57 protein-coding genes (1 of these 57 cut by a window edge) are annotated in these 54434 nt (G+C 67.8%); 36 read left to right on the top strand and 21 right to left on the bottom strand.

Annotation, left to right across the window (positions count from 1 at the left end; translation table 11 throughout):
* Window positions 1-13: 13 nt before the first annotated feature.
* Window positions 14-1942 (bottom strand): NYN domain-containing protein, encoded by a 1929-nt coding sequence (locus tag ASD87_RS03210; RefSeq protein ID WP_056317048.1) that lies wholly within the window; start codon window positions 1940-1942, stop codon window positions 14-16.
* A 112-nt stretch (window positions 1943-2054) separates the two neighbouring features.
* Between ASD87_RS03210 and ASD87_RS03205 the strand changes: the two genes are divergently transcribed.
* From ASD87_RS03205 to ASD87_RS03180, 6 genes are all read left to right on the top strand, one after another.
* On the top strand, window positions 2055-2630 hold the full coding sequence (locus ASD87_RS03205) for a GNAT family N-acetyltransferase (protein ID WP_056317047.1): 576 nt from the start codon (window positions 2055-2057) through the stop codon (window positions 2628-2630).
* A 213-nt stretch (window positions 2631-2843) separates the two neighbouring features.
* Window positions 2844-3740: a motility protein A gene (locus ASD87_RS03200; RefSeq protein WP_056317046.1), complete on the top strand. Its 897-nt coding sequence runs from the start codon at window positions 2844-2846 to the stop codon at window positions 3738-3740.
* Window positions 3737-4822, top strand: a complete 1086-nt coding sequence (locus ASD87_RS03195; RefSeq protein ID WP_056317045.1) for an OmpA family protein — start codon at window positions 3737-3739, stop codon at window positions 4820-4822. The genes ASD87_RS03200 and ASD87_RS03195 overlap by 4 nt, the downstream gene beginning before the upstream one ends.
* Window positions 4823-4984: 162 nt before the next feature.
* Entirely contained in the window at window positions 4985-5371 is a 387-nt protein-coding gene (locus ASD87_RS03190; protein WP_056317042.1) for a hypothetical protein, read from the top strand.
* Complete coding sequence (locus ASD87_RS03185; RefSeq protein ID WP_056317041.1) at window positions 5368-5559, top strand: helix-turn-helix transcriptional regulator; 192 nt, start codon at window positions 5368-5370, stop codon at window positions 5557-5559. Before ASD87_RS03190 ends, ASD87_RS03185 begins: the two co-directional genes overlap by 4 nt.
* Before the next feature lie 88 nt (window positions 5560-5647).
* Window positions 5648-6001, top strand: a complete 354-nt coding sequence (locus tag ASD87_RS03180; RefSeq protein ID WP_056317040.1) for a YciI family protein — start codon at window positions 5648-5650, stop codon at window positions 5999-6001.
* A gap of 42 nt (window positions 6002-6043) precedes the next feature.
* On the opposite strand, the gene ASD87_RS27165 is transcribed toward ASD87_RS03180, so the two are convergent.
* Window positions 6044-6196 carry a hypothetical protein gene (locus ASD87_RS27165; RefSeq protein WP_156403371.1) on the bottom strand — a complete coding sequence of 51 codons (153 nt, stop codon included), beginning with the start codon at window positions 6194-6196 and terminating at the stop codon, window positions 6044-6046.
* A 214-nt stretch (window positions 6197-6410) separates the two neighbouring features.
* Between ASD87_RS27165 and ASD87_RS03175 the strand changes: the two genes are divergently transcribed.
* The 7 genes from ASD87_RS03175 (at window position 6411) to ASD87_RS03145 (ending at window position 13899) form a co-directional block, all read left to right on the top strand.
* Window positions 6411-6824, top strand: a complete 414-nt coding sequence (locus ASD87_RS03175) for a YciI family protein (protein WP_056317037.1) — start codon at window positions 6411-6413, stop codon at window positions 6822-6824.
* 41 nt (window positions 6825-6865) lie between these two features.
* Complete coding sequence (locus ASD87_RS03170; RefSeq protein ID WP_056317034.1) at window positions 6866-7273, top strand: VOC family protein; 408 nt, start codon at window positions 6866-6868, stop codon at window positions 7271-7273.
* Window positions 7270-8568 carry an RNA polymerase sigma factor gene (locus ASD87_RS03165; protein WP_056317032.1) on the top strand — a complete coding sequence of 433 codons (1299 nt, stop codon included), beginning with the start codon at window positions 7270-7272 and terminating at the stop codon, window positions 8566-8568. Before ASD87_RS03170 ends, ASD87_RS03165 begins: the two co-directional genes overlap by 4 nt.
* A gap of 89 nt (window positions 8569-8657) precedes the next feature.
* The gene (locus tag ASD87_RS03160; protein WP_056317031.1) at window positions 8658-9527 is read left to right on the top strand and encodes an AraC family transcriptional regulator; all 870 of its coding nucleotides are present in this window, start codon (window positions 8658-8660) and stop codon (window positions 9525-9527) included.
* A 122-nt stretch (window positions 9528-9649) separates the two neighbouring features.
* The gene (locus tag ASD87_RS03155; RefSeq protein WP_056317030.1) at window positions 9650-10609 is read left to right on the top strand and encodes a DMT family transporter; all 960 of its coding nucleotides are present in this window, start codon (window positions 9650-9652) and stop codon (window positions 10607-10609) included.
* Window positions 10610-10684: 75 nt separating this feature from the next.
* On the top strand, window positions 10685-11332 hold the full coding sequence (locus ASD87_RS03150) for a TetR/AcrR family transcriptional regulator (protein WP_056317026.1): 648 nt from the start codon (window positions 10685-10687) through the stop codon (window positions 11330-11332).
* Entirely contained in the window at window positions 11329-13899 is a 2571-nt protein-coding gene (locus tag ASD87_RS03145; protein WP_056317025.1) for a PEP/pyruvate-binding domain-containing protein, read from the top strand. The genes ASD87_RS03150 and ASD87_RS03145 overlap by 4 nt, the downstream gene beginning before the upstream one ends.
* An 8-nt stretch (window positions 13900-13907) precedes the next feature.
* Here the strand turns inward: ASD87_RS03145 and ASD87_RS03140 are convergent, their stop codons facing one another.
* Window positions 13908-15386 carry a HAMP domain-containing sensor histidine kinase gene (locus ASD87_RS03140; protein ID WP_056317024.1) on the bottom strand — a complete coding sequence of 493 codons (1479 nt, stop codon included), beginning with the start codon at window positions 15384-15386 and terminating at the stop codon, window positions 13908-13910.
* Entirely contained in the window at window positions 15383-16102 is a 720-nt protein-coding gene (locus tag ASD87_RS03135; RefSeq protein WP_056317023.1) for a response regulator transcription factor, read from the bottom strand. Before ASD87_RS03135 ends, ASD87_RS03140 begins: the two co-directional genes overlap by 4 nt.
* 141 nt (window positions 16103-16243) lie before the next feature.
* Between ASD87_RS03135 and ASD87_RS03130 the strand changes: the two genes are divergently transcribed.
* From ASD87_RS03130 to ASD87_RS03100, 7 genes are all read left to right on the top strand, one after another.
* Window positions 16244-16870 carry a cytochrome b/b6 domain-containing protein gene (locus ASD87_RS03130; protein WP_082586182.1) on the top strand — a complete coding sequence of 209 codons (627 nt, stop codon included), beginning with the start codon at window positions 16244-16246 and terminating at the stop codon, window positions 16868-16870.
* 12 nt (window positions 16871-16882) lie between these two features.
* Window positions 16883-17671 (top strand): molybdopterin-dependent oxidoreductase, encoded by a 789-nt coding sequence (locus ASD87_RS03125; RefSeq protein ID WP_056317018.1) that lies wholly within the window; start codon window positions 16883-16885, stop codon window positions 17669-17671.
* Between the two features lie 41 nt (window positions 17672-17712).
* The gene (locus ASD87_RS03120) at window positions 17713-18039 is read left to right on the top strand and encodes a pentapeptide MXKDX repeat protein (protein ID WP_056317017.1); all 327 of its coding nucleotides are present in this window, start codon (window positions 17713-17715) and stop codon (window positions 18037-18039) included.
* 59 nt (window positions 18040-18098) lie between these two features.
* Complete coding sequence (gene msrB / locus ASD87_RS03115; RefSeq protein WP_056317014.1) at window positions 18099-18608, top strand: peptide-methionine (R)-S-oxide reductase MsrB; 510 nt, start codon at window positions 18099-18101, stop codon at window positions 18606-18608.
* A 34-nt stretch (window positions 18609-18642) separates the two neighbouring features.
* Window positions 18643-19356, top strand: a complete 714-nt coding sequence (gene msrA, locus ASD87_RS03110; protein WP_056317011.1) for a peptide-methionine (S)-S-oxide reductase MsrA — start codon at window positions 18643-18645, stop codon at window positions 19354-19356.
* Window positions 19357-19428: 72 nt separating this feature from the next.
* Window positions 19429-19719, top strand: a complete 291-nt coding sequence (locus ASD87_RS03105) for a hypothetical protein (RefSeq protein WP_056317005.1) — start codon at window positions 19429-19431, stop codon at window positions 19717-19719.
* A gap of 91 nt (window positions 19720-19810) precedes the next feature.
* Window positions 19811-20896: a diguanylate cyclase gene (locus ASD87_RS03100; RefSeq protein WP_235512593.1), complete on the top strand. Its 1086-nt coding sequence runs from the start codon at window positions 19811-19813 to the stop codon at window positions 20894-20896.
* On the opposite strand, the gene ASD87_RS03095 is transcribed toward ASD87_RS03100, so the two are convergent.
* Entirely contained in the window at window positions 20886-21779 is an 894-nt protein-coding gene (locus tag ASD87_RS03095) for a LysR substrate-binding domain-containing protein (protein ID WP_056317002.1), read from the bottom strand. The two genes, ASD87_RS03100 and ASD87_RS03095, sit on opposite strands and share 11 nt — an antisense overlap.
* Window positions 21780-21926: 147 nt before the next feature.
* Between ASD87_RS03095 and ASD87_RS03090 the strand changes: the two genes are divergently transcribed.
* Window positions 21927-22322 carry a RidA family protein gene (locus ASD87_RS03090; protein WP_056317001.1) on the top strand — a complete coding sequence of 132 codons (396 nt, stop codon included), beginning with the start codon at window positions 21927-21929 and terminating at the stop codon, window positions 22320-22322.
* Window position 22323: 1 nt separating this feature from the next.
* Window positions 22324-23508, top strand: a complete 1185-nt coding sequence (locus ASD87_RS03085) for an NADH:flavin oxidoreductase (protein ID WP_056316998.1) — start codon at window positions 22324-22326, stop codon at window positions 23506-23508.
* 18 nt (window positions 23509-23526) lie between these two features.
* Here the strand turns inward: ASD87_RS03085 and ASD87_RS03080 are convergent, their stop codons facing one another.
* Both ASD87_RS03080 and ASD87_RS03075 read right to left on the bottom strand, forming a co-directional pair.
* Window positions 23527-24900 carry an amidase gene (locus ASD87_RS03080; RefSeq protein WP_056316994.1) on the bottom strand — a complete coding sequence of 458 codons (1374 nt, stop codon included), beginning with the start codon at window positions 24898-24900 and terminating at the stop codon, window positions 23527-23529.
* Window positions 24901-24918: 18 nt separating this feature from the next.
* The gene (locus tag ASD87_RS03075) at window positions 24919-25902 is read right to left on the bottom strand and encodes a tripartite tricarboxylate transporter substrate binding protein (RefSeq protein WP_056316992.1); all 984 of its coding nucleotides are present in this window, start codon (window positions 25900-25902) and stop codon (window positions 24919-24921) included.
* A 127-nt stretch (window positions 25903-26029) separates the two neighbouring features.
* Between ASD87_RS03075 and gcvA the strand changes: the two genes are divergently transcribed.
* Together gcvA and ASD87_RS03065 are read left to right on the top strand one after the other, a co-directional pair.
* Window positions 26030-26911, top strand: coding sequence for a transcriptional regulator GcvA (gene gcvA, locus ASD87_RS03070; RefSeq protein ID WP_056316990.1), 882 nt, complete (start codon window positions 26030-26032; stop codon window positions 26909-26911).
* Between the two features lie 135 nt (window positions 26912-27046).
* Entirely contained in the window at window positions 27047-27547 is a 501-nt protein-coding gene (locus ASD87_RS03065; RefSeq protein WP_056316987.1) for a hypothetical protein, read from the top strand.
* A gap of 26 nt (window positions 27548-27573) precedes the next feature.
* Here ASD87_RS03065 and ASD87_RS03060 read toward each other — a convergent pair whose 3' ends face one another.
* Window positions 27574-28377 (bottom strand): helix-turn-helix transcriptional regulator, encoded by an 804-nt coding sequence (locus ASD87_RS03060; protein ID WP_082586205.1) that lies wholly within the window; start codon window positions 28375-28377, stop codon window positions 27574-27576.
* Window positions 28378-28596: 219 nt separating this feature from the next.
* On the opposite strand from ASD87_RS03060, the gene ASD87_RS03055 reads away from it, so the two are divergent.
* The 3 genes from ASD87_RS03055 to ASD87_RS03045 are packed head-to-tail and all read left to right on the top strand — an operon-like array spanning window position 28597 to window position 30927.
* Window positions 28597-29565 (top strand): tripartite tricarboxylate transporter substrate binding protein, encoded by a 969-nt coding sequence (locus ASD87_RS03055; RefSeq protein ID WP_056316983.1) that lies wholly within the window; start codon window positions 28597-28599, stop codon window positions 29563-29565.
* Window positions 29558-30439 carry a PhzF family phenazine biosynthesis protein gene (locus tag ASD87_RS03050; RefSeq protein ID WP_056316980.1) on the top strand — a complete coding sequence of 294 codons (882 nt, stop codon included), beginning with the start codon at window positions 29558-29560 and terminating at the stop codon, window positions 30437-30439. The genes ASD87_RS03055 and ASD87_RS03050 overlap by 8 nt, the downstream gene beginning before the upstream one ends.
* Entirely contained in the window at window positions 30427-30927 is a 501-nt protein-coding gene (locus tag ASD87_RS03045) for a RidA family protein (RefSeq protein WP_056316978.1), read from the top strand. The genes ASD87_RS03050 and ASD87_RS03045 overlap by 13 nt, the downstream gene beginning before the upstream one ends.
* Window positions 30928-31018: 91 nt before the next feature.
* Here ASD87_RS03045 and ASD87_RS03040 read toward each other — a convergent pair whose 3' ends face one another.
* Window positions 31019-31570 carry a Dps family protein gene (locus ASD87_RS03040; protein ID WP_056316975.1) on the bottom strand — a complete coding sequence of 184 codons (552 nt, stop codon included), beginning with the start codon at window positions 31568-31570 and terminating at the stop codon, window positions 31019-31021.
* 157 nt (window positions 31571-31727) lie between these two features.
* Between ASD87_RS03040 and ASD87_RS03035 the strand changes: the two genes are divergently transcribed.
* A complete protein-coding gene (locus tag ASD87_RS03035) occupies window positions 31728-32906 on the top strand; it encodes an MFS transporter (RefSeq protein WP_056316972.1) in 1179 nt (392 codons plus the stop codon).
* Window positions 32907-32921: 15 nt separating this feature from the next.
* On the opposite strand, the gene ftrA is transcribed toward ASD87_RS03035, so the two are convergent.
* Entirely contained in the window at window positions 32922-33950 is a 1029-nt protein-coding gene (ftrA, locus tag ASD87_RS03030; RefSeq protein WP_056316969.1) for a transcriptional regulator FtrA, read from the bottom strand.
* Window positions 33951-34070: 120 nt separating this feature from the next.
* Between ftrA and ASD87_RS03025 the strand changes: the two genes are divergently transcribed.
* Window positions 34071-34508 (top strand): rhodanese-like domain-containing protein, encoded by a 438-nt coding sequence (locus ASD87_RS03025; RefSeq protein ID WP_056316967.1) that lies wholly within the window; start codon window positions 34071-34073, stop codon window positions 34506-34508.
* A 1216-nt stretch (window positions 34509-35724) separates the two neighbouring features.
* On the opposite strand, the gene ASD87_RS03020 is transcribed toward ASD87_RS03025, so the two are convergent.
* Together ASD87_RS03020 and ASD87_RS03015 are read right to left on the bottom strand one after the other, a co-directional pair.
* A complete protein-coding gene (locus ASD87_RS03020) occupies window positions 35725-35937 on the bottom strand; it encodes a YbdD/YjiX family protein (protein ID WP_105238611.1) in 213 nt (70 codons plus the stop codon).
* A gap of 21 nt (window positions 35938-35958) precedes the next feature.
* The gene (locus ASD87_RS03015) at window positions 35959-38040 is read right to left on the bottom strand and encodes a carbon starvation CstA family protein (protein WP_056316965.1); all 2082 of its coding nucleotides are present in this window, start codon (window positions 38038-38040) and stop codon (window positions 35959-35961) included.
* A gap of 316 nt (window positions 38041-38356) precedes the next feature.
* On the opposite strand from ASD87_RS03015, the gene ASD87_RS03010 reads away from it, so the two are divergent.
* The 7 genes from ASD87_RS03010 (at window position 38357) to ASD87_RS02980 (ending at window position 45778) form a co-directional block, all read left to right on the top strand.
* A complete protein-coding gene (locus tag ASD87_RS03010) occupies window positions 38357-39781 on the top strand; it encodes a cache domain-containing protein (protein WP_056316962.1) in 1425 nt (474 codons plus the stop codon).
* A complete protein-coding gene (locus ASD87_RS03005; protein ID WP_056316960.1) occupies window positions 39778-40434 on the top strand; it encodes a response regulator transcription factor in 657 nt (218 codons plus the stop codon). Before ASD87_RS03010 ends, ASD87_RS03005 begins: the two co-directional genes overlap by 4 nt.
* A 148-nt stretch (window positions 40435-40582) precedes the next feature.
* Window positions 40583-41128, top strand: coding sequence for a GTP cyclohydrolase I FolE (folE, locus tag ASD87_RS03000; protein WP_056316955.1), 546 nt, complete (start codon window positions 40583-40585; stop codon window positions 41126-41128).
* Window positions 41129-41340: 212 nt separating this feature from the next.
* Window positions 41341-42369 (top strand): taurine ABC transporter substrate-binding protein, encoded by a 1029-nt coding sequence (tauA, locus tag ASD87_RS02995; protein ID WP_056316952.1) that lies wholly within the window; start codon window positions 41341-41343, stop codon window positions 42367-42369.
* Between the two features lie 96 nt (window positions 42370-42465).
* On the top strand, window positions 42466-43302 hold the full coding sequence (locus ASD87_RS02990; protein WP_056316948.1) for a taurine ABC transporter ATP-binding protein: 837 nt from the start codon (window positions 42466-42468) through the stop codon (window positions 43300-43302).
* The gene (locus tag ASD87_RS02985; RefSeq protein ID WP_056316945.1) at window positions 43295-44122 is read left to right on the top strand and encodes an ABC transporter permease subunit; all 828 of its coding nucleotides are present in this window, start codon (window positions 43295-43297) and stop codon (window positions 44120-44122) included. Before ASD87_RS02990 ends, ASD87_RS02985 begins: the two co-directional genes overlap by 8 nt.
* A 111-nt stretch (window positions 44123-44233) precedes the next feature.
* Entirely contained in the window at window positions 44234-45778 is a 1545-nt protein-coding gene (locus ASD87_RS02980; RefSeq protein WP_056316943.1) for a PLP-dependent aminotransferase family protein, read from the top strand.
* A 13-nt stretch (window positions 45779-45791) separates the two neighbouring features.
* On the opposite strand, the gene ASD87_RS02975 is transcribed toward ASD87_RS02980, so the two are convergent.
* The 9 genes from ASD87_RS02975 to ASD87_RS02935 form a co-directional block, all read right to left on the bottom strand.
* Window positions 45792-47207, bottom strand: a complete 1416-nt coding sequence (locus tag ASD87_RS02975) for an FAD-binding oxidoreductase (protein ID WP_056316940.1) — start codon at window positions 47205-47207, stop codon at window positions 45792-45794.
* Between the two features lie 8 nt (window positions 47208-47215).
* Complete coding sequence (locus tag ASD87_RS02970) at window positions 47216-47608, bottom strand: nuclear transport factor 2 family protein (RefSeq protein WP_056316937.1); 393 nt, start codon at window positions 47606-47608, stop codon at window positions 47216-47218.
* A gap of 113 nt (window positions 47609-47721) precedes the next feature.
* Window positions 47722-48783, bottom strand: coding sequence for a GTP-binding protein (locus ASD87_RS02965; protein ID WP_056316934.1), 1062 nt, complete (start codon window positions 48781-48783; stop codon window positions 47722-47724).
* A 1-nt stretch (window position 48784) separates the two neighbouring features.
* Window positions 48785-50437: an amidohydrolase gene (locus ASD87_RS02960; protein WP_056316930.1), complete on the bottom strand. Its 1653-nt coding sequence runs from the start codon at window positions 50435-50437 to the stop codon at window positions 48785-48787.
* Between the two features lie 40 nt (window positions 50438-50477).
* Window positions 50478-51500: an ABC transporter ATP-binding protein gene (locus ASD87_RS02955; RefSeq protein ID WP_056316927.1), complete on the bottom strand. Its 1023-nt coding sequence runs from the start codon at window positions 51498-51500 to the stop codon at window positions 50478-50480.
* Window positions 51497-52498, bottom strand: coding sequence for an ABC transporter ATP-binding protein (locus ASD87_RS02950; protein WP_056316924.1), 1002 nt, complete (start codon window positions 52496-52498; stop codon window positions 51497-51499). The genes ASD87_RS02955 and ASD87_RS02950 overlap by 4 nt, the downstream gene beginning before the upstream one ends.
* Window positions 52495-53397 (bottom strand): ABC transporter permease, encoded by a 903-nt coding sequence (locus ASD87_RS02945; protein WP_056316923.1) that lies wholly within the window; start codon window positions 53395-53397, stop codon window positions 52495-52497. Before ASD87_RS02945 ends, ASD87_RS02950 begins: the two co-directional genes overlap by 4 nt.
* The gene (locus tag ASD87_RS02940; RefSeq protein ID WP_056316920.1) at window positions 53394-54362 is read right to left on the bottom strand and encodes an ABC transporter permease; all 969 of its coding nucleotides are present in this window, start codon (window positions 54360-54362) and stop codon (window positions 53394-53396) included. The genes ASD87_RS02945 and ASD87_RS02940 overlap by 4 nt, the downstream gene beginning before the upstream one ends.
* Before the next feature lie 11 nt (window positions 54363-54373).
* A protein-coding gene (locus ASD87_RS02935; protein ID WP_056316918.1) for an ABC transporter substrate-binding protein crosses the window boundary here: on the bottom strand, window positions 54374-54434 show its 3' portion. The gene runs 1517 nt beyond the window's last position; 61 of the gene's 1578 nt are visible here — the last part of the coding sequence; its start codon lies off the right edge, out of view; the stop codon is at window positions 54374-54376.

Raw genomic sequence — 54434 nt, 5'->3', positions numbered from 1 at the left:
GATGTCCTTGCGGTCAGGCCGAATCGGCCTTCTTTACGGCCTTGCGCGGCGCGGTCTTGCGAGCCGTTTTGCGCGCCGGCTTGGCCGGGGCAGCAGTGTCGGCGCCGATGTCGGCGGCAGGCGTCGACGACGGCGCCGGCTGGGCGGACTGCGCCGGGGCCGAGGCGTTCGGGCGCTCGGGCGCTCCCTGCGTCTCGGCCGCCGCCTCAGTCTTCGCCGCCGTCTTGCGGGCGCCCCGGGCGGGTTTGGCAGCGGACTTGGCCGCGGATTTCGTGGCGGGCTTGGTGGGCGCGGCATCCGAAGCGGCGTCCGAAGCGGCATCGGAAGCGGCTTCGGAAGCGGACCCGGCCGTTCCTCGGCGCGCCCCGGCGAAGGGATCCGAGGCCTCGCCCCGGCGTTCGCGTTCCGTTTTGGCGGGCGGCGCCACGAACATCCATTCGGAAACGTTCACGACGGGCGGCGGGCCAGAGACAAGTGCCGATTGCGGCAGCGGGGGCATCGGCCGCATCAAGGGGGGCGCCGTGTCGGCGGCTGGCCTCTCTTTGGGAGCCTGTCCTTCTCCCGCAGCCGGCCCTTCCGAGGCCGCTTGGTTTTCAGGCGCAGCCTGCCCGCCGGACGATTCCGTCACCGCGGATGCCCCACGCGCTTCAGCCGAACCCTGCAGCCCCGAGCCCGCTTCGGCGTGCCCGGGCTGAGCCGATTGCCGCGCGTCGTCGCTGCCTCTCGCGCCCCGCCCCCGGCGGCCCGAACGTCCTTGCCGCGCGCTGTCCTTCTGTCCGGCATGGCGCGCCTGCGGGGATTCTTCCCCAGGCGCTGCGCCCGCCCCCTGACCCGGCGCCTGCGACACGTCCACCTCCGTGCCGCCTTCGGTCTGCTCCGGCGCGTCGGGCTGCTTCCAGGCATCCGCGCCTTCGGCAAGCGCCTCGGGCGCTGCCCCGGTCTCGTCCCGATCGGCGCCCTCGCCCTGCGAACCCGCCGCGCGGCCGCCCTCGGCCTTGCGGCCACCGCGCGACTTGCGGGCATTGCGTCCGCCAGCGGCCGGCGCTTCCCCGTTATCGGTCACAACGTCGGCCGGCCCGGCGCCGTGCGCCTGCCCGCCCCGGATCGTAGGCGCGTCGCCCGTGCTGTCGCGGTACACGTACGTGCCGGACTTCTCTTCGCGGCCGACTTCCAGAAAGCCGCGCGACTGCGCTTCTTCCAGCAGGTTGCCGAACGCGCGAAAGCCATAGTAGGACTCGTTGAAATCCGGCTTGCGGCGCTTCAAGGCGTCTTTCAGGGCCGACGCCCAGATCTTGCCGCTGTCGCCGCGTTCGGCCATCAGCGCCTCGAAGGTCTCGACCACCATCTCGACGGCGCGCGTCTTGCGCGCGTCCTGCTCTTCCTTGCGGCGGCGCTCCTCGTCGGGCGAGCGGCGCTGGGCGCTGGCGCCCCGGGTGTCGCGCCGTGCCTCGGCGGTGCGCTGGCCTTCACGGGCCAGATCGTCGTAGAAGATGAATTCGTCGCAGTTGGCGATGAGCAGGTCCGAGGTGGACTGCTTGACGCCCACGCCGATGACCTTCTTGTTGTTCTCGCGCAGCTTGGACACCAGCGGCGAGAAATCGGAGTCGCCGCTGATGATGACGAAGGTGTTGACGTGGGACTTGGTGTAGCAGAAGTCCAGCGCGTCCACGACCAGGCGGATGTCGGCCGAATTCTTGCCCGACTGACGCACGTGCGGGATTTCGATCAGTTCGAAATTGGCCTCGTGCATGGGCGCCTTGAATTCCTTGTAGCGCTCCCAGTCGCAATAGGCCTTCTTGACGACGATGCTGCCCTTGAGCAGCAGGCGCTCGAGCACCGGCCGGATGTCGAACTTCTGGAATTTGGTGTCGCGCACACCCAGCGCCACGTTCTCGAAGTCGCAGAAAAGCGCCATGCTGACGTTTTCGTTGGGGTTGTTCATGTTCTCTCCAATGCCACGGTCGCCAGGGCCAAGCCAGGCCTCGGCGACCGCCAGAATCCGCCCATGATATACATATCCGCTTGATCTTCTCGTCCGCCATCCTCTGCCCACCATGCCAGACGCCCTGCCGCCCGCCGAACTCCTGACCGACCGCCTGGTACTGCGCCCCCTGTCCCTGGACGATGCGGACGCCATCCAGCGCACGTTTGCCCAGTGGGAGGTCGTGCGCTTTCTGGCCGACAAGGTGCCCTGGCCTTACCCGGCCGACGGGGCACGCCAGTTTCTGGTGAACGCCGCGCTGCCGGCCATGCGCCGCGGGTCGCAGTGGCATTGGTCGATCCGCACGCGCGCGCTGCCGGACGAGCTGATCGGCGTCGTCAGCCTGATGGAGGATGACCCTGACAACAACCGCGGCTTCTGGCTGGACCCTGCCCACCAGGGGCGCGGTTACATGACCGAAGCCAGCGCCGCCGTCACCGCCTACTGGTTCGGCGTGCTGGGCAAACCCGTTCTGCGCGCGCCCAAGGCCATCGCCAACACGGCCTCGCGGCGGATCTCGGCGCGCAGCGGCATGCGGCTGGTGGGCACGGAAGAGCGCGGCTTCGTCAGCGGCCGCCATCTGGCCGAGATCTGGGAGATCACCCGCGAGGAATGGCTGGCGCAGCAGGACGCCGTGGCCAAGCCGTAGACCGTCCCCGTTTTGCGCCCGGCGGCTGCGTTCGGCTAGTCGGACGGCCGCCAGGCAGCCGCAAGCAAATCGCCCGCCTGACTGGCGGATTAAGCCGGCGCTTACCGCCTATTTCGCCCCGCTTTCCGGCGAATTGATCGGGGCGTTCGCTGGCTAGAATTCCCGACAATCCGGCTTTCCGCGCGTGGAATGCCATGTTCTCGGGCAAGATCCATGAATCCGTCTACCGTCATCGGCGCCGTTGTCGGCCTGCTCACGCTCATCATCGTCGTGGCGCTTTCCGCCAACGACGCCAGCATGTATTTCAACCTGCCCGGCCTGGCGATCGTGCTGGGCGGCACCTGCGCGGCGCTGTTCATCGCCTACCCGCTGCAGGAAGTCGTGCGCGTCTTCAAGCTGGTGCGCACGGTGTTCCGCAACGACCAGCACGACCAGCAGCGCGACATCGAAGAGCTGGTGTCGATGGCGCAGCTCTGGATGAACGCCGACGTGCATAAGGTCGAGCACGAGCTCAAGAAGGTGTCGAACCCCTTCCTGCGCACGGGCGTGCAGCTGATCATCGACAACACGCCCGAAGACCAGATCATCGAACTCCTGAAGTGGCGCGTGGCCCGCCTGCGCGCCCGCGAACAGGCCGAAGCCCAGATGTTCCGCGTGATGGCCACCTTTGCCCCGGCCTTCGGGATGCTGGGCACGCTGGTCGGCCTGATCAACCTGATGGGCGTCCTGGGCGACGGCAGCATGCAGACCATCGGCCAGCAACTGGCCATCGGCCTGATGACCACGTTCTACGGCATCCTGCTGGCCAACCTGGTCTGCAAGCCGATCGCGTTGAAGCTGGAACGCCGCACGGCGCGCCGCGTCGAGTCCATGAACATGGTGCTGCAAGGGATCTCGATGATGTGCGAGAAGCGCGGCCCGGCCATGGTGCGAGAGACCCTGAATTCCTTCGTCATGCACGTCGAGGACGAAATCTATGACGGCGGCGCCGACGCCAAGCCCAAGGCCAAGACCAAGACCGAAGGCCAGGTCAAGCCGGCTGCAACCGCCCCCGGCGCCACGGCCGCCGCCCCCGTGTCCATCGCCCGTCCCGCTGCCGCGCGTCAATGAGCCTGATTTCCCGTTCCCTTGCGCAGCGGATCGAGCAGGCCCGCCAGGCGCAGCTGCGCGCGCAAAAGGCGGCCGCCGCCAGCGGCTGGCGGCCCAGCGACAGCGATCGCCAGGACCGCTATGCGCGCTGGCACGTCGAGGATGCCGTCGAGCAGGATTCCGAGAACTGGCTGCTGAGCTACCTTGACCTCATCACGCTGCTGCTGGCGATGCTGGTTGTGATGCTGGCGGTTGCACTGAACGGCGGCGGCTACGCCAAGTCCGAAGCGCCCGTGGAGCTGGTGGGCACGCTGGCCGCGAGCGGCTTGCCCAAGTACGACGGCGAGTATGCCGAGTTCGAGACCGTGCAGATCCCGGCCAGCTGGACCGAAGCGCCCGCAGCCGCCACGGCCACCGCGGCAGCCGCGCCCGCCCCGGCCGATGACGAGGTCGTGGTGGCCGAGGCCGCCAAGCCGCTGACCGCCCCGTCCAAGGAATCGCTGGGCCTGGCGGATCTGGGCAATTCGGTGGATGTGATCGTCAATGAACAGTCGGTCAGCTTTCGCATCAGCAACGAACTGCTGTTCGCCTCGGGCCAGGCCACCCTCAGCAACGAGGGCCTGAACGTGATCAAGCGCCTGGCCGGCATCCTCAACAAGAACGACTACCAGGTGTCGGTCGAAGGCCACAGCGACCCGGTGCCCATCCTGACCAAGCAGTTCGCCTCGAACTGGGAGCTGTCCAGCAGCCGCGCGACCAGCGTGTTGCGCGAACTGGTGCGCGACGGCGTGGCGCCGCAACGGCTGCGCGCGGTGGGCTACGCGGAGACGCGCCCGATCGAGTCCAACGACACGGCCGCCGGCCGCGCCGCCAACCGCCGCGTCGAGCTGATCATGGACATCGCGCCGCCCCAGGCCAAGACCGCCGCCCCTCAGGCGCCCGCCGCGGGCAAGGCGGCCGAAACGTCCCAGGCCGCCGCGCCCGCGGTTAACGCGGCAACGCCGGTCGCCAAGACGGCGGGCGGCAAGACGTCGGCCACGAACGCAAAGCCCGCTGGGAATGCCGCGAAGGCCCCGGCGTCCGCCGCGCCGGCCCAGTCTTGATCGCGTCTGCGATCCCTTTTCAGAAACCGGCGCAAGCCGGTTTTTTATTGGCCCGCCCCCGTTCGCGAACGAGGTGAAGGACGAGCGATGTAAAGGACACTTGACACCCCGCCCGCGCCCCTCCAGAATGTCAAGCACGCTTTACATCAACAAGGGCTTTTCATGAATCAACACCAGGCCAAGCACCGCTATTTCAAGGAACTGGGCATCGCGCTGGCGCTCTATGTCGTGCTGCTGGCGGGCGCACTGCGGCTCAGTCTGGACATGCCGTCCGGCATGCTGCGCACCGTCGTGCTGCTGACCCCCATGCTGGCGTTCCTGCTGGCGCTGCGCGCCGTGGTGCGCGCCGTTCGCCGGTCCGACGAATTCATCCGCAAGACCACGCTGGAACACCTGGCAATCGCCGCTGCCGTCACGGCGGGGGTCACGTTCACGTATGGCTTTCTGGAGATCGCGGGCTTTCCCAAACTGAGCATGTTTGTGGTCTGGCCGCTGATGGGCGGGGTCTGGGCATTCACGACCATCGTCGACACGCTGCGCCATCGATGAAAAACCGCATCCGCGAATTGCGCGCCGAACGCGGCTGGAGCCAGGCGGCGCTGGCCGAACGCCTGGACGTGTCGCGCCAGACCGTCAACGCCATCGAGACGGGGCGATACGATCCGAGCCTGCCGCTCGCCTTCGCCATTGCCCGGGTTTTTCAGGCCTCGATCGAATCGATCTTCCAGGAAGACTGAGCCCCGCCGCCTTGGCGCGCGCGCGGGGTCGGCGGTAACCTAGCAGGCCCGCCGTTCGCGGCGTCTGCAGTTTGCTCCGGGAGTCCCCATGTCTTTCCTGCTGCTGATCGTAGAACCGGTGGGCCAACGCGCCCAGCGCACGCCCGACGAAGGCCGCGAGGCCTACGCGCAAATGGTGCGATACGCCGAATCGCTGCAGTCGCGCGGCCTGCTGACACGCGCCGAATCCCTGAAGTCCGATGCCGAAGGCGTGCGGCTGAGCATCCGCGACGGCGAACGCCAGCTGATGGACGGTCCCTACGCCGAAGCCAAGGAAATGATCGGCGGATTCTTCCTGCTGACCTGCGAGACCCGCGAAGAAGCGCTGGCGCTGGCGGCCGAGTGTCCGGCCGCCCAGTGGGCCACGGTCGAGGTCAGGGAACTGGGGCCCTGCTTCATGTGACGCAGCACCGGCCCGGCAGTCTGGCGCGGGCCGGCGCCCGCATCAGCAATTGCCCTTCTTGGCCTGTCCGGGCGGACAGAAGCCGCCCCGGCCGCCGCCATCGTGCGGGTCGACGACCACCGAACCTTGCGGCGTGTACACGGCACAGCCGGACAACAAGGATGCGACAAGGGCGAGACCGAACAGAACTTTCATCGTGGGTGCTTCAAAGGGTTGGGGACGGAAGCGAGTGTATGAGAAGCGCCTGCAACAAGGGCTGGACCTTCGTAACCAGGTGCTAGGACGGCAGCGAAGGCCCGCCGCCTAAGTGTTATCCCTGATATTTCGGTATTGATGTCGATCCGCGGCATCCGCGTTCGTCGTACCTGTACAAGCGCCCCTCCGGGCCTTGCCTACCCAGGAGATTCAGATGCGATTCATGATCATCGTCCGGGCCACGCCCGATAGCGAAGCCGGCATGATGCCGGACGACAGCCTGCTCGCCTCGATGGCGACCTATCACGAAGCCTTGGTCAAGGCGGGCGTGTTGCTGGATGCCAACGGATTGCAGCCGACCTCCAAGGGCTGGCGCGTGCGCTATGACGGAAGCGGCGAACGCAAACTGATCGACGGCCCGTTCGCCGAAACCAAGGAACTGATCGCCGGCTACACGATGATCCAGGTGCGCTCGCGCGAAGAGGCGATGCAGTGGGCGATGCGCTTTCCGTCGCCCTTCCCCGGACAACCCTGCGAGATCGAGGTGCGCCAGGTGTTCGAACTGGATGACTTCGAACCCAGCCAGGAAGTCGAGCGCTTCCGCCAGATGCCCGCTCCCAGCCTCTGAATCCGACGAGCCAACCCCTGACAATTCCAACGAGACACGCCATGCACAAGCAGATCTTCGTCAACCTTCCCATCAACGACATGCAGAAGTCCCAGGCATTCTTCAAGAGACTGGGCTACAGCTTCAATCCCGATTTCACCAACGACCAGGGCGCCTGCATGGTTGCGGGCGACAACCTGTACGTCATGCTGCTGGTGAAGGACTTCTTCAAGGGCTTTACCGGCAAGCCGGTGGCCGATGCCACCCAGACGACGGAAGTGCTGGTCTGCCTGTCGTGCGAAAGCCGGGCCGAGGTCGACGACCTGGTGGCGCGCGCCGTGGCGGCGGGCGGCTCGGCGCCGCGGGCGCCGCAGGATCACGGCTTCATGTACGCGCACGGGTTCGAGGACCTGGACGGGCATATCTGGGAACTCGTCTACATGGTTCCCGGCGACGCGGCCGGCGCATGACGATCGCGGCCACGCATCGCGCCATCGAAGCAGTCTGGCGGATCGAATCCGCCAGCGTCATCGCGGGCGTGGCGCGCCTCGTGCGCGACGTGGGACTGGCCGAAGAACTGGCGCAGGATGCGCTGGTCGCCGCGCTGGAACGCTGGCCCCAGACGGGCGTACCGGACAATCCCGGAGCATGGCTGATGACCACCGCGAAGAACCGTGCGCGCGACCGGCTGCGGCTCGATGCGCTGCATACCCGCAAGCACGAGCAGATCGGCCATGAACTCGAGGCGTTGCAGGCGGACGTGGAGCCCGACTTCGTCGACGCGCTGGACGCGGCACGCCAGGACGACATCGGCGACGACCTGCTGCGCCTGGTCTTCACGGCCTGCCATCCGCTCTTGTCCACCGAGGCGCGCGTGGCGCTGACGCTGCGCCTGCTGGGCGGACTGACCACGGCGGAAATTGCGCGCGCCTTCCTGGCATCGGAATCGGCGATTGCGCAGCGCATCGTGCGCGCCAAACGCACCCTGTCCGCGGCCAACGTGCCGTTCGAGGTGCCGTCGGCGGCAGACCGGGCGCCGCGCCTGGCGTCCGTGCTGGAGGTCATCTACCTGATCTTCAACGAGGGGTACTCCGCAACCTCGGGCGACGACTGGATGCGGCCCGGCCTGTGCGACGAAGCGCTGCGCCTGGCGCGTATCCTGGCCGAACTGACGCCGGCCGAAGGCGAAGTGCACGGCCTGGCCGCGCTGATGGAATTGCAGGCATCTCGCCTGCACGCGCGCACCGATGGCCAGGGCCGGCCCGTGCTGTTGATGGACCAGGACCGGCGGCGTTGGGATCCGCTGCTGATCCGCCGCGGACTGGCGGCGCTGGCGCGCGCCGATGCGCTGGGCGGCGCGCGCGGTCCCTATGCGCTGCAGGCCGCGCTGGCCGCCTGCCACGCCCAGGCCCGCACGCCCGCGGAAACCGACTGGCCGCGCATCGTGGCCTTGTACGACGCGCTCGCCCAGGCTGCGCCGTCGCCGGTGGTGGAACTGAATCGCGCGGTCGCCATCGGCATGGCGTTCGGCCCGCAGGCCGCGCTGGACCTCGTCGATCAACTGGCTTCGGACCCGTCATTGGCGAACTACCACTGGCTGCCCAGCGTGCGCGCCGATCTGCTGGCCAAACTGGGGCGCGGCCCCGAGGCGCGCGCCGAATTCGAACGCGCGGCGGCGATGACGCGCAACGCCCGCGAACGTGAGTTGCTGCTGGCGCGCGCGCAGGAGATGCCGCAGGAGTCGGACGGCGGCCCTGCGAATTGAGGCGTGGGGTCTAAGGCGCGGGGTCTAAGGCGTGGGGCTCTAAGACTCAGGGTGGAGGCCCGCCGTGACGGCGTGCTTAAATCCCACGCATGCAACCCCTCGACGCCGCCCCTCCCGATATGGCCGCGCCCCCCATCACGGGCGTGCCGGCGGCGTTCGACCATCCCAATGACCGCGCGCAATTTCGCCGGCCGGCCCACCAGCCCGGCGTCGAGCTCTACCGCGCGCACATCATCCGTCACGCGTTCGAACCGCATACGCACGAGGCCTTCGGACTGGGCGCCATCGAATCCGGCGTCGAACGATTCCGTTATCGCGGCGCCGACCATCTGGCGCCGTCCGGCTCGCTGGTGCTGATGAACCCGGACGAGCTGCACACCGGGCGCGCCGAAACGGAAGGCGGCTGGCGCTACCGCATGGTCTACATCGAGCCGGACGTTGCCGCGCGGGTCACGGGAGAACCGGGCTGGTGGTTCGGCGCGGCGGTGGGACATGATGCCACCGCAGCGCAACGCGTGACGGCCTTGCTGGATACGCTGTGGCACGCGTCCGAGCCGCTGGCGTTCGACAGCGCGCTGCACGCGCTGCTGGTCCAGTTCCGGCCGCATGCCCGCGTGCCGCGCCCGGCCGCCGCCCAGGGCGCGCCGCGATTCGCCCACGTCATCGAGTACCTGCGCGCGAACCTGTCGCGGCGTCTGACGCTGGACGAACTGGCGGCGCAAGCCGGATTGAGCCCCTTCCATTTCCTGCGCAGCTTTCAGGCGCACCATCACGCCACCCCGCAGCAGATGCTGATGGCGCTGCGGCTGTACGAAGCCAAGCGCCTGCTGGCTGCGGGCATGCCGCCGGCCCAGGTCGCGCTCGCGGCCGGCCTGACCGACCAGGCCCATCTGACCCGCGCGTTCTCGCGCCGCTACGGCATCACCCCCGCGCGCTATCAAAGGCAGGCGCACGGCTAGTGACGCACGGTTAGTGGCGCACGGCGAGTGACGCACGGCGAGTGGCCCCACACCGCAATCTCGTACAAGATCTGCCCCGCGCCGCTGGCTAGACTGCCCGCATTCACGACCTGGAGCAATGTATGTGGGCTGGAACCCTTTACGCCCTGGCCGCGGGCCTGATGTGGGGGCTGGTCTTCATCGGGCCGCTGCTGCTGCCGGAATACCCCGCCGCCCTGCAATCCGTGGCCCGCTATCTTGCCTTCGGCCTGATCGCCCTTCCGCTCGCCTGGCTGGACCGGCGCAACCTGCGCCGCCTGACCCGCAGTGACTGGATCGAGGCGGTCAAGCTCGCCGCCATCGGCAACCTGCTGTACTACCTGTGCCTGGCCAGCGCCATCCAGCGCGCCGGCGGCCCGGTCCCGACCATGATCATCGGCACGCTGCCCGTGGTCATCGCCATCAGCGCCAACCTGCGCAATGCCCGGCGCGACGGCCGGCTGCCGTGGAAGCGGCTGGCGCCGTCGCTGGCCCTGATCGCAATCGGCATCGGCTGCGTCAATCAGGTGGAGCTGCAGGCGCTGCGCCAGGCGCCGGACGCCGACCTGTCGCGCTACGCGATCGGCGCCGTGCTGGCGCTGGGCGCGGTCGTCTGCTGGACTTGGTATCCGCTGCGCAACGCCGACTGGCTGCGCGACCATCCCGGCCGAAGTCCTCGCACGTGGGCCACCGCGCAGGGCGTGGCCACGCTGCCGCTGGCGCTGGCGGGCTACGCGCTACTGTGGATCGGCATGTCGGCCGCCGGCAGCCGTTTCGACATGCCGCTGGGTCCGCGGCCCGACGTGTTTCTGGGGCTCATGATCGCCATCGGGCTGTTCGCGTCCTGGCTTGGCACGCTGTGCTGGAACGAAGCGAGCCAACGCCTGCCCACGGCGCTGGCCGGTCAGCTCATCGTGTTTGAAACACTGGCCGCGCTGGCGTACGCCTTTATCCTGCGCGGCGCCATGCCGGCGCCATTGACGCTTGTCGGCATCGGCTGCCTGATGGTCGGCATTCTGCGGGCGGTACGCGTGAAACCCGAGCCCGCCGCGGCGGAGGCCTGACGCCTCTTGCCGACCGCCAGCACAAATAATTAGACGTCGTATAATTTTCAACGTCGTCTAATTATTGAATCCGCCATGCCCTTCTCTTCTTTTCTTTCGCCCGCCGCCGACGCTGCCGACGCCGGCCGCCGCGAACGCAAGCGCCAGCAGACGCTGGACCATCTGACGCAGACCGCATGGCGGCTCTTCGAGGCCCTGGGGTACGACGCGATCACGATGGAGCAGATCGCCGCGCAGGCGGACGTGTCCAAAGGCACGCTCTACAACCACTTTCCCGTCAAGGAAGCGCTGCTGGCGCACCGCTTTCACGCCGAGTTGGCGGCGTCCCTGGCCGAATTGTGGCCGGCGCTGAAGGCGCTGCCCACGCTTGCCGCGCGGCTGACGCGCCTGCTGCATGCCTCGGCACACTGGTCCGAATCGCACCGCGCCTATCTTGGCCCTTACCTGCGCTACCGCTTCGCCAGCATGCAGACCACCGGACGCGACGACGAACGCCATCCGCGCAGCGGCCTGCAGCGTGTGTTCGCGACGTTGATCCAGGACGCGCAAGCGGCAAACCAGGCCCGGTCAGACCTGGACGCGGACCTCTTGGCGCACCACCTTCAGTTTCTTTACCTGGGCGCGTTGCTGCGCTGGCTGGACCAGCCAGGCGCATCGCTCAAGCAGGAATTTGACGCCGCCATCACCCTTTTCGTGGACGGCGTCGGCGGTAGCGCGGCATGAGCGCCCTGGTGCTGGACTGGGCGGCGGCGGCCGAATCCGGACCGCAAGCCGCGGGCGGCAAGGGTTGGCAACTGGGCCGCCTGGCGCAGTTCGGCGTGCCGGTGCCGGACGGCTTCGTGCTGGCCGCGCAGGCCAGCCACGCCCATCAGCCGGGCCGGGACGTGCCCGACGCCGTGTTGAACACGCTGCATGAGGCCTTGTGCGAACGCGGCTGGCTTGATCGTCCTCTGGCGCTGCGCTCGTCCGCGCCGCAGGAGGACTCCGCGCGCGCCTCGTTTGCCGGCATCCACTTGTCCTGCCTGAACGTGCGGGGGCCCGAGGCGGTTCGCCAGGCGCTGCGGCGCATCTGGGATTCGCTATTTACGCCCCAGGCTAAGGCTTACCGTCAGCGTCTTGACCTGCCGGCGGACGGCGCGGGCGGCATGGCAGTGGTGGTGATGCCGATGATCGACGCGGTGGCCTCGGGCATCGCCTTCACCATCGATCCCGCGACGGGCCGCCACGACGAGATGGTCATCCACGCGAACTGGGGCTTGGGAGAGTCGCTGGTGAACGGCGAGGCGGACGGCGACGCCTACCACCTGCGCGAGGATTACCTGCGCCAGGCATGGCCCGTCGCGCGGCGGCGCATCGGCGCCAAGCGCCTCGCCACGACGCCGGCCGCGAACGGAGGAACGCGGCTCAGCGACACGTCCGCCGCGCGCGCCGCGCAGGCCGTGCTGACGGATGCCCAGGCCGAAACGCTGGGCGACATGGCTCGCGACGCCGCCCGCGCGCTGGACTACAGCGGCGCCGGCTACGACATCGAGTGGGCGTGGGACGGCGAGAGATTCTGGATCGTGCAGGCCCGGCCCGTCACCGCGTCCGCGCGCCACACCTATCCCGCATTGCAAGGCCAGCCCGACTATTGGTCGCGCGGCAACACGCGCGAAGTGTTGCCGCAGGTGATGTCGGCAATGGAATGGGATGCGGGGCGCGTCATGGCCCAGCGCATGCTGACCTGCGGATTCGAACTGAGCGGCTACGAAACCCTGCCCGGCGTGCGGCTGGCCGCGTTGCTGCATGGCCGCGCCTATCTCAATGCCTCGGTCATCCAGTGGGTCGGCTACGACGCGCTGGGCGTCAAGCCCCGCGACATGAACGCGCTGCTGGGCGGCGCACAGCCCGAAATCCACGTGAAGCCGCTGTCCCTGGGTCAGCGCGTGCGGCACGGCCTGCGCATCGTGCGCTATCTTCGCCGTGCCGCGCCCCTGCGCCGTCACGCCGCCGCCAACCTGCCCCGGCTGCTGGCCCGCGCGCAGCAATGGCTCAGGGCACCCTTGCCGGCGTCCAACCCCGCGCTGGGCGCCAGCTTGCGCCAGCAGTTCGAAACCGTGCTGGCCGCGGATGAACTGTTCTTTTTGCAGGGCTCGGGGGGCGGGGCGCTTTCCAAGCTGCTGGAACTGGTCGAGAAAGCCGTGCCCGGCGAAGGCCATGCGCTGACCGCCGCCCTGATGGCAGGCGGCGACCCCAGCGTCACCGCGCAGCAGGGCTACGCCCTGATGACGCTGGCCCAGCTGGCGGCCGAGGACGCGCAGGCGCTTGCCTGGCTTCGCGCGCCGGACCGCGTCGACGCCGCGTGGGCCGAGGCGCTGCCAGGCGTCAGCCCCTTCAAGACGGCCTTTGCCGAATTCCTGGACCGCTACGGCCACCGCGCCGTGTACGAAACCTACCTGCGCAACCCGCGTTGGCGCGAGGCGCCGGGCTATTTGCTGAACAGCGTGCTGAACCTGATCGGCGCCGATCCGGCCGCCCTGCGCACGCGGCAGCGCGAGGCCGCGCAAGCGGCATGGCGCCGCGTGCGCCGTGCCTTGCCCTTCTGGCAGCGGCCGCTGGCGGCCAAGCTGCTGGCCGCCTCCCGCCTGGAAGGCAACCAGCGCGAGGCGGCGCGCAGCGTGCTCGTGGCTTACCTGGCCGTGGCCCGCCGAAGCGCGCTGGAACTGGGTCGCCGCACCGCCGGTCCGCACGGGCTGGCCGCGCCCGACGACGTCTTCCACCTGAATGCGGCCGAGATCTTCGCGCTGGCGGACGACCGGATCGGCGCGGCGGCGCTGGGCCGGCGCGCCACGGCCCGGCGGGCGCAATTGCAGGCCTGGTCGGCCCTGCCCGATCTGGATGTCATCACCGATCACGCCGGCGCCACCCCGCAAGCCCGCGAACAGGAAGCGCGCGCGCCTGCGGCCGGCGCAATGAACGCCTGGCGCGGCACGCCGGTGGCCGGGGGCCGCGCGCGTGGGCGCGCGTTCGTGGCGCGCACGCCCGACGAGGGCCTGGCGATGCCGGCCGGCGGCATCCTGGTCGCGGCGTCTTCCGACCCGGCGTGGACGCCCCTCTTTTTGCGCGCGGGCGCGGTGGTGATGGAAGTCGGCGGTTATCTGTCGCACGCCGCCATCGTGGCGCGCGAATTTGGCATCCCCGCCGTGGTCAGCGTCCACGGCATCCTGCAAGACGTCGCCACCGGCGATGTGCTGGAGGTGGACGCGGTGCGCGGCATCATCCACCGCGTGACGGGCGAAGCGCCCGGCTGATATGTCGTTCAGGCGGGCGTTGCCGCCGCAAGCTCGAATTGAAACACCGCCCCGCCCTCGGCGTCGTCGACCAGCCGGATCTCGCTCTGGTGCAGTTGCAGGATGCGCTGCACGATCACCAGCCCCAACCCGCCGCCCTCGCTAGGCCCCCGGTTCAGCGCCGAGGCGCGCGTGAATAGTCCGGCACGCAATTCGTCCGGAATGCCCGCGCCGGAATCGCTGACCTGCACGCGCACGCGGTTGCGCGCCAGACCCAGCTGCAATTCGATCCGGCCGCCCGGCGGGCTATGGCGGATCGCGTTGTCCAACAGGTTCGTCAGCACACGCTCGATCAGGCCCAGGTCCGCACGCACGGGCGGCAGCGCCTGCGCGATGTCCGTGGACAGCCGCTGCTGGCGCGCCTCGGCGGCCAGTTCGAACTTCTGCATCACGTCCTGCACCAGTTCAGGCAGCGAAAACGTCTCGGGCTCAAGGCGCACCAGTCCGGACTCCAGCCGCGCCAGTTCGAATAGCTCCTGCGCCAGCCGCCCCACCTTGCGGCTTTGCGCCAGCGCGATATCCAGATAGCGGCGGCGCTCGGACGGCGCAAGCGTCTCGTCCTTGAATCGCAGCGTTTCCAGATACCCGTGCAGCGATGTCAGCGGCGTGCGCAGATCGTGCGAAATATTGGCGACCAGGTCCCGGCGCTGCTGGTCCTGGCGCGTCAGTTCCCGCCACTGTTCCGAGATGCGCCGCCCCATCTGCGCAAACGTGCGCCGCAGCACCGCGATCTCGTCGCCATTGCGGGCGGCCGCGTCGCCCGGCTGCTCCAGCGCGGCCAGCGCCTGGCCGTCGTCGCTCTCAAACGCGCGCACCGCGCGTGTCAGCCCCCGCAACGGCCGCGTGATGAGCGCAAACGCGGCCAGCCCCGCCACCAATCCCAGCAAGGCCACCAGCGCGATCGACCAGAGCGTGGTGCGCAGTACCGAACTGCGCGACACATCCATCGCCAGCGCATCATGCGCCTGCCCCTGCAGCACTACGTACACATAGCCCTGTTCGCGCCCATCCACGCGCACGGGCGCGGCGCTGAACACCTTTTGCGCATCGGCGCTGCGCGGATCGTCGCCCGTGATAGGCAGCATCCCCCCGGCCAGCAGACGCTTGACCGGACCGAGGTCCACGCGTTCGCGCTTGATTTGCCCGGGCGGCGCGGCGTCGCCCACGATGCGGCCATCGCTCGACAGCAGATAGACCTCAACCGCGGGATTCACGGTCATCAGCATGTCGAACATCGACCGGACCGCGCCCGGCTTCCAGCCGCTGGCGTCCATCAGTTCGGTGGAACCGGCGATGTGCTGCGCCAGTCCGCTGGACAGCCGCTGCACGACCTCCTGTTCATAGCGCGAGTTGGCCGCGATCTGCAGCCAGGCGGACGCGCCGCAGCAGGCAAGCAAGAGCAGCGCAAACACGCCCGACAGGCGCTGGGTCAGGGTGAAGCGCTTCATGGCTGTCCCCCTGGCGCGGCCGCGAACTTGTAACCCCGGCCCCAGACCGTCAGGATGCGCTGCGGGTCGGACGGGTCGGCCTCGATCTTGGTGCGCAGCCGGTTGATATGGGTGTTGACCGTGTGCTCGTATCCCTCGTGCTGGTAGCCCCACACCTGGTTCAGCAGGTCCATGCGCGAGAACACCTTGTCCGGATGCCGCGCAAAAAAGTGCAGCAGGTCGAACTCGCGCGGCGTGAGATCCAGCCGGCGCGCATCCACGTCCACCGTCCTGGCGATGGGGTCGATCGACACGCCATGGACGGACAGGCTGCCGGCCTCCTCGCGCGCATTGCGTTCGATGGCATCGCTGCGGCGCAGCAGCGCACGCACGCGCGCCACCAGTTCCAGCATCGAGAACGGCTTGGCCAGGTAGTCGTCCGCGCCCAGTTCCAGCCCCAGGATGCGGTGCACCTCGCTGGAGCGCGCGCTGGTGATGATGATGGGGGTGTAGCGCGCCATCGCGCGTGCCCGCTTGCAGATTTCCAGGCCATCGATGCCCGGCAGCATCAGATCCAGCACCAGCGCATCCCAGCCGCCTTCTTCAAGCAGGCGCATGCCCTCGTTGCCGTCGGCCGCATGCTCGACCGCGTAGCCCTCGTCGCGCAGGTGCAGGCGCAGCAGTTCGGCAATGTGGGCGTCGTCTTCAACTATCAGTACGCGGCGGGGCGTATCCATGGGGCAACCTGGGGCGTGAGCGATGCGCCTATTGTCGCCAATCGGCGGGGGCCAAAGTTCACATTTAATTTAACTTTGCGTGAGGACTTCGGTATTGGCGCCGGGGAAGAATGCGTCCAACGACATTCACCGGAGACCGCCATGATGGCTCCACCTGCAATCGAACAAGCGCCGGGCGCCCCTCAGCCGGCCATACACCCCCGCTGGTTGCGGGTCACGCATTGGCTGAACGCCCTTGCCGTGGTCATCATGGCCATGAGCGGCTGGCGCATCTACAACGCCGCGCCCTTTTTCGATTTCACCTTTCCCAACGGCATCACGATGGGCGGCTGGCTGGGCGGGGCTTTGCAGTGGCACTTTGCCGGCATGTGGCTGCTGGTGGCCAATGGCCTCATCTATATGGCGTTGAACGCCGCCAGCGGCCGTCTGTGGCGCAAATTCCTGCCCGTCAGCCCGGGGGGCGTGGTCCGCGACCTGCTGGCCGCGCTGCGGGGCCGGCTGTCGCACGCCGACCCGCGCCGCTACAACCAGGTGCAGCGCCTGGCGTACCTCTTTGTGATGGTGGACATCGCCGTGCTGGTGTTGTCCGGCCTGGTGCTGTGGAAGTCCGTGCAGTTCGGCCTGTTGCGCGACCTGATGGGCGGCTACGAGGCCGCGCGGCGCGTGCACTTTTTTGCAATGGCGCTTTTGGCCGGGTTTGTCGCCGTGCACCTGGCAATGGTGGCGCTGGTGCCCCGCAGCCTGCTCACCATGATCCGCGGCAAATAGGGAGAGCCTGCCATGACCGATAAACGACGCCTTCTGCCGGGCCTGGACGCCCCGGCCATCCTGCGCGAAGCCGGGAAACTGCTGGACAAGCGCGTCGAGCAGCCGTCCCGCCGCGCCTTCCTGCGCCGTGGCCTGACACTGGGCGGCCTGGCCATGCTGTCGGGGTGCTCGCTGTCCGACGACGAGAGCGTCGAACAGGCGCTGTCGGCCGTCTCCCGCTTCAACGACCGCGTGCAGGGCTGGATCTTCGATCCCGCCAAACTTGCGCCAACCTATCCCGAATCCATGATCACCCGGCCGTTTCCCTTCAATGCCTTTTACGGCATCGACGAGGTGCCGCAGGTGGACGAGGCGTCGTTCCGGCTGGAAGTCACCGGCCTGGTGGCCGACAAGCGCCGCTGGCGGCTGGACGAGCTGCGCGCGATGGCGCAGGTGGATCAGGTCACCCGGCACATCTGCGTCGAAGGCTGGAGCGCCATCGGCAAATGGGGCGGCGTGCCGTTCGCGGATTTCTTGAAACGCGTCGGCGCCGACCTGTCGGCCAAGTATGTCGGCTTCAAGTGCGCCGACGACTACTACACCAGCATCGACATGCCCACCGCGCTGCATCCGCAGACGATCCTGGCCCTGACCTACGACGGCCGGACGCTGCCCCCCGAGTACGGCTTCCCCATGAAGCTGCGCATGCCTACCAAGCTTGGATACAAGAACCCCAAGCACATCCAGGCAATTTTCGTCACCAACACCTACCCGGGCGGTTACTGGGAGGACCAGGGCTACAACTGGTTCGGCGGAAGCTAGGTGAATTCCCTTCTTTTTTCCCCTGAACAAAGGAACGCATCATGAGCAAACTGACCACCGCCGCCCTGTCCCTGTGCCTGGCCTTTGGCGCCACGGCCGCCCAAGCCGCCGACACCATGGGCAAGGAAGGCATGAGCAAGAGCGGCATGTCCAAGGAAGCGCCGTCCCAGGACGGCATGAAGAAGGACTCGATGTCTCGCGATGGCATGTCGAAGGGCTCGATGTCCAAGGATTCGATGTCCAAGGACTCCATGTCGAAAGATTCGATGTCCAAGAATTCGATGTCCAAGGATTCCATGTCCAAGAATTCAATGTCCAAGGACGCGATGGGCAAGGATGGCATGTCCAAGGACGGCATGCAGAAGTAAACCCGCGCGGGGACCGCGTGAACCGGTCCCCGCCTGAACGAACCCGCACGGAATTCGCCATGAACCTCAAACGCAGACACTTTCTGGGGCTGGGCGGCGCGGCAGCCGCCGCCGCGGGCCTTGCCCCCTTGCTGGCCGCGCGCGGCGTCAGCGCGCAGGCGGCCCCGGCCACGGCATCGTTTCCCTACACGCTGACGGACGCGCAATGGCGCGAACGCCTGACGCGCGAGCAGTATCAGGTGCTGCGCCGCGACGGCACCGAGCGCCCCTACTCCAGCCCGCTCAACGACGAACACCGCAAAGGCACCTTCGCCTGCGCCGGCTGCGAACACCCCTTGTTCTCCTCATCGACCAAGTTCGACAGCGGCACCGGCTGGCCCAGCTTCTGGCAGCCCTTGCCCAGCGCCGTCGGCGAAACGCGCGACCGCAGCTTCGGCATGGTCCGCATCGCCGTCCATTGCGCCAACTGCGGCGGCCATCTGGGCCACGTGTTCGACGACGGCCCGCGCCCCACCGGCCTGCGCTATTGCATGAACGGCGTGGCCATGACCTTCGCCCCGCAAGCCTGATCCGCGATCTGCATTCCTGAAAGGACCCGACATCATGTCCAAGCATCCCCCCCTGCGCCGGCTCTGCGCCGCGCTCGCCACCGCTGGCGGCCTCCTCATTTCAAGCGCCACGCCAGCCGCCGAACGGGCCTTCATCATCCCGCCGCCTGCCGCGGACCAGGCAGCCAGTGCGGCGGCAACCGCCACGCAGGAAAAAGCCGTCATCGCAGGCGGCTGCTTCTGGGGCGTGCAGGCCGTGTTCCAGCACGTGAAGGGCGTAAGCAACGCCGTATCGGGATATGCCGGCGGGCAGGCCGGCACGGCCAACTACAACGCCGTCGGCAGCGGCCGCACCGGTCACGCGGAAGCCGTGGAAATCACGTACGACCCCCGGCAGATCAGCTACGGCCAGCTGTTGCAGATCTACTTTTCGGTCGCTCACGATCCCACCCAGCTCAACCGCCAGGGCCCCGACCACGGCACGCAGTATCGATCCGCCGTCTTTCCCGCCAATGACAGCCAGCGCAAGGTGGCCGAGGCGTACATCGCGCAGCTCAACAAGACGGGGGTGTATCCCAAAGCGCTGGCCACCACCATTGAACCGCTGCAGGCGTTCTATCCCGCCGAGGACTATCACCAGGATTATCTGGTGCGCAATCCGAACAGCCTGTACATCGTGATCAATGACATGCCCAAGGTGGAGAACCTGGCAAAGACGTTTCCGGATTGGTGGCGCGACAAGCCGGTGCTGGTGGGTGCGAAGCATTAAATTGGGGACGCCTGAGCGCCTGACAGCGAGCAACGTAAAATGTCAGGCTTCCAGCCTCAATATGCTTCTCATATGAACCTTGATCGCCTGCGTCGCGAGTTTCCCGACTTCGACATCACCACCCTGCCGCCCCTTCCCGAAGGGTATTCAGACTCATCGAGCTATATCGATGCAGCGCCTTCATTCACGAACGAGGCGCGTGGACTGAAGGTGTACGTCGACTACGCCAACTATGCCGACCGGGAATCCGGCCGGAGCCAGCGCTTCTGTGTGTCGCGCTACGACGAGGAAGCTGACGACTACGAGGACCTCGCCCTGTCGACCAACGATTGGGACGAGGTCACGCGCTTCCTGGCCACCTGAGCGTCCTGGCCGCGCCGCCACGTCACCCGAGGACCCGATGGCAGGTTCGCAAGTCCGAGTAACGCTGTCGCTGATCGCACCCGCGCTGCTATTGATCTTCGGCGTTACCTTCCTCGCCATCTGGTTCTTCTTCCATCGCAAACGTTTTCTGCTGCACCTCGCCGCAGGCTGCGCGACGTTTGCGTGCGGAGCGGTTTCACAAGTTCTGTACGTGCCCCGCGACACGGGGCTCAACGCGCTGGTTTCGGGGTTGCTGTACACGGCGGCGGCTTGCCTGGTCGTGCAGGGCGTCCTTGAACGCGCACGCGTTCGCCTTCCCTGGACCGCGTATGGCCTCTATGGCGCGGCGATCATGGCCGCGCTTTGGTACTTCTTCTACGTCGATCGCAACCTGCTCGTGCGCGTTTACGTGCTTAATGCAGGCTTCGGATTGCTGTTCTGCTACGCCGCGTGGCGCATGCGGCGCGCTTCGCGTCAGCGCCCGATCGACAAGGCGCTCTTCTTTGTGGTGCTGCTTTTCGGCCTGCACTTTGTTCCGCGCACATTGCTCAGCATGGGCAAGCTGGCGCCACAGGGCGCGCTTGCGTTTGCCGACTCGGCATTCTGGCAAACGTTGCAGCTTTCTCTAGCGGTATTCAGCGTTGCGCTGGCGCTCACGCTGCTGATTGCGATTGCAGCCGACGCCATTGACGAGGTCCGCAAGGAAGGCGACAAGGATTGGCTGACGGGCGTCTACAACCGGCGCGGCTTCGAAACACGCGTGCGCACGCTCCGATCGAACGGACACGCCCCGGTGGCGCTCATCGTCTGCGATGTGGACAATTTCAAGCGCATCAATGATCTGCATGGGCACCAGAGCGGGGACAAGGCGCTCACGCAAGTGGCCAAGGTCCTTGAACAAGCGGTGCGTAAGCACGACGTGCTTGGGCGCATCGGCGGCGAGGAATTCGGCATCTTCCTGCCAGACACCGATCTGCCCGAGGCCCTGCGCTACGCGGAACGCCTGCGTGCCGCGGTGGAGCAAACCGTGCGGGATCCGGGCGGCGAGGCACCGATCACGATCAGCGCGGGCGTGGCGCACACGGATCGCTTTGAATCCTGGGAAGCGATGTATCAAGAGGCTGACGCCAAGCTCTATCAAGCCAAGCGGGCCGGCCGGAACCGGATCATGGGCTGACGGGGTTTGCCTGCCCCTTCAGCCACCCCGCCACCGCCTGAACCGCCCCCGACGCCTCCCGCCCGGCGAACATCGCCAGGTGATACGTGTGCCCGTCGATCTCGGGTCCGAACGGCTGCGCCAGGTGCCCCGCCCGCAACTCATCATCCACCAGCGCCAGGCTGACCAACGCGATCCCGTGCCCGGCCACCGCGGCCTGTATCGCATGGCCTTCATCCGAGAACCGCAACTGCCCGGCTTCCGGCGGCAGCGGACGCCCGGCGATCGCGAACCAGCGCTCCCACGTCGGGTTGTCGGGTTGCGCGCGCTTCCAGTCAAAGCGGATCAGCGGCACCCGCGCCAGATCGTCGGGCGAGACGACGCCCAGGCGGGGATTGGCCACCGGTGCGAACCGGTCGGTGAACAAGGGCTGCACCGCCAGCCCGGGGTATGGCCCCCGGCCATAGCGGATGGCGATGTCGACGGCGGACGAGCGCAGGTCGACGAGGTCGTCGCTGGCCTGCAGCTGCAGATCGATATCCGGATGCCGGCGCCGGAAATCGGCCATGCGCGGCACCAGCCACTTCACGGTGAACGCATTGGTCGCGGAAATGCTGACCTGCGCGCGCGTGCGCTGCTGCGTCAGGCGCGCCAGAGTCGCCTCGAATTTGTCGAAGCCATCACGCAGCACCGGGTAAAGCTGCGCCCCGGTGTCGGTCAGCGTCACCCTGCGCACCTGGCGATCGAACAGCGCCAGGCCCGTCCCTGCTTCCAGCGCGCGGATCTGATGGCTGACGGCCGTGGGGGTGACGGCAAGTTCCTCGGCGGCGGCCTTGAAGCTGCCCAGGCGCGCGGCGGCCTCGAAGGCGCGCAGCGCGGAAAGCGGGAGGGACCGGCGTTGCATGGGCGGGGCTCACATAGATGAATTTTTCTCGTCTTATAGCTGACAAACGAACCTTTGTCACGGCCAGGCCGGAATTCTAAATTTCAGTCACTGGGCGGCGCATCAACCGACAACCCCCGTCCGGATATAGATGAAGGAATTCGCATCATGCTCAAACAGGTCATCACCCAGCCCGACAACTACGCGCCCTTCCTGCTGTCGCAGGGCATCCAGTTCGGCAATCTGCTTTTCATCTCGGGCCAGGCCGGCGCCGCCGACGACGGGAAGATCGTGGACGGCGGATTTCTGGCGCAGGGCGAACAGGCGTTCAGTAATCTGCGCCGCGCGCTGGAAGCCGGCGGCTCGCGCCTGGAGGACGTCATCAAGGTCACCATCTTCGTGACCGACATGGGGCATTTCGACGACGTGGTTGCCCTGCGCCGCAAGTTCTTTTCGGCGCCCTACCCGGCCGACACGATTGCCGAGATCAAGGCGCTGTACGATCCGGCCGCGATGATCGAGATCGAGGCCATCGCCGCGGTCCGCCCCACGGAGGGCCGCTGACATGACCGCCGCTACCGATCCACGGCAAGACGCGCAGCCCGCGCCCGCCGGCCTGTTCACGCCGCTGCGGGTGGGCCGCGTGGACCTGCCCAACCGGCTGGCCGTCGCGCCCATGACCCGGGTCAGCGCCACCGCCGATGGCCTTGCCACGGCGCAGATGGCGGGCTACTACGAAGCGTTTGCGCGCGGCGGGTTCGGGTTGGTCATCACCGAAGGCATCTACACGGACAAGGCCCATGCGCAGGGGTACCTGTTCCAGCCCGGCCTGGCCGACGACGCGCAGCGCGATGCGTGGCGGCCCGTGGTGGACCGCGTGCATGCGCAAGGCGGGCGGATCTTTGCCCAGCTCATGCACGCCGGTGCGCTGTCGCAAGGCAATCCGCATCGTCCCGGGACAAAAGGCCCATCGGCCGTGTTGCCGGCCGGGCAGCAGATGACCTTCTATCGCGGCCAGGGTCCGTACCGGATGCCGCACGCGATGAACCTGGACGACATCGCCGAGGTGGTCGAAGGCTTTGCGCAGGCGGCCCGCCGCGCGCAGGAAGCGGGATTTGACGGCGTCGAGATACACGGCGCCAACGGATACCTGCTGGACCAGTTCCTTACGCGCCATACGAATCAGCGCGAGGACGGCTACGGCGGCAGTCTGGAGAACCGGCTACGGCTGACGGTGGACGTCATCCAGGCGGCGCGCCAATCGACATCGGGACACTTCGTCGTCGGCGTGCGCACCTCGCAGGGCAAGGTGAATGACTTCACCCACAAGTGGGAAGGCGGCCAGGACGACGCGGCGCGGATCTTCGGCGCGCTGGGCGCGGCGCCCATCGATTACGTGCACACCACTGAGTTCGAGGCCTGGCGACCCGCCTTTGGCGACAGTGACCCCAGCCTTGCGGCATTGGCGCGCCGCCATGTCCGGGTACCCGTGCTGGCCAACGGATCCCTGCACGATCCCCGGCAGGCCGAAGCCCTGCTGGCGCGCCAGGACGCGGATTTCGTGTCGCTGGGGCGCGGGGCGCTCACGCACGCCGACTGGCCCGCCCGGCTGCGCGCGGGCGCGCCGCACGAGGCCTTTGACCGGGGACTGCTGGCGCCGATTGCAGACCTGGACAACGCAGCGCGTCACCGGGCGGCGGCTGCGCCTGGCGCGGGCCGTGTTGAAAGCGCGGCCGCCGGGCACGCCTGAACGCCCCAGCGCGCCGGGTCAGCCGGGATGCCGCAACGCCTGGAAAATCCAGGTGCCGATGCCGGTGATCGCGGCGTCGCCATGCGGCAATCCCATCACCTGCAGTCCCAGCGGCAGACCATCAACGGCCATCAACGGCACATTGATCGCGGGCGCGCCCAGCAATGACGACGCGCAGGCAAACGAGACGTCGCCCGTCGGATACCGGGTGTCGCGGATGTCGGCCGCAATGGGCGCCGCGCCGCACGCATTCAGGCTGACCAGCGCGTCGCATTGCGTGGCCAGGGCCGCCAGGCATTGGCGCGCGTGTTCGCGCAGCAGCAGGCATTCGCGGTAGTCCGCCAGTGTCATGGCGCGCCCGCTTTCCAGTTGCCGCACCAGGCTTGGGCCGAGCGTGTCGGGATGATTGGCGACCAGGTTGGCCAGCGACCAGCGCTGTTCCCAGGAAATGAGCCGCAACGACAAGGGCGCCGCTTGCGAGATGGCGCGCTCCAGCGCATCGACCAGCGCCGAATCGCCGCGCCGGATGATCGACACGCCTTGCCGCGAGAGCGCGTCCAGGGTGGCCTCGAACGCCTGACGGGCCTGCGGTTCGGCGCGTGTCCACCCCTCGGTTTCCAGCGCAACGAGCCGCGCCGGCTTGCGTGCGGCCGGCGCCTGCAGCGGGCCATAGAGGCCGGGGTGGCCGGGATCGCCGCCCGCCCGCAGGGCAATTTCCGCCGCCGCCGTCCACATGTCTTCGACGGAATTGGCATGGATGCCGATATGCGCCTGGCTCAGCCCCAACCGCTCGCCGCGATTGAGCGCACCGAACGTCGGCTTCAAGGCCCAGTTGGCGTTGTAGCTGGCCGGCCGCAATACCGACCCCACCAGTTGCGAACCAATGGCCATGGGCACCATGTTGGCGCCCACCACGGCGGCCGACCCGCTGGACGATCCGCCCGGCGTGCGCCGCGGATCGAACGGATTGGTCGTCGGGCCGGGGTCCAGAAACCCCAGCGCCGTGGTGACCGTCTTGCCCAGGATGATCGCGCCGGCATCGCGCAGCGCACGGACCACGGCGCTGTCGTTCTTGGGGAAGTTGCCGTCAAAAGCGGCGCAGCCCATCTGCGTGGGCATGTCGCGCGTTTCGATCAGGTCCTTGATGCCGACGGGCATGCCGTCGATGGCGGACAGCGGCCGGCCGTCACGATAGCGCTGGGCGCTGGCGTCGGCGGCGGCGCGGGCGCCCGCCTCGTTCAGGACGACCCAGCCCTTGAGCTGGCCCTCCCGCGCGGCAATCACTTCCAGGCAGCGTTCCAGATAGTCGCGGGGCGTGTCGCGGCGGTCGGCAAACGCAGCGCGGGCGTCATGAAAAGTCAGGGCAGCGTGGGTGCTGGGATCGTAGGTCAAGGCATGGCTCCGGTGGTCTTATTCACTGCTTTTGATGCCGAGGGTGCGAATCAGCGCGCTCCAGCGGGCATATTCGGCGCGGAAGAACGTATCGAATTCAGCGGGCGTGCCCGGCTGCACCTGCAGATTGATGCCCTTCAGGCGCTCCAGGATCGCGGGCTCGGCCAGGACCTCATTCAGGTCACGGTTGATCTTCTGCTTGATGTCGTCCGGCAGGCCGGCGGGCGCGAACAGGCCATACCAGGCTTCCAGGCGCAGTCCGGGCAGGCCGGCCTCGGCGGCGGTCGGCACGTCGGGCAAGGCTTCCAGGCGCTGCGGCGACGCCAGGGCATAGGCCTTGAGCTTTCCACCCTTCACATGATTGATGACGTTGCCCGACGCAAACTGCACCAGCAGGTCGACCTCGCCGCCGATGGCCGCCATCGAGGCCTCCAGCGCGCCCCGGTACGGCACGTGCATCACGTCCACCTGGGCCTCGCGCTTGAAGATTTCGGTAAACAGCTGCAGCGACGACCCCGAGCCGTTCGAGGCGTAGGTGTACTTGCCCGGCTCGGCGCGAAAGCGCTTGATCAGCGCGGACAGATCGGCATCGTCGATGCCCGGACGGGTCAGGACCAGGACGGGCAGGCTGCCGATCTTGCCGATGCGCGCGAGCCCGTTCTCGACATCGATCTTGGCATTGGGATTGAGGGCCGGCAGCGTGGCCAGCTCATTGAAGGTCAGCATCAGCGTGTAGCCGTCGGGCTTGGCCCGGGCCACGTAGTCGGCGCCGATAAGCGTGCCCGCGCCCGGCTTGTTCTCCACCACGACGGCCTGCCCCCAGCGCTGCGCGAGCCGGGGACCGATCAACCGGGCAAGAATATCGGCGGTGCCGCCCGGCGTGGTCGGCACCACGATGCTGACGGGACGCTGCGGATAGTCGGCCGCCGACGCGGTCCCGGCCAGCACCGCGGCGCCGCAGAAGGCGGCAATTCCGATCCGTCGAACCAACGTTCTGAACATGGATTTCCCCTTATGGCTGTTCTTGGCCGCAAAGTCAGGCGGCCGTGCCATCTTGGGCGTTCGCGCGGCGGGGTTCAAACGACTTTATCTATGGCACACTTAACTTTTTGTTAACTGAACCGCCGCGATGACCGCCCTGCCTCCGCTCAACGCGCTGCGCTGTTTCGAGGTCGCCGGCCGCCTGGGCAGCATCACCAGCGCGGCCGAGGAACTGAGCGTGACGCCCGCCGCCATCAGCCGCCAGATCCGTCTGCTGGAGGAACACCTGGGGCTCAAGCTGTTCCTGCGCCAGCACCGCCGCATCGTGCTCACCTCCATGGGTGCGGCGTATCACGCCGACATCGCGCGCTGCTTTGGCGGGCTGCAGCGCGCCACGTCCGAACTGGGCGAACGCTCTCGCCGCCGCCAATTCGTCATCAAGGCGCCCCACAGCGTCGCCATGCGCTGGCTGCTGCCCCGGCTGTCGGGGTTTCACCGGCAGTATCCCGATATCGACGTCAAGCTGCACACGGCCGTGGACGCGCCGGACTTCGAACGCGAGGAAGTCGACGCCGGCATCTGCATGGGCGATGGCCGCTGGCGCGGCCTGGTGAGCTACAAGCTGATGGTCAATGAACTGCTGCCGGTCTGCGTGCCCGGCAAATGCGCGCGGCTGCGCACGCCCGCCGATCTGAAGGGAGAGATCCTGCTGCATACCCTGGCGCGCCCCGACTATTGGGAAATATGGCTGCAGGCCGCCGGCCTGACCGGGATCGACGTCACGCGCGGCCTGCGCTATGAATCGTCCGCGCTGGCCTACGAGGCCGCGCTGGAGGGCTACGGCGTGGCCATCGCACAAAAGCCCCTGGTGCAGAAGGAACTGGACGAAGGCCGGCTGGTGGCGCCCTTCGACCTGACCGTGGACCTGGGCGCGCAAAGCTATTATTTTGTCCTGCCCCCCGAAGACTACCGGCGGCCGTCGCCCGAACTGACGCAGTTCCGCGCGTGGGCAGCCTCCTGCGCGATCTAGCGCTGGCGGACTTTCGCCGAAAGCGGATCCCGATGTCCCGGTCCGCCTGCCGCGTTAGGCTACATTGCAGGGTCGCCAACCCGGCCCGCAGCCCCCTACAAGCTGCGCATCACCCCTTGCAGGAGCCGTACCGCAGTGAATGACACCTCCACGCCGGACACCGACCTTTCCGACGCGCCCAAAGAACAGCAAGCCACGCTTTGGCGCGACGACGGCTGGACCGCGCGCATCATCAAGAACGAAGACGACGACGGCTGGGCTGTCGAAATGACGCTGGACGGCCAGGCCGAGCCCGCGTTGGTCGGGCCCTGGACCATGGGCCGCGACAAGAAGAACCCCAAGCCGCTCGACGCGCCGGCCTTCCACACCCTGGTCAAGACTGCCAACGAAGTCCTGCGCCGCCACGAACAGCAATTGCACGCCACGCTGCACAAGAGCGTGAAGATCGACGCCGCCGAAGGCCGCCTGACCGTCAAGCTGGACATCGTTCCCGACGAGGACGAACCCTACGCCACGCTCAGCGCCTACGACGAATTGGGCGAGCAGCTCGCCCAGATCCGCGTGCCGCCGACGTACAAGCTGAACGTGCAGCGGGCGTCGGATTGGGCAGCGGGCGGGTTCGGCCGGGAAGGCTGAGCCCCGGTCCTTACGGAGCGGCGGCGCTAGCCCTGCTCCGCTTCCGCGTCCCAGTCGTCATCGCCGGCGTGCACGGCGCGCAGCAGCCGTCCCAGATGGCCGCTGCTGGAAAACCCCAGGTCGGCGCTGACGCTTGCGACGGATTCGCCAAGTGCAAGCCGCCGGCGCGCCGTCTGCGCCAGCACGAAGCGGCGCAGCGTGATGGGAGAGCGCCCATAGGTCTCGATGCAGGCGCGCTGCAAGCTGCGCGTGGTCGCGCCCAGCATGCTGGCCGACTCCGCAATCGCAGGCAGCGGCAGCCCCGCGTCCAGGCGATCGCGCAGCAGCGCCAGCCATTGCCGGGCGAGCGGCAGCGGCGGCTGCGGTGCGCGCGTGCGGTCCTGCAGGCGGGAGCCGGCGTCAAGCTGCGCAATTAGCGCCTGAACCAGCATCGGCAGCGCTGACGCCGACATCGCCGGCATCCATAGCGCATCAAGCATGGCTTGCGCCGCGCCATCCAGTTGCAGCACGCCGTCCGCCCCGCAGCTTCGCAGCAATTCGGGCGCCAGATAGAGCTCGCCATGCTGCTGCGTCACGCTTTCTGCGCGCGTGCTGTGCTGGACGTGGGATGGCAGCAGCAAGGCCTGTCCGCGCACCAGCCGGCAACGCCGGCGCGCGCCCTCCTCGTCGCGCCAGGCGCTATCCAGGGCGCCGGCGCGCGGCCACAGCAACATGGCGCAATCGTGTTCATGCCATTGAAACGCGTAGCGCGGCTGCCGGCTGGCCGCGAGCGCGAAGCCGGTCTGGGCAATCAGACCTTGTTTGGAAGATAGCGGGACGGAACGCATCATGACGGCGGGCAAGACAAGCGCCGAGTCAGGCCACGCTGGCAACGGCGGAATGGGGCGTTCGGCCAGTATCGGCGCGTGGCGGCTTTCCCGCAAGCGCGGCGGGGCGCCAACACCCGCCCCTGTCGCGTACGGGATCATTCCATGTCGCACCGCGGTTCGCTGCCGTCCGGACGTCTTGCTTACGATCTGGGTCATTCAAACCAGCACAAGGGGAAGTAGATGATCCGCGCACTGCCCGCCGCATTGCTATCGGCCGCCGTCTTGGCCTTGCCGGCCACCGGCGCCCTGGCCAAGTCCGCATGGCCCGACAAACCCATTACCCTGATCGTTCCTTTCCCGCCGGGCGGGGGCACGGACCTGGTCGTGCGCACCTTGCAGCCCGCGTTGTCGCGCGAGCTGGGCCAGACCGTAATCATCCAGAACACCGGCGGCGCCGGCGGCACGGTGGGATCCGGGCAGGCTGCCCGCGCGCGGCCGGACGGCTACACGGCCCTGGCGGTGACGACCAGCACCACCGCGCTCAGCGCCAGCCTGTACAAGAAGCTGCCCTACAACCCGGAAAAGGATTTCGACTACATCGGCTTCATCGGCACCTCGCCTTATGTGCTGGCGGTGCAACCAGCCTTGAAGGCGGCCACGGTCGACACGCTGACCGACGCCTTGAAGGCGCGCCGCACCGGCACGTTCGCCTCGGTGGGCGCGGGCACCGTGTCGCATCTGCTTGGCGAAATGTTCACGAAGGACAAGAAGCTGGACCTCACGCACGTGCCGTATCGCGGCGCGGCCCCCGCGTATACCGACCTGATCGGCGGGCAGGTGGACATCATGTTCGACAACCCGGTGGGGCTGGCGCCGTTCGTGCAGAGCGGCAAGCTGGTGGCCGTGGCCACCACAAGTCCCACGCCGATCCTGCCGGGCGTGCCGACCTTTGCCTCCCAAGGTATGCCGGCCTATACGCAGGTGCTGTGGTATGGCCTGGCCTTTCCCAAGCAGACGCCCGAAGCGATCGTGCAAAAGATGAATGCCGCGCTCAACGCGGCACTGCGCAATCCGGCCGTGGCATCGGACCTGGCCGCCAAGGGCGTGGACGGGCGTCCGGGCACGTCCGAAGCCCTCACGCAAGCCGTCTCACACGACCTTGCCTTCTGGGGCGACCTCATCACCAAGACCGGAGTTCAGTTTGACTAAGCCCGCCTTCCCTGCCGCGCCCGCCGAGCCGCCCCCCGGCCAGGCGATCCTGCTGCGCGTATTCGTCGATACGTCCCAGCCCCGCGAAGGCGGCAATCCGGTGCCGCTGGTGCTTGACGCGCAGGGCATGACGGCCAGCGACATGCAGGCCCTGGCCGCACACCACGGCCACGAGTCGTCCTTCGTTGTGCCGGCCGATGGCGATGACCATCTGTGCCAATTGCGATTCTTCGTGCCCGGCCACGAAATGGAGATGTGTGGACACGCAACCGTGGGCACGCTCTGGGCCCTGCGGCAATGGGGACGCTGGACGACGCCGCGCGCACGTGTTCAGACCCTGAGCGGCAGCGTGGATATCGAGTGGGACGACGCTGGCGATCGCGCCTGGGTGTCGCAGCCTGCCGTCGCCACCTCAGCGCTCACGCCGGCGCAATGCCGCTCGATCGCTGACGTGCTGCGCATCGATCCGGACTTGCCCGGCCTGCATATGATCAATGCCAGCACCAGCCGCGTGAAGACGTTGGTACGGCTGCCGGGCGTGGCCGAGCTGAACGCCTTGGCGCCCGACTTCGACGCGATGCGGGACCTCTGCGAGGCCATCGGCTCGACCGGTCTCTACCCTTATGCGCTGACGACGGATGGCGCCAGCGCGCGGCAATTTCCCAAGGCGTCTGGCTACCCCGAGGATGCGGCCACCGGCATTGCGGCCGCCGCCTTGTGGGGATACCTGAACGAGACGGGCAGCGTGCCGGCGGATGGGGTGTACACGGTCCGCCAGGGCGTGGCCATGGGATCGCCCTCGGCAATCCAGTTGCGCCTGCGCGGCGACGCCGCCGGGTGTTGGCTGAGCGGCGAAACGCAATGGATGCGCTGACCCGCCTCTGTACGGCCGAGTCGCGGCTGGCGGCAGCCGGCTGGCGCCTGCCCGCCGCGCCGGTTCCGCGTGGCGCCTATGCGCCCTACCACCTGGCGGCACTGTCAGGCGCAACACTGATCTGCGTCAGCGGCCAGGCCAGCCGGCGGGACGGCACACCCATCGTCGGAACATGCCGGCCGGGCGACGACCTGGACGCGGCCCGGGCGGCCTGCGCGCACGCGGCGCTGAGCGCGCTGAGCGCCCTGCGCGATGCCAGCGGCGGCAACCTGGACCGCGTACGCGCCATCGTGCAGCTGCGCGGCTATCTGCGCAGCGACGCGGAATTCGAACACCACAGCGCGGTGCTGGATGGCGCATCGCAGGTGCTTGAGGCCGCATTCCCGCATATGCCGCGCCCGGCGCGCAGCGCGGTGGGGGTGACCAGCCTGCCGGGCCGCAGCTGGGCCGAGATCGAAATCAGCGCGCTGCTGGACGACCGCGGCTGATCCTGCGACGCCAACCCGCCCGCTTTCTGGCGGGCGGCAGTGACGCGACGATACCGGTACGACTGACCCACCGCCCCGCCGGGCGGCAGGGTCAGTGCCCGGTCGAATCGCCCTGACGGCTGGCTTCGAACAGGAACCACGTGCGCCGCTCGGTCTCGTCGATCCAGTTTTCGATCAGGCTGGAACTGGCGATGTCGCGATGCTCGTCGGTGACGTTGTGCGCTTCGCGCAGCGTGGCCGCCAGCACCTTGTTGTCTTCCCGCAGCTCGGCCAGCATGTCCAGCGGCTGCACGAAGTCGGCGTCATTGTCCGAAATACGCTGCGAGCGCGAGATGTGGCCGATGGACCGCAGCGTCGTGCCGCCAATCTTCCGGATGCGCTCGGCGATGGGGTCCGTCATGGCGAACAGCTGGTCGCCCTGCTCGTCCAGCAACAGGTGGTAGTCCCGGAAGTGGGGCCCACTGACGTGCCAATGAAAGTTCTTGGTCTTCAGGTACAGGGCGAACACGTCGGCCAGCACCTGATTCAGCACGGCGGAGATGTCGCGAGTGGCGTCGGCCGCCAGGTCGGTGGGCGTTGCCAGCGGCGCCTTGCGACGGACCTTCAGCGCCTTGGTGGTCTTCTCATTCAGTTTCTTGGCCATGGATCGCACCTTTGTGAAATGAATCGGACAACACGATTGCGGCGCGGCATGAACCGCCCGCGAGGCACAGCGTAAATCTCCGGATGCGCTTTGCCAATGCCCGGCGCAGCGAAGGAGTATGCTACGCCGCTTCGCATCCCCCTGATCCCTTCCCACCATGCGCGGCAATCCCGACGCCAGGCAAGGCGCCATCGCGTTGCACGGGTTCTATTTCCTGTATTACGGCCTGCAGGGCGTAAGCATTCCCTTCCTGCCCTTGTGGTTCGCCAGCCGGGGCTTGGACCCGGCCCTGATCGGGCTGATCGTCGCCACGTCGTTCCTGCCCAAGATCGTGTCGACGCCGATCGTGGCGCACATCGCGGACCAGACGGGCCGCGCCCACGCGCTGATCGCGTCGGCGCTCGCGGCGTCCCTGGTTCTTTTCGTGTGCTATCCGTTCAGCCAGACTTCAGCCTGGCTGCTGGCCATCACGCTGTTGCTGAACGCGGTGTTCCCGGCCGTGCTGCCGCTGATGGACCGCATGGCCATTGCGAGCGGGCGCGGACAGGGCAATTCCTACACGGTGATGCGCGCGTGCGGCTCGCTGGGCTTTGCCACGGTGACGGTGGCGGGCGGGTATCTGATCAAGACGTTCGACGCGGATTGGGTGATGTGGCTGTCGATCCTGCTGATCGTCGCGTGCCTGGCCTGCGTGCGGCTGCTGCCGCAGGCGGCGCGGCCGGCGCCTCAAGAATCCCAGGCGGACCGCGTCCGGTTGCCGATGCGCGAAGTGCTGCGCGACCGCCCGTTGCTGCTGTGCATCGCCGCGGCCTCGCTGGTGCAGGCAAGCAACGGCTTCCTGTATTCCTATTCGACGCTGTACTGGACCGCGAGCGGCCTGTCGACGGCGATGATTTCGCTGTTGTGGGTGGTGGGCGTCGCTAGCGAGGTCCTGTTCTTCTTTCTGGCGCCGCGTATCCTGGCGCGCACGGGTGCGCAGTGGCTGATCCTGGCCTCGGCCGTCATGACGGCGATCCGTTGGGCGGGCCTGTCCGCCACCACCGACCCCACGCTGATCGCGGGCTTGCAGTTGCTGCAGTGCTTCACCTTGGCCGGCAACAATGCCGCCATCATGTGGTACATCACCCGCCGCGCGCCCGCCGCCTGCAAGACTTCGGCAATCGCCCTGTACGCCATGCTGTCGGGCGGCGTGTTCATGTTCGCCAGCATTCAGCTCGGCGGCGCGCTGTACCGCAGCTTCGCCCCGGGCGGCTTTCTGGTGATGGCGCTGTGCGCGGCCGCGGCCGCACCATTGGTGATGGTCTCGGAGAAGCTGCGTCGGCGCGAGGCGAGCTGAACGTGGCGTTGGCGTTCAGCGCGTGCGCGGGGCGGCGATGGTATCGCGCGAATCGCCGCTGACGCCTGAACCGCGCTTGAATGCTGCCGCGTTATGGCCAAACTTTTCGCGGTAGGCGGCCGGACTGGTCAGCACGATACGCCGGAAGTGCCGGCGCATGGACTCCTCGGAACCAAACCCGGCCAGCTCGGCAATGCGGCCCACGGACAAGCGCGCCTGCGATTCAAGCATTTCACGGGCCGCGGCCACGCGTTCGCGGATCAGCCATTCATAGGGGGCCATGCCGGTGGCCTCTTGGAATTGCCGTTGCAGCGTGCGCGGACTCATCGCGGCGCGGTCCGCCAGCGACCGCAACGTATGCGGCGACGTGCAATGCTGCCGCATCCAGTCCATCAACTTGGCCAGGCGCCCGCTTTCGTCGGACGGCATGGGCCGCGGCACGAACTGCGCCTGCCCTCCTTCGCGGTGCGGCGCCACCACAAGCCGCTGCGCGACTCGATTAGCCACCGCCCCACCATAGTCGCGGCGCACCAGGTGAAGCAGCATGTCCAGCCCGGCCGCGGAGCCGGCCGACGTGATGATCTGTCCGTCATCCACATACAACGCATCGGGTTGAACCCGCACCTGCGGGTAACGCTGCTGCAGCTTTGCGGCATATCGCCAGTGGGTGGTCACGGTCTTCCCGTCGAGCACGCCGGCGGCGGCCAGAACAAAAACGCCGGAACAGATCGAACAGAGCCTTGCCCCGCGCTGATACGCCGCGCGAAGCTTCTTTAGCAACGGCGCGGGCGGCAATTCGTCGGCATCGCGCCAACCGGGCACGACGATGGTGTCGGCACGATCAAGCAACTTGAGGGTATAAGGCGCGGCCACGGTAATGCCGCCGGCGGCGCGCAGCGGGCCAGGCTCGCTGGCGCACACGGCGAATCGATACCAATCGACGTCAAGCTCTGGACGCTCGAGCGCGAACAACTCGGTCACGCAGCCGAATTCGAAAGTACAGAGCCGGTCGTAAGCCAGCGCGACAACGAGGTGATTTCTCATGGCGTAATATTACCGGCAAATGTCATTTACGCCACTTATCGGCGAGGCGGCGCGACGCCAGAATGGGGCTTCTGGATCTTGCTTCCAGATGCCACTAATCCTCCTTTTAAGAGTTCCAACATGCCCACGACCAACGCCGTCACCGCCATCCCCGCCGCCGACAGCGCAACCGCCCTCGCCCACTTTCACGCGTCGCTGCAATTCGAGACCGATTGCGCCGACGTGGCAGGCGCCCTCGCCTCGGGCACCCCGGGCTTCGTGCTGCTGGACGTGCGCAGCCCGGCGCTATTCGCCCAGAGCCATGTCCCGGGCGCGCTGAACCTGCCGCACGGCAAGATCGTCGAATCGAAACTGCTCAACTATCCGGCCGACACGCTCTTCGTGACGTACTGCGCGGGTCCACACTGCAACGGGGCCACACGAGGCGCACTGCGGTTGGCGCAGTTAAGCCGTCCCGTGAAGGTGATGACTGGCGGCATCACCGGCTGGGTCGACGAAGGGTTGCCGCTTGAGGGCTGCGTGGCAGGCCGGATTGAGGGTGAGCGCAGAAGTGCCTGAGATGGGCGTTGAATTGTGAGTTGGCTGATGCTGGTGTTTAACGGTTGCTGGTTGCTGGTGGCTGGTGCGGGTGCGGGTGCTGGTGCTGGTGCTGGTGCTGGTGCTGGTGCTGGTGGTCGGGCGGGGTTCTTGAGACGCCCGGTGCGGCGTGGGCCTGGGGCGGGCGGGGCTCCGATTGCGGTCCGGAGCCTTCGCTCCGGACTCCCCCATCCTCATCCTCGTTGCCGCCTCCGGCGGCTGCCTTCGGATTCCGTCGGGCGCATCTAAACGCCCCGCCCACCCCAGGCCCACGCCACACCGGGCTTTGCAGTTGAATCTTCTCGGGCGGCGGGGGGATTCGGGTTCTTGAGGTTCTTGCACACAGTTGTGTGGAAGAGAGAGATCTTGCGGGGCCCGCCCCCGGGCGGCCGCGCGGGCAGCCTTCGTGGGCTTACGCGGCGTCTTGCGTCGAGGTGATGACGCTTCGCGTGTGGCGGCTTCTTCTTCAAGGTGTCTGACACCCTGGTGAGATGCCCTTCATACCAAGTTCACCTCCCGAGGGTGTCAGACACCGGCAGCAGCAACTACTGGCACGTTCGTAAGCCTGATTCAGGTGCCCGACACCCAGGCAAGATCGCGACATACCAATTGCATTCAGACGTGCAAGACACCATTGGCAATTCCCCTTCGCGCATGGCTGCTGATGGTTCAGATATCAAGCGCCCACACGCCGCGCTCGCCACTAATCGTCAGGTCAACTCCAGTGCCCGATGGGCGGCGCGCGTACTGGTCGGCAAGCTGCCATTGTCCGTGGACGCGCGCCGCCCATCACCGCCCCCCCCCCCGCGTTGGAGCGCCCACCAGAAAACGACCTTCTGCCAGCGCGCAAGCGCACACCGCACCGACGACCCACGGCTCCGATGCCGATTGCCGCCGCCCGGGCGGCAGCAATTCGGCGGCCCCGCAGATCCCCTTCCCTGCATACAGGTCTTACAGCGCGACATACCAAAGACCCGAAGATGACAACGGGGCAGTCCGGAGCGAAGGCTCCGGACCGCAATCGTGGGCGATCGTGCCCACGGTGACCGCGGCGTCGGGCGACCTACGAAGATCGTGCCCCCGCGAAGATCCTGCCGCCTACGAAGTACCGACCACCTAAGAAAACCGCACCCCAGCCAAAGACAGCAAAGACACACAAAAAAAGGCCCTGCATCAGCAAGGCCTTCCATCCACCCAATCAGCAGCACCCAATCCGCTTCTTCCCCCCGTATCGCGCCTCCTGGCGCTCCCGGAAGAAATCCTCGTAGCTCATTGGCTCCTGCTCAGGATGCGTGCGCCGCATATGCTCGACATACGTCTCGTAATCCGGCACGCCGACCATCAGCCGGAGCGTTTGCCCCAGGTAGCGGCCGGCGGCGCCGGCCGCGGAAGTCATGTTGCTGAACAGCATGCGGCTTCTCCTGGGTTGCGGTCAGTCGGCGCCGGCGGCTGCGGGCAGCGTCTCGTACGGCGTTTCGCGGGACGTCGGCTTGTTTTCGTTGCGGGCGCGCTGCACCGACTTCAAGCCGAACACCACGATGCTCACCACCACGAAGATGAAGATCGCGCACAGGCCTGCGTTGATGTAGTCGTTCATCACCACGCGCGACATCTCGCCCAGCGACTTCGCCGGCGCCAGCACCTTGCCTTCGGCAATCGCGGCGTTGTACTTGTCGGCGTGGGCCAGGAAGCTTACGCGCGGGTCCGAGTGGAACAGCTTTTGCAGACCGGCGGTCAGCGTGCATGCCAGCAGCCAGAGCGTGGGCAGCACCGTGACCCAGGCGTAGCGGTCGCGCTTCATCTTGAACAGGACGACCGTGCCCAGCGTCAGCGCAATCGCGGCCAGCATCTGGTTGGCGATGCCGAAGAGCGGCCACAGGGTGTTGATGCCGCCCAGCGGATCAACCACGCCCTGATACAGGAAGTAGCCCCACGCCGCCACGCACAGGCCGGTGGCGATCAGGTTGGCGGGCAGCGAATCCGTGCGCTTGAGCGACGGGGCGAACGTGCCCAGCAGATCCTGCAGCATGAAGCGGCCTGCACGGGTGCCGGCGTCCACGGCGGTCAGGATGAAGAGCGCCTCGAACAGGATGGCGAAGTGGTACCAGAATGCCATCATGCCCGGGCCGCCCAGCGCCTGATGCAGGATGTGGGCCATGCCCACGGCCAGCGTCGGCGCGCCGCCGGCGCGCGAGATGATCGTGCTTTCGCCCACGTCCTTGGCCGTCTGCACCAGCTCGGCCGGCGTGATCACGAAGCCCCAGCTCGACACCACCTGGGCGACCTGGTCCGGCGTCGTGCCGATGACGGCTGCCGGGCTGTTCATGGCGTAGTAGATGCCGGGCTCGATCACGCAAGCCGCCACCAGCGCCATGATGGCCACGAAGGATTCCATCAGCATGCCGCCGTAACCGATGTAGCGGGCCTGGGTTTCGTTTTCGATCAGCTTGGGCGTGGTGCCCGAGGAGATCAAGGCGTGAAAACCGGACACCGCGCCGCAGGCGATGGTGATGAAAAGGAACGGGAACAGGTTGCCCGACCACACCGGACCGGTGCCATCGATGAACTGGGTCAGCGCGGGCATCTTCAGTTCGGGGGCCACGACCACGATGCCGATCGCCAGACCCACGATGGTGCCGATCTTCAGGAAGGTCGACAGGTAGTCACGAGGCGCCAGCAGCAGCCACACGGGCAGCACCGAGGCGATGAAGCCGTAGACGATCAGGATCCAGGTCAGGCCCTTGCCGTCAAAGTCGAACATCGGGCCGATGACCGGATGCGCGGCCACGTCTTGACCGAACGTGATGGCCGCCATCAGGCCCAGGAAGCCGATGATGGACACCTCGCCGATCTTGCCCGGGCGGATGTAGCGCAGGTAGACACCCATGAAGAGCGCGATGGGGATCGTCGCGGCCACCGTGAAGGTGCCCCACGGCGAATGCGTCAGCGCCTTCACGACGATCAGCGCCAGCACGGCCAGGATGATGACCATGATCATGAACGCGCCGAACAGCGCGATCACGCCGGGGATCTTGCCCAGTTCCGACTTGACCAGGTCGCCCAGCGAGCGGCCGTCGCGGCGGGTGGAGATGAAGAGGATCGTGAAGTCCTGCACGGCGCCGGCGAACACGACGCCGGCCAGGATCCACAGCATGCCGGGCAGATAGCCCATTTGCGCGGCCAGCACCGGTCCGACCAGGGGACCCGCGCCGGCGATGGCGGCAAAGTGGTGGCCGAACAGCACGTGCTTGTTGGTGGGCACGTAGTCCAGGCCGTCGTTGTACTTCCAGGCCGGCGTCATGCGCGTGGGGTCAAGCTGGAAGACCTTGCGTGCGATGAAGCGGCTGTAGTAACGGTAGGCGATGAGATAGACGCAGACGGCGGCGATCACCACCCATAGCGCGTTGATGGTCTCCCCTCTGGCCAGCGCCACGGTGCCCAGCGCAAACGCGCCCAGTACCGCAACCGCCAGCCAGACCAGGTGCTGACCCAGTCCCTTACTGCTGGTGTGCATAAGTGCTCCTCTTGCCTCCCGCCATGCTCTTGGCGTGAAACGCTTTTTTCGTCCCGCGGAAGGCAGACTCATTGTTGTGGGGTGGCGGACGCACGCGTCCACGCTTGCGTCGGGTCGACGCGGGCGCCAGTATTGCCGCCCGCCCACGGCGCCAACAAGCGCGGAACTACGCAAGCGGGCTACGTGTTACTACGCCATGCGCCGCAGCAAAATTCCGTGGAAATCGTAAAATCCCCCGAACTTTCCGCGTTCCTGCCTCGGCGCCCCGTCGGTTGATGCGTCGCAGCAAAGCCGTCCCGGGCTGATACAAATCCTTATGAAGCTGCGTCTCAAAATTTTGCTGCTTGCGGCAGTCCCGCTGCTGGTGGCCGTCGCCGCCATCACGGTCGCCGTGTACGTGCAGGGACTGCAACTGGCGCAGCGCGAAAAGCAGGTGGTTGAAACCGCCTGGCTTGCCAGCAAGGAAGGCGAACTGCGCCACTACGTGAACCTGGCCTACAGCGCCATCGCGCCCCTGCAGGCCGCGGGCGACGACGAGGCCACGCGCCAGCGCGCGCTTGAACTCCTGTCGCAGATGGAGTTCGGGCACGACGGCTACTTTTTCGTCTACGACCTGAACGGCAGGAACCTGATGCACCCGCGGCAGCCGGAACTGGTCGGGCAAGACCTCTGGAACCTGCGCGACACGCAGGGTCAGCCCGTCATCCAGAACCTGCTGACGGCGGCGCGGCGCGGCGGGCAGCAGGGCGAGGTGGTGCATTACCTCTGGGAGAAGCCGTCCACCAACCAGACCGTCGAAAAGCTTGGCTATGTCGTGGTGCTGGAGCGCTGGGGCTGGATGCTGGGCACCGGCATCTATCTGGACGACGTGCAGCAGGCGCTGGTGCGGATCGACGCCGCGGCGCAGGCCAATATCCGGGACATGTTTGCGTGGGTGGCGGGCATCGCGGCCGTGTCGATCCTGGGGGTGGCGGCCTGCGGCCTGGCGCTCAATATCAGCGACCATCGCCAGTCCGACGCCAAGCTGCGCCTGATGGCCCGCCAGATCGTGCGTTCGCAGGAAGACGAGCGCGCGCGCCTGTCGCGCGAGCTGCACGACGGCATCAGCCAGGTGCTGGTGTCGGTCAAGCTGTCGCTGGAGGCCGCTCGCGAACGGCTGCGGCAGTCGCACCCCGACGATCCCCGCGTGCTTGCGCACATCGACACGCCACTGGGCGGCGCGCTCGACCGGCTGAACACGGCCGTCGGCGAAGTCCGCCGCATCTCGCACAACCTGCGCCCCACCCTGCTGGACGACATGGGCCTGCCCGCGGCGCTGGAGCACCTGGGCCGGGAATTCGCCATCCGCGCCGAGGATGGCGCGCCGCCGCTGACCGTGGACCTGCATACCGTCGGGCAGCCGGTGAAGCTGCCCGACGCCTACGCGACCGCGCTGTTTCGCGTGACGCAAGAAGCGCTGACCAACGTGATGCGCCACGCGGGCGCGACGCGCGCGGACCTGACGCTGGCGTACTCGGCGCGCGACCTGCGCCTGACCATCAGCGACGACGGCTGCGGCTTTGACGATGCCGCCGTCCAGCAAGACCCCCATCGCGGCATCGGGCTGCGCAACATGCGCGAACGCATGAGCGCGCTGTCCGGCACCCTGACCTTTCATTCCACCGCGCAAGGCACGACCTTGCAGGCCTGGCTTCCCCTGCCGCCCGCCGGCGCCCCGCTTTCGACCCCTCGCCAAGCATGACCAACAAATCCGACGCTATCCGCCTGCTGCTGATCGACGACCATCCCCTGGTGCGAGACGGCCTGCGCCTGCGCCTGGAAACCGTGCCGCAGCTGCGGGTGGTGGGCGAAGCCGGCAACGCCGCCGCCGCCCAGGCGTTCCTGGCCGCCTGCATGGCCGAAGACCCGCAGGGCGGCACCCTGCCCCATCTGGCGCTGATGGACCTGAACATGCCCGGGGTCGGCGGCCTGGAGCTGACGGCGTTCCTGCACGAGCGCTATCCGCAGATTGCGGTGCTGGTGCTGTCCATGCACGACAACCCCGAATACATGGTGCAGGCCGTGAAGGCCGGCGCCCGCGGCTACCTGCTCAAGGACGAACCGGCGCAGGAGATCATCGCCGCCATCGACGCCGTCATGGCCGGCCGCAGCTACTTCAGCGCCGCGGCGGCGGTGCGGCTGTCGCAGGCCAGCGCGCTGGCGACGCTGCTCACACAGCGCGAGCGCGACGTGCTGCGGCACATCGCGGACGGCCATGCCAACAAGCAGATCGCGCAGATGCTGGGATTGTCCGTGCGCACGGTCGAGACGCACCGCCTGAACATCAAGCGCAAGCTGGGCATCGACGGCCAGGCCGAACTCATCAAGTACGCAGTGGAAAACCGGGGCGTCTGAATGCCGCAAATACCCCCACGCGCCGCGGGCAAGCGCGCATTCCGACTTGGCCGCTGAGGTAGACTTGCGACACGAACGCATCCCCGATGCCGCCCTGCATCAACCCACGCATCACCGCGCGCCAGAGGGCGCGCCGCCAGGAGTCCCCATGTCATTGGAAAAGCACTACACCGCCATTCTCGAAGCACTAGGGGAAGATCCGTCCCGCGAGGGGCTGGCCGACACGCCCGCCCGCGCGGCCAAGGCCATGCGTCACCTGTGCCGGGGCTACGACCAGAACCTCGAAGAGATCGTCAACGGCGCCTTGTTCACCTCGGACACGCGCGAGATCGTCCTGGTCAAGAACATCGAGCTGTACTCGCTGTGCGAACACCACATGCTGCCCTTCATCGGCAAGGCGCACGTCGCCTACCTGCCGGCCGGCAAGGTCCTGGGCCTGTCCAAGGTCGCGCGCATCGTCGAAATGTATGCGCGCCGCCTGCAGATTCAGGAAAACCTCAGCCGCCAGGTCGCTGAAGCCGTGCAAAGCGTCACCGGGGCGGCGGGCGTGGCCGTCGTCATCGAGGCCCAGCACATGTGCATGATGATGCGCGGCGTCGAAAAGCAGAATTCGTCCATGGTCACCTCGGTGATGCTGGGCGAGTTCCATGAAAACCCCTCTACCCGGGCTGAATTCCTGAGCCTGATTCGCTGAACCGGCGATCTCATCCTTTTGGCGCATATCGCGGGCCCGCCCGCTGCGACGACGATGCCCGTTCGGGCATTGCCGGCGCAGCCGGCGGGCCTGGCCGCTTTTGGCTCCTACTGATCCGGACATCTGGCCCTAGCGTTCTGGTCCCATCCGGGCAAACTGGCACCAGCAAGCCGGTCGCGCCGGGGCGCGGCCGTTCTCTCCCGGAGATCTCCATGAACGCGATATACCGCCTGATTCGCCGCTGCACCCTGGCCGGCCTGGCCGCCGCGCTACTGGCTGCGCCCGCCTACGCGCAGACCAAACTCGTGGTGGGCTATCAGCTCATCGTCGGGCCTTTCCTGTCCTCGATCGCGGACGGCAGTTTCGACAAGGCCCTCAAAGAGGCCGGCTACCAGGTGGACTGGCGCCAGTTCACCTCGGGCGGCGACATCTCGACCGCGCTGGCCTCGGGCAACGTGCCGGTGGGCGTGCTGGGTTCCACGGGCATCACCTCGGCCGCCACGCGCGGCGTGGACATGCAGCTTTTCTGGATCCTGGACAACATCGGCAAATCCGAAGCGCTGGTGGCGCGCAACGGTTCCGGCATCAACAGCACGGCGGACCTGAAAGGCAAGCGTATCGCCACGCCGTTCGTGTCGACGTCGCACTTTCACCTGCTGGTCGGGCTTGAGCAGGTCTGGAAGGTGCCGCCCCGGGATGTGCGCATCCTGAACATGCAGCCGCCGCAGATCGTGGCCGCCTGGCAGCGTGGCGACATCGACGCCGCCTACGTGTGGCCGCCCGCCCTGACCGAGATCGCCAAGACCGGCAAGATCATCGCCGACTCCGAACAGATCGGCGCGGCCAGCGTGCCGACGTTCGACGGCATCGTCGTGGACAAGGCCTGGGCGCAGAAGAATCCGAAGTTCATGGCTGCCTTTACCGGCGTGCTGGCCAAGTCGTATGCCGACTACCGCGCCAACAGCGCCAAGTGGACGGCCGACTCGCCGCAGGTCAAGGGCATCGTCAAGCTCATCGGCGGCAAGCCGGAAGACATCGTCGAGGCGCTGGGCCTGCTGGTGTTCCCGACCGTTGAAGAGCAGGCGTCCAAGACCTGGCTCGGCGGCGGCAAGGACTCGGGCGCGGCGCGCGCCTTCGCGGCCAGCGCCAAGTTCCTGAAGGACCAGAAGCAGATCGACAAGGCGCTGGACGACTACAGCCCGTTCGTCACCGACCAGTACGCGAAGGCGGCGGCCAAGTAATCACCACGCCCGGCACGGCGCCACCCCGGCGCCGGCCGCCGCGACAGGGCGGACCCGGCAGCCGCCGGCCCCGCCACAACGACCAGGGGGAGCAGCATGACCATGCAGCAGTCCACATCCGCCGCGCAGCGCCTGTGCGCCGAAGGCGTCAGCGTCACCTACCCCGGCCTGCACGACAGCGGCCCGGTGATCGCGCTGCACGACGTCAACCTGACGATCCAGCCGGGCGAATTCGTCGTCGCGCTCGGCGCGTCGGGCTGCGGCAAGACCACCTTGCTCAGCCTGCTGGCGGGATTTCTGTCGCCAACCGAGGGCGAGATCACGCTGGGCGGCAAGCCCATCGTCGGCCCGGGCGCGGACCGCGGCGTGGTGTTCCAGAAGCACGCGCTGCTGCCCTGGCTGAACGTGCTGGAAAACACCGAGTTCGGCCTGAAGCTGCAAGGCGTGGACAAGGAAACCCGCCGCGCCCGCGCCCGCCGCAACCTGGAACTGGTGGGCCTGCAGGATTTTCACCGCCACATGATCTACCAGCTGTCGGGCGGCATGCAGCAGCGCGTGGGCATTGCGCGCGCGCTGACCTGCGACCCCGCCATGCTGCTGATGGACGAGCCCATGGCCGCGCTGGACGCGCTGACCCGGGAAACCATCCAGGAATTGCTGCTGGACATCTGGCGGCAGACCAACAAGATGTTTTTCTTCATCACCCACAGCGTGGAAGAAGCGCTCTTTTTGGGATCGCGGCTGATCGTCATGTCGCCGCGCCCGGGCCGGATCACGCACACGTTCGAGCCGGCGTTCAACCGGCGCTACCTGGAGACCCGCGATGGCCGTGGCATCAAATCCAGTCCCGACTTCATCGCCATGCGCGAACAAGTCCTCGGCATCATCTACGGGGACGAGCGCGCCGCCGCCCCGCACGCCCTCCATGCCTAAGCGGCGCACCGGCCACACGCCCGCCGCGCCGGGCAAGGTCTACGGGGCGCCGGGCGCCGGCTACAGCGGGCACATCAGTCTCCTGACCAGCCTGGCGCTGCTCGCGCTGTGGTTCCTGGTGACCAGCGCCGGCTGGGTGCGGCCGCTGTTCCTGCCCTCGCCCATCGCCGTGTACGACAAGTTCGTCTTTGCCATGACCGAGGGCGTGGCCAACTCCACGCTGACCGAGCATGCGCTTGCCAGCCTGGGCCGCGTGTTCGGCGCGTTCTTCCTTGCCTGCGTGACCGCGATCCCGGTCGGCATCCTGATGGGCGTGAACCGGTATGCGCGCGGCGTCTTCGACCCGCCCATCGAGTTCTACCGGCCGCTGCCGCCGCTGGCCTATCTGCCGCTCATCATCATCTGGTTCGGCATCGGCGAGTTTCCGAAGATCCTCTTGATCTACCTGGCGATCTTCGCGCCCATGGCGATCGCCGCGCGCGCGGGCGTGCGCTCGGTGTCCATCGAACAGATCCACGCGGCCTACGCCATGGGCGGGACCAGCCGCCAGATCGTCTGGCACGTGATCCTGAAGGCGGCGATGCCCGAGATCTTCACGGGCATGCGCATCGGCATCGGCGTGGGCTGGACGACGCTGGTGGCCGCCGAAATGGTGGCGGCCGACCGGGGCCTGGGATTCATGGTGCTGAACGCCGCGCAGTTCCTGGCCAGCGACACGGTCATCATGGGCATCATCGTGATCGGCCTTTTTGCCTTCGCGTTCGACCTGCTGGTGCGCTACCTTGAACGCTTCGCCATCCCGTGGAAGGGACGCATCTGACAGGGCAATCCCGCATTCCTTCCCCCATCCGGCTCCTTTATTCTGAGACTCGGACCCACCGGGCGCCGCAGCGCCGCGCCCGGCCGTGCCGAGAGTCAAAAGGAGCCAGCCATGTCCAGCCAGGCCTCGATGCTCAAGCCTGTGTTGTGGGAACGCCTGTTCGAAAAGGCCAGCGCGCCCAACCTCAGCCTGCAGGGGCGCGTGCGCCAGATGCTGGTGTCGGCGATCCTCAGCGGGCACCTGCCGCCCGGCATGCCCGTGCCGTCCAGCCGCTACCTGGCCGACCAGTTGCGCATCGCGCGCAACACCGTCGTGTTTGCGTACCAGCAGCTGGTGTGCGAAGGCTATCTGGTCTCGCGCGAACGCAGCGGCCATTTCGTCAGCGATACCGTCATGGAGGGCCACTCCGGCCCCGCCGCCGACGCCTCGCCCGCGGCACCCGCCCATGCCGGCGGCGTGCGCTGGGACGAGCGCCTGCGCTTTCGCCCCACGCGGCAACGCAACATCACCAAGCCGCGCGACTGGCAGAAGCAGCCCTACCCTTTTGTGTACGGCCAGTTCGACCAGGACCTTTTTCCCACCGCCGAATGGCGCGAGTGCTGCATCAAGGCGCTGTCGGTGCTGGACATCCGCAGTTGGGCGCCGGACCTCATCACGCACGACGACCCGGCGCTCATCGAACAGATCCGCACGCAGGTGCTGCCGCGCCGCGGCGTGTGGGCGGACGCCGAAGAGATCGTCATCACCGTCGGCGCGCAGCATGCCCTTTACTTGCTTGCCGACCTGCTGGTGAACGAAGATACGGTGGTCGGCATGGAAGACCCGGGCTATCCGGACGCGCGCAATATCTTTGCCAGCCACACCCGCCACCTGCTGCCGCTGCCCGTGGACGAACAGGGTCTGCGCACCGGCACGCAGCTGCTGGGATGCGACTACCTGTTCGTCACGCCTGGCCATCAGTGCCCCACCACCGTCACGCTGTCGATGGAGCGTCGCACCGGCCTTCTGGCGCTGGCGCGGCAGGCCGACAGCCTCATCATCGAAGACGACTTCGAAAGCGAAAGCCGCTGGGGCGAAGGCGCGATCCCCGCGTTAAAGAGCCTGGACCGCGACGGGCGCGTGATCTATGTGGGAAGCCTTGCCAAGTCGTTCGCGCCGGGGCTGCGCATCGGCTACATCGTCGCGCCGCGCGAGCTGGCGGCCGAACTGCGCGCGTTGCGCCGCCTGATGCTGCGCCACCCGTCGGCGTATATCCAGCGCGCGTTCTCGCTGTTCATCTCGCTGGGGCACCACCATTCGCTGCTGCGGCGCCAGTCGCAGGCCTATCAAAAGCGCGGCGCCGAACTGGCCCAGGCCCTGGCGCGGCACCTGCCGGACTTCACGGCCATCCCCATCACGGGATCATCGTCCTGCTGGCTGCAAGGCCCGCCGTGGCTCAATGCCGTGGCGCTGTCCGAAGCCGCGCTGGCCGAAGGCGTGGTGGTCGAGCCGGGCGACGTGTTCTTCATGGACGGCGCGAACGCGCCCCGCAACTTCCTGCGCGTGGGGTTCACATCGATCCGCCCCGAGCACATCGAGCCGGGCATCGCCCGGCTGGCCAAGGTGGTCGACGCACAGCGCCGCGCGGCGCAGGACCTTGTGCTTGACGGTGTCTGACGCCTTCGCACAGTCAGAGCAGTTCGTCGCGCAGGTAGTACCACCGGTACAACAACCCCTGCCCGATCCGGCGGAACGGGGCGAACAGGTGGCCTGGCAATGGCGTGTCGTAGATCGGCAGGTTCCACGCAATGCCGTCCTTGCCCATCATGCGTTGCGCCAGCCGCCTGCCGGCGTGGGCCGAGAAGGCCACGCCGTTGCCGCCATAACCGAAGGCGTAATACACCTGCTGCGCGGGATCGGGCTGCGTCACGCGCGGCATCATGTCGTGGCTGACGTCCACCCAGCCCCACCACGAGTAGGCCACGTCCACGCCGCGCAGCGCGGGGAATTTGCGCGCCAGGCCTTCGCGCAGCAGCGCCAGGTGCCGGGGGTTCTCGGCGTCCGCGCCGCGCAGCGCGCTGCGGCTGCCGATCTGCATGCGGCCGTCGGGCAGCAGGCGGTAGTAAAAGCGCAGCGTGCGCGTGTCGGTGATGAACACCGTGCTCTTCAATCCCGCCGCCTCGCGTTCGGCCGGCGAGAGCTCGCGCGTGACCATGGAATTGGACAGCACCGGCATGATGCGATTGTCCAGCAGCCGGTTCACGCCCTGCGCGGTGTAGCCGCCGGTCGCAAACGCCACCCGGCGCGCGCGCACCGTGCCGCCGGGGGTCTGCAGCCGGTACACGCCGTTCTCCACGCGCCAGCCCAGCACGGGGCTGGACGGATGAATGCGCACGCCCAGCGCCCGCGCCTGCCGCAGATAGCCGTACGCCAGCTTGAGCGGATGCACGCCGACGCCATCCGGCTCGTGCATGGCGCCCACGGCCTCGCGGTCATCCACGTATCGTTCGCGCAGCTCCGCGCTGCTTAGCATCCTGGTGTCGTAGCCGAACACGTCGCGCATCACGCGCGCTTCGTTTTGCAGGAAGGCCATTTTCTTCTGGCGATGCGCCGTGTACAGGTGGCCGCCGGGTTGCGCATCGCAATCCACCTGCGCCACCAGGCTCTTCCAGTACTCGAATCCTTCGCGGATCTCGGCGTCCAGCCGCTTGGCCGTATCCAGCCCCCAGCGCTCAATCCACTGCGAACGGTACAGGCGTCCGGACGCGTTCTGGCCCTGTCCGCCATTGCGGCTGGTGCAGCCCCAGACGGCGCGGTTGGCTTCCAGCACGACCGCCTTCACGCCGAAGTCGCGCGCCAGCGCCAGCGCGGCCGACAACCCGGTAAAGCCCGAGCCGACGATCACCACGTCGGCGTCGATGTCGCCGTTGATGGGTCCATCGTCCTCGGGCGGCGCGCCGGCCGTCGCCACCCAATAAGTCGGCGCGTAGTCCTGGCCCTGGCCGGGTGGCGACACCAGCGGATCGTAGGCCGGGTTGTAGGCGTTGAGGGCGGCGCCGGACGCGGGCGCCGGGCGGGGAATGCCGACCGACATTTGCGTATCCATGACGGAATCTAGGCCTTTGCCGGCAAGGCCGGACGCTGCTTGCGAAAGGCGTTCTTCACCTGGATCTTGCCGTCCTTGAAGGTGAACACGTCGACCATGTCGGCCTGCACCCGCGAGCCGTCCGCCGCCGTGCCGCAAAACGTGGACTCGGACACGCCGCGATCTCCGGCCACCCAGTGCCGTCCGTTCTCCCATTGCGCGTCCGGAAAGGTCTTCCAGGCCGCGGCAAAGGCCGCGCGCACCGCTTCCGGACCCGCGTGACGGCTGCCGTATTGCTCCGGCCCGCCCACGGTCTCGAACACGCAGTCTTCGCTCATGAACGACATCAAGGCGTCGATATCGTGCCGGTTCCAGGCGGCCGCAAACTCGGCCAGCATTTCCACGGTGACGGACTTTTGCATTGCCTACCCTCCTTCTCTGGCGCGGCGCGAGATGCGTCCACGCTGAACCCTCAAGGTACGTGCGGGCCATGCACGGGGGTAGGACCAGACCCGGGGAATCGCTTGCACCAGAACTAGCGCAGCGGCTCGGCCCACGAAGATTCCGGCGCGCCGTCGGCGCCAGGCAGCGCCGCCCCGTCCAGCCGCGCCGCGATGGCCGGCATGTCCGTGACGCCGCGCATGCCGATCACCACCAGCGACGGTTCGCGCTGCCCTGCCGGCATACGCGCCTGCGTGTCAAAGCGCACGCGCCGTCCCGCAAACTGCACCAGCACCCAGCCATGCCGGCCGGTGCACACCCACCCCTTGGCCCGCAGCACGTGGCGCGGCAGCTGCTTCAGGCGCTCGGCCAGCATGTCGGCATCGACAAGCGCGGGTGCGCGCCACAGCCAGCTGTGGAACGGATGGTCGGGGTCGGGCGGCGCATCGCGCCGGCTGCTGTGTCCGGCGTCGACGGCGCCGCCGTGGCCGCAGTCAGCGGCGGCGGCCTGCACCCCGCCGTGTCCGCAGGCGTGGGCCTCGTCATCCGCGTGCCTGGCCGCCAACGCGCCATCCCCGCCGCCAAGCAGCCGCAGGTCCAACTTTCCCTCGCGCGTCTGCACCACAGGCGCCCCGCCGCTCGCCTCGCGCAGCCACTCATGCACCGCCGCCAGCTCGGCTGGCGCCGCCAGATCCGTCTTGTTCAGCACCAGCAGATCGGCCGCGCGCAGCTGCCGCAGCACCGTGTCGGCCAGCAGCGGATCGGCCGACACGTCGCGGATCGCGCCCGCATCGGCCAGCACCACCACGGCTTCCAGCTGCAACAGCGGGTCGGCCATGCCAACCTGCGCTATGCGTCCTGGATCGGACACGCCGCTCGCCTCGATGACGATCCACTCGGGCAACGGATCCAGCGCCAGCACGCGCGCCAGCGCATCGTCCAGTCCGCCTGCCATCGAGCAGCAGACGCAGCCATTGGACAGCCGGATGACGTTCTCGGCGCGCCCTGCGACGAGGCTGGCGTCGATGTCGACCGGACCGAAGTCGTTGACCAGCACCGCCGCGCGGCGCGGGCTGGCGGTCAGCACATGATTGAGCAAGGTGGTCTTGCCCGCGCCCAGGAAGCCGCCGACCACCGTCAACGGAATGCGCGCCATGTCACGCCTCCAGCGGCAGCGGACGCCCGCCGATGACCGTGCCCAGCACCTTCAGGTCCTTCAGCGACTGCGGCGCGGCGGCGGACGGGTCGTCGGCCAGCACGCAGAAGTCCGCGTATTTGCCAACTTCGATCGAACCGACCAGATGATCCATGTGCAAGGTATACGCCGCGCCCAGCGTGATGGCATGCAGCGCAGCGTCGACGCCGATGCGCTCGGACTCGCCCAGCACGCGGCCCGAGGCCGTCTGCCGGTTCACGGCGCACCAGGCCGTAAAGAGTGGGCCGAGCGGCGTGATGGGCGCGTCGGAATGGATGGCGTAGGGCACGCCCGCCCGCGCCGCCGACGCGCAAGCGTCCATGCGGTTGGCGCGGTCCGGGCCCATTGTCAGCGCATAGTGGGCATCGCCCCAGTAGTAGATGTGGTTGGCAAAGAGGTTCACGCACATGCCCAGGCTGGCCATCTGCCGGAACTGGGCCGCGTCGGCCATCTGGCAGTGCTGCAGCGTGTGGCGGTGGTCGCGGCGCGGCGTGCGCCGAAGCGCGCGGTCCACGGCCTCGATGGCCAGTTGCGTGGCTTCGTCGCCGTTGGTGTGGATGTGCAGTTGCGCGCCGGCGTCGTGGTAGGTCTGCACCATCGCATCCAGTTCGGACGGCGCGATGACCCAGATGCCGTTGGGCGCGCCGTTGTAATAGCCGGGCCAGCGCACCCGCGCCGTGAAGCCCTGAATGGATCCGTCCACCACCAGCTTCACCATGCCCAGATGCAGCTTGGCGTGATTCAGGCGACGGGCCGCCGCCAGCTTTTCCAGGCAGCCGGCCGCGTTGCCCGCGTAGGTCAGCGCCGACGCCGCGGGCACGATGCGCACGGGATAGCCGGATTCCGCCGTCACCCGCGCCAGCGTCGCCAATCCTTCGTCGTTCAACTCGTTGACCAGGTCCGTCGCGGTGGTCACGCCCGCCCACTGCGCCACCTTGCCGAACATCCGCAGCCCTTCCTCGGTCAGCCCCACCGTGCGGAACGGGCTGCCGATCAGCCGCATGACGGGAAACATGGCAGCAAACTCGCAGAGTTCGCCGCTGGGCCGCCCGTCCGCCAGCCGGGTCACGCCTTCGATATCGGTATCGCGGTCGATACCGGCGCGCGCCAACATGGGCGAATTGACGTTCATGAGGTGCATGCTGGCGTGCATCACGACCACGGGGCGCTCGGCCGACACCGCATCCAGGTCATGGATGCTCATGCGGTCGCCGCCAAAGAAGATGGGATCGAAGCCCCAGCCGATCAGCGTCTCGCCCTGTGCGAGCGACCGCTCGGCATCGCGCAGCCGGGCCGCCACGTCCGCAAAGCTTTTCAGGCCCGGCCACAGCTTGCCGTCGGGGCCGCGCCGGTCATAAAAGCCCACATAGACGAACTTCCACATGCCGCCCTCGGGCAGGTGGCAATGGCCTTCGACCAGGCCCGGCATCAGCACGCTATCCGCGTACCGGTCGTCGACCTGCGCCGGCCCCCAGCCGGCCAGATCCTCCCGCGTTCCCACGCCCAGAATGCGGCCATCGCGCACGGCCACGTGGGTCGCGCGCGGCTGCGCGGGGTTCATGGTGAGGATGGTTCGCGCGACGTAGAGGGTCGTGGCGCCGGAAGGCTGGTTCATCGGGATTCCTTGTCAGTCGGGAAATATCGGCACGCGCGCATCAGCCCTGCAACGGCGACACCGTCACGCCGCCGCGCGTCTCGACGAAATGGCAGGCCACGTGATGCGCCGGGGCAACCTCGCGCAAGGCGGGTTCCCGGGTCGAGCACAGCGCCTGCGCGGCTGGACAGCGGCCCGCGAAGCGGCAGCCGGGCGGCGGGTTGACCGGGCTGGGCGGATCGCCGGACAGCCTGACCCGCCGCGCCGCCGTCTCGCGCCCGCCCTTCACGGTGGGCACGGCGGACATCAGCGCCACGCTGTACGGATGCAGCGGCCGCGAGAAAAACGCGCGCCGCGAGGCCCGTTCGATGATCTTGCCCAGATACATGACGGCGATGTCGTCGCACACGTGCTCCACCACCGCCATGTCGTGCGAGATGAAGAGAAACGATTGCCCCTGCTCGCGCTGGATCCGGCGCAGCAGGTTCAGGATCTGCGCGCGGATGGCGATATCCAGCGCGGACACGGGCTCGTCGCAGACGATCAGGTCCGGCGCGCTGGCCAGCGCCCGCGCGATGTTCAGCCGCTGGCGCTGCCCGCCGGAGAACTGGTGCGGAAACAGCTGGCGCTGTTCGGGCCGCAGGCCCACCAGTTCGAACATCAACGCCACGCGCGCCTCGCGCCCGCCGGGCGACTCAATGCCCATCAGGTCCAGCGGCGTGCGCACGATGTCCTCGGCACGCTGGCGCGGGTTGAGCGACGAGTACGGATCCTGGAACACCAGCTGCAACCGTCGCCGCATGCGCCGCAGCGCCGCGCCGCGCATCGCGGTCAGGTCATTGCCATCGAAATGGATGCTGCCGCCGGTGGGGTCCGCCAGGCGCAGCACCGACAGCGCCGTGGTGGTCTTGCCCGAACCGGACTCGCCCACGATGGCAAGCGTGCGGCCGCGCTCAAGCTCGAACGACACGCCGTCCACCGCCCGCACGACCACCGGCTTGCCATCGCGCCCGCGCCCGCCCACCGGGAAATGCACCGACAGGTCTCGCACGGACAGCAGGGACGACGCGTGCGACTGGCTCATTGCGATGCCTCCGGATATAGCCAACAGGACACCCCCTGGCCGCCGTCCAGCAGCGTCATGGGCGGAAACTCGCGGCTGCACCGCGCCATCGCGTGCTTGCAGCGGTCAACGAAGGGGCAGCCGGCGCCGCGCTCCCAGACCGAGGGCACCACGCCAGGAATTTCAGGCAGATCGGGCCGGTCGTCGCCGGGCTCGCGATCCAGTTCCGGCAGGCAGGCGATCAGCCCCTGCGTGTACGGATGGCGGGGCTGGGCCAGGATCTGGCCGACGCTGCCCTGCTCCACCACGCGCCCGCCATACATCACCACCACGCGGTCCGCCATCTCGGACACCGCGCCCATGTCGTGCGTAATCAGCAGCACGGCGGTGCCGCGGCGCGCCTGCTGCTCGCGCAACAGGTCGAAGATCTGCGCCTGCACCGTCACGTCCAGCGCGGTCGTGGGCTCGTCGGCGATGAGCACGTCCGGGTCGCAGGCCAGCGCAATGGCGATCATGACCCGCTGCCGCATGCCGCCGGACAGCTGGTGCGGATAGTCGTCCACGCGGCGCTCGGGCAGCGGGATGCCCACCGACTTGAGCATCTCGATGGCGCGCTCGCGCGCCTGGCGCTTGGAAAGCCCCTGGTGCTGGCGCAACGGCTCGCCGATCTGGTCGCCCACGGTGTAGACCGGATTGAGCGCGGTCATGGGCTCCTGGAAGATCATCGAGATGTTGTTGCCGCGCACCCGGCGCATGGCCTCGTCGTCGTGCATGGCAAGGTCCGCGCCGCGCAACCGCACGTGCCCCGCGCCGATGCGGGCCAGCGGCGGGATGAGGCGCATGATCGCCAGCGCCGTCATGCTCTTGCCGCAGCCGGACTCGCCGACCAGGCACAGCGTTTCGCCGGGACGCAGGTCAAAGCTCACGTCGCTCAGCACTTCGGCCGCGCGGCCGCGCGTGCGGAACTCCAGGCTCAGGCCGTCCACTTGCAGCACGGGAGTCAGGTCGGCCGCGTTCATGCCCGGCCCCGCGACGTCGGATTGAGCGCATCGTTCAGGCCATCGCCGATCAGGCTGACGGCCAGCACGGTCAGGAAGATGGCCGCGCCCGGCAAGGTCACCGCCCACCACGCGGTCAGGATGTAGGGCCGGTTGCTGCCGATCATCAGGCCCCAGCTCATCACGTTGGGATCGCCCAGGCCCAGGAACGACAACCCTGCCTCGAACAGGATCGCCGTGCCGATGGCCAGCGTGGCCGACACGATCAGCGGCGCCAGCGCGTTGGGCAGGATGACGCGCCAGATGATGCGCGAGTCGCCCGCGCCGATCACGCGCTCGGCCAGCACGTATTCGCGGCGCTTTAACCGCAGGAACTCGCCGCGGGCCAGCCGTGCGGTTCCCGTCCAGCTGACCACGCCGATCGCGACCGCGATGGTGGCCAGCGACGGGCTGAAGAGGGTCACCAGCACCATCGCAAAGAGCAAGGTGGGCAGCACCTGGAAGAATTCCGTGATGCGCATGAGGGTTTCGTCGACCCAGCCGCCGTAATAGCCCGCCAGCGCGCCCACGGTGATGCCGATCGCCATGGACAGCACCGCCGCCACCACGCCCACCAGCAGGGTTGCGCGGCCGCCGTAGATCATGCCGGTCAGCACGTCGCGGCCCAGGTAGTCGGACCCCAACAGCAGTTCGCCACCAGGCGGTTCCATCGGCGCGGCGGCGATCTCGAAGGGATCGGCCTGCATCATCATCGGACCGAAGATCGTGACCGCCAGGATCGCCGCCAGCAGCAGCACGCCGGCCAGCGCGCTGGGGTTGCGCGCGAACACGCGCAGCGCCTCGTACGACGGCCGGGGCGGCGGTTTGGGACGAGCGTCGGCGCGGGCCTGCCCGGGCAGCGCGATGGGTGCGGGTCTCATGATGTCTTGATCCGGGGATCGATCAGGCGGTACGCCAGATCGGTAAGCTGGTTCATCACCACGACCAGCAACGAGGCAAAGAGCAGGATGCCCAGCAGCGTCGGATAATCACGGCGCAGCACGGAATCGAAGGCCAGGCGTCCCAGTCCCGGCCAGTTGAAGACAGTCTCCACAAGAATCGCCCCGGCCAGCACGTTGCCGAACTGCAGCCCCAGCATGGTCACCACCGGCAGAACGCCGTTGCGCAGCGCGTGCTTGTACAGCACCGTGTTCTCCGGCAGGCCTTTGGCGCGCGCGGTGCGGATGTAGTCGGCCGACAGCGCGTCCATGACGCTGGCGCGCGCCAGCCGGCTGTATTGCGCCAGGTACACGAAGGCGAGCGTGAACGCGGGCAGCACCAGGTGGTGCAGCACGTCCAGCACACCCGCCCAGCCGTCCTCCGGGCCGCCCGCCGACCGCATGTCCGACACCGGAAAGATCGGCAGCACCGAGGCGAACAGGATGATGAGGATGATGCCGGTCCAGAACACCGGCGCCGAATAGCCCACGACCGACAGCAGCGTGATCCCCTGCGACAGCAGGCCGTTGGGCTTTCTGGCGGCCAGCGTGCCCAGCAGCGTGCCCGTCAGGAACGCCACGGTCACCGACGTCACCACCAGCAGCAGCGTGGCCGGCACGCGGTCCCAGATCAATTGGGCGACCGGCACGTTGAAGAAGTAGGAATACCCCAGGTCCCCGCGCACGACCTGGCCCAGATAGATGCCAAGCTGCGCGAGGAACGGTTTGTCCAGCCCGTACTGCGCGCGCAGCTGGGCGCGCAGGTCTTCGCTGATGCCGCCCATGGACCCCGCGATGGTCTCCACGGGGTCGCCCGGCGAAATGTGGATGAGCAGGAAGTTCAGCGTCACCACGGCCAGCAGCAGGATCGCGGCGTAGGCCAGGCGGCGCGAGAGATATCGCAGCATGACGGCTCCCGCTACTGCACGGACGTTTCATCCAGCGGCGACAGAAGTCCCCATATGCCGGACGGCAGGCCC

The organism is Achromobacter sp. Root170, assembly GCF_001428165.1.
Classification (GTDB): domain Bacteria; phylum Pseudomonadota; class Gammaproteobacteria; order Burkholderiales; family Burkholderiaceae_B; genus Achromobacter; species Achromobacter mucicolens.
This window is presented reverse-complemented; position numbering and strand designations above follow the sequence as displayed.

Excerpts from the sequence above, each read along its gene's own strand:
- ASD87_RS02970 (WP_056316937.1), bottom strand. The coding sequence starts at position 47,608 with ATGCAAAAGTCCGTCACCGTGGAAATGCTGGCCGAGTTTGCGGCCGCC.
- ASD87_RS02940 (WP_056316920.1), bottom strand. The coding sequence starts at position 54,362 with ATGCTGCGATATCTCTCGCGCCGCCTGGCCTACGCCGCGATCCTGCTG.
- ASD87_RS03060 (WP_082586205.1), bottom strand. The coding sequence starts at position 28,377 with ATGATGCGTTCCGTCCCGCTATCTTCCAAACAAGGTCTGATTGCCCAG.
- ASD87_RS03090 (WP_056317001.1), top strand. The coding sequence starts at position 21,927 with ATGCTCAAACAGGTCATCACCCAGCCCGACAACTACGCGCCCTTCCTG.
- tauA (WP_056316952.1), top strand. The coding sequence starts at position 41,341 with ATGAACGCGATATACCGCCTGATTCGCCGCTGCACCCTGGCCGGCCTG.
- ASD87_RS03150 (WP_056317026.1), top strand. The coding sequence starts at position 10,685 with ATGCCCTTCTCTTCTTTTCTTTCGCCCGCCGCCGACGCTGCCGACGCC.
- ASD87_RS03035 (WP_056316972.1), top strand. The coding sequence starts at position 31,728 with ATGCGCGGCAATCCCGACGCCAGGCAAGGCGCCATCGCGTTGCACGGG.
- ASD87_RS03180 (WP_056317040.1), top strand. The coding sequence starts at position 5,648 with ATGTCTTTCCTGCTGCTGATCGTAGAACCGGTGGGCCAACGCGCCCAG.
- ASD87_RS03015 (WP_056316965.1), bottom strand. The coding sequence starts at position 38,040 with ATGCACACCAGCAGTAAGGGACTGGGTCAGCACCTGGTCTGGCTGGCG.
- msrA (WP_056317011.1), top strand. The coding sequence starts at position 18,643 with ATGTCCAAGCATCCCCCCCTGCGCCGGCTCTGCGCCGCGCTCGCCACC.
- ASD87_RS03140 (WP_056317024.1), bottom strand. The coding sequence starts at position 15,386 with ATGAAGCGCTTCACCCTGACCCAGCGCCTGTCGGGCGTGTTTGCGCTG.
- ASD87_RS02990 (WP_056316948.1), top strand. The coding sequence starts at position 42,466 with ATGACCATGCAGCAGTCCACATCCGCCGCGCAGCGCCTGTGCGCCGAA.
- ASD87_RS03190 (WP_056317042.1), top strand. The coding sequence starts at position 4,985 with ATGAATCAACACCAGGCCAAGCACCGCTATTTCAAGGAACTGGGCATC.
- ASD87_RS03055 (WP_056316983.1), top strand. The coding sequence starts at position 28,597 with ATGATCCGCGCACTGCCCGCCGCATTGCTATCGGCCGCCGTCTTGGCC.
- ftrA (WP_056316969.1), bottom strand. The coding sequence starts at position 33,950 with ATGAGAAATCACCTCGTTGTCGCGCTGGCTTACGACCGGCTCTGTACT.
- ASD87_RS02960 (WP_056316930.1), bottom strand. The coding sequence starts at position 50,437 with ATGAACCAGCCTTCCGGCGCCACGACCCTCTACGTCGCGCGAACCATC.
- ASD87_RS03120 (WP_056317017.1), top strand. The coding sequence starts at position 17,713 with ATGAGCAAACTGACCACCGCCGCCCTGTCCCTGTGCCTGGCCTTTGGC.
- ASD87_RS02975 (WP_056316940.1), bottom strand. The coding sequence starts at position 47,207 with ATGGATACGCAAATGTCGGTCGGCATTCCCCGCCCGGCGCCCGCGTCC.
- folE (WP_056316955.1), top strand. The coding sequence starts at position 40,583 with ATGTCATTGGAAAAGCACTACACCGCCATTCTCGAAGCACTAGGGGAA.
- ASD87_RS03040 (WP_056316975.1), bottom strand. The coding sequence starts at position 31,570 with ATGGCCAAGAAACTGAATGAGAAGACCACCAAGGCGCTGAAGGTCCGT.
- ASD87_RS03085 (WP_056316998.1), top strand. The coding sequence starts at position 22,324 with ATGACCGCCGCTACCGATCCACGGCAAGACGCGCAGCCCGCGCCCGCC.
- ASD87_RS03095 (WP_056317002.1), bottom strand. The coding sequence starts at position 21,779 with ATGCAACGCCGGTCCCTCCCGCTTTCCGCGCTGCGCGCCTTCGAGGCC.
- ASD87_RS03125 (WP_056317018.1), top strand. The coding sequence starts at position 16,883 with ATGACCGATAAACGACGCCTTCTGCCGGGCCTGGACGCCCCGGCCATC.
- msrB (WP_056317014.1), top strand. The coding sequence starts at position 18,099 with ATGAACCTCAAACGCAGACACTTTCTGGGGCTGGGCGGCGCGGCAGCC.
- ASD87_RS03185 (WP_056317041.1), top strand. The coding sequence starts at position 5,368 with ATGAAAAACCGCATCCGCGAATTGCGCGCCGAACGCGGCTGGAGCCAG.
- ASD87_RS03160 (WP_056317031.1), top strand. The coding sequence starts at position 8,658 with ATGCAACCCCTCGACGCCGCCCCTCCCGATATGGCCGCGCCCCCCATC.
- ASD87_RS03170 (WP_056317034.1), top strand. The coding sequence starts at position 6,866 with ATGCACAAGCAGATCTTCGTCAACCTTCCCATCAACGACATGCAGAAG.
- ASD87_RS03135 (WP_056317023.1), bottom strand. The coding sequence starts at position 16,102 with ATGGATACGCCCCGCCGCGTACTGATAGTTGAAGACGACGCCCACATT.
- ASD87_RS03045 (WP_056316978.1), top strand. The coding sequence starts at position 30,427 with ATGGATGCGCTGACCCGCCTCTGTACGGCCGAGTCGCGGCTGGCGGCA.
- ASD87_RS03205 (WP_056317047.1), top strand. The coding sequence starts at position 2,055 with ATGCCAGACGCCCTGCCGCCCGCCGAACTCCTGACCGACCGCCTGGTA.
- ASD87_RS02980 (WP_056316943.1), top strand. The coding sequence starts at position 44,234 with ATGTCCAGCCAGGCCTCGATGCTCAAGCCTGTGTTGTGGGAACGCCTG.
- ASD87_RS27165 (WP_156403371.1), bottom strand. The coding sequence starts at position 6,196 with ATGAAAGTTCTGTTCGGTCTCGCCCTTGTCGCATCCTTGTTGTCCGGC.
- ASD87_RS03165 (WP_056317032.1), top strand. The coding sequence starts at position 7,270 with ATGACGATCGCGGCCACGCATCGCGCCATCGAAGCAGTCTGGCGGATC.
- ASD87_RS03025 (WP_056316967.1), top strand. The coding sequence starts at position 34,071 with ATGCCCACGACCAACGCCGTCACCGCCATCCCCGCCGCCGACAGCGCA.
- ASD87_RS03175 (WP_056317037.1), top strand. The coding sequence starts at position 6,411 with ATGCGATTCATGATCATCGTCCGGGCCACGCCCGATAGCGAAGCCGGC.
- ASD87_RS03210 (WP_056317048.1), bottom strand. The coding sequence starts at position 1,942 with ATGAACAACCCCAACGAAAACGTCAGCATGGCGCTTTTCTGCGACTTC.
- ASD87_RS02945 (WP_056316923.1), bottom strand. The coding sequence starts at position 53,397 with ATGAGACCCGCACCCATCGCGCTGCCCGGGCAGGCCCGCGCCGACGCT.
- ASD87_RS03005 (WP_056316960.1), top strand. The coding sequence starts at position 39,778 with ATGACCAACAAATCCGACGCTATCCGCCTGCTGCTGATCGACGACCAT.
- ASD87_RS03145 (WP_056317025.1), top strand. The coding sequence starts at position 11,329 with ATGAGCGCCCTGGTGCTGGACTGGGCGGCGGCGGCCGAATCCGGACCG.
- gcvA (WP_056316990.1), top strand. The coding sequence starts at position 26,030 with ATGACCGCCCTGCCTCCGCTCAACGCGCTGCGCTGTTTCGAGGTCGCC.
- ASD87_RS02950 (WP_056316924.1), bottom strand. The coding sequence starts at position 52,498 with ATGAACGCGGCCGACCTGACTCCCGTGCTGCAAGTGGACGGCCTGAGC.
- ASD87_RS02985 (WP_056316945.1), top strand. The coding sequence starts at position 43,295 with ATGCCTAAGCGGCGCACCGGCCACACGCCCGCCGCGCCGGGCAAGGTC.
- ASD87_RS03075 (WP_056316992.1), bottom strand. The coding sequence starts at position 25,902 with ATGTTCAGAACGTTGGTTCGACGGATCGGAATTGCCGCCTTCTGCGGC.
- ASD87_RS02955 (WP_056316927.1), bottom strand. The coding sequence starts at position 51,500 with ATGAGCCAGTCGCACGCGTCGTCCCTGCTGTCCGTGCGAGACCTGTCG.
- ASD87_RS03155 (WP_056317030.1), top strand. The coding sequence starts at position 9,650 with ATGTGGGCTGGAACCCTTTACGCCCTGGCCGCGGGCCTGATGTGGGGG.
- ASD87_RS03200 (WP_056317046.1), top strand. The coding sequence starts at position 2,844 with ATGAATCCGTCTACCGTCATCGGCGCCGTTGTCGGCCTGCTCACGCTC.
- ASD87_RS03130 (WP_082586182.1), top strand. The coding sequence starts at position 16,244 with ATGATGGCTCCACCTGCAATCGAACAAGCGCCGGGCGCCCCTCAGCCG.
- ASD87_RS03105 (WP_056317005.1), top strand. The coding sequence starts at position 19,429 with ATGAACCTTGATCGCCTGCGTCGCGAGTTTCCCGACTTCGACATCACC.
- ASD87_RS02965 (WP_056316934.1), bottom strand. The coding sequence starts at position 48,783 with ATGGCGCGCATTCCGTTGACGGTGGTCGGCGGCTTCCTGGGCGCGGGC.
- ASD87_RS03010 (WP_056316962.1), top strand. The coding sequence starts at position 38,357 with ATGAAGCTGCGTCTCAAAATTTTGCTGCTTGCGGCAGTCCCGCTGCTG.
- ASD87_RS03020 (WP_105238611.1), bottom strand. The coding sequence starts at position 35,937 with ATGCTGTTCAGCAACATGACTTCCGCGGCCGGCGCCGCCGGCCGCTAC.
- ASD87_RS03195 (WP_056317045.1), top strand. The coding sequence starts at position 3,737 with ATGAGCCTGATTTCCCGTTCCCTTGCGCAGCGGATCGAGCAGGCCCGC.